The sequence below is a fragment of the Streptomyces sp. NBC_01481 genome, assembly GCF_026339995.1.
In the GTDB taxonomy this organism is placed as follows: Bacteria; Actinomycetota; Actinomycetes; order Streptomycetales; family Streptomycetaceae; genus Streptomyces.
The window spans coordinates 110,948-167,509 of sequence record NZ_JAPEPT010000001.1 but is presented as its reverse complement, the minus strand read 5'-3'; the positions used below and the strand labels follow the sequence as shown (position 1 = coordinate 167,509).

The following is a 56,562-nucleotide window of genomic DNA, read 5'->3' as shown; positions in this document are numbered from 1 at the left end:
GCCCTTATTTGCCCCCCGAAACCCCCCGGTATCCTTCGGATGTCCACCACCCGAAGCCGAAGGGCATTCCCGTGAGCGCCAACCGCCCGGCAGCCGTCGTCGTCCTCGCAGCGGGTGAGGGCACCCGCATGAAGTCGAAGACCCCCAAGGTCCTGCACGAGATCTGCGGGCGCTCGCTCGTCGGACATGTCGTCTCCGCGGCACGCGAGCTGGACCCCGAGCACCTCGTCGTCGTTGTCGGCCACGCGAGTGAGCAGGTCAAGGAGCATCTCGCCGAGCAGTACGCCGGTACCCGCACCGCCTACCAGGCCGAGCAGAACGGCACCGGCCACGCCGTGCGGATGGCGCTCGAAGAGCTCGGTCAAACCCCCGAGGGGACCGTCGTCGTCGTGTGCGGCGACACCCCCCTGCTGTCCGGCGAGACGCTGACCGCGCTCGCCGCGACGCACACCGCCGACGGCAACGCCGTGACCGTGCTGACCGCCGAGGTGCCCGACTCCACCGGCTACGGCCGGATCGTGCGGGACGGCGTCACGGGTGCCGTCACCGCAATCGTCGAGCACAAGGACGCCACCGACGAGCAGCGGGCCATCCGGGAGATCAACTCCGGTGTCTTCGCCTTCGACGGGCAGCTGCTCGCGGACGCGCTGGGCAAGGTGCGTACGGACAACAGTCAGGGCGAGGAGTACCTGACCGACGTCCTGGGCATCCTGCGCGAGGCCGGTCACCGGGTCGGTGCCTCGGTCGCGGGCGACCACTGCGAGATCCTCGGCATCAACAACCGTGTGCAGCTCGCCGAGGCGCGCAGGCTGCTCAACGAGCGTCTGCTGGAGCGGGCGATGATGGCCGGAGTGACGGTCGTCGACCCGGCGTCGGTGTTCCTCGATGTGACGGTGACGTTCGAGCGGGACTCGATCGTGCACCCGGGCACTCAGCTGCTGGGTGCGACGCATCTGGCTGAGGGTGCCGAGGTGGGCCCCAATTCGCGTCTGAAGGACACGCAGGTGGGCGCGGGGGCCCGGGTGGACAACACGGTGGCGGACTCCGCGGTGGTCGGCGAGTTGGCTTCGGTCGGTCCGTACGCGTATCTGCGCCCCGGGACGAACCTCGGTCTCAAGGCCAAGGCCGGTACGTATGTGGAGATGAAGAACGCCACGATCGGCGAGGGCACCAAGGTGCCGCATCTTTCCTATGTGGGCGACGCGACGATCGGCGAGTACTCGAACATCGGCGCGGCGAGTGTGTTCGTGAATTACGACGGTGAGACGAAGCACCACACGACGATCGGCTCACACTGCAAGACGGGCTCGGACAACATGTTTGTGGCGCCTGTCACGGTCGGGGACGGTGCCTACACGGCGGCCGGCTCGGTCATCACGAAGGACGTGCCCGCCGGTTCGCTGGCCGTCGCGCGGGGCCAGCAGCGGAATATCGAGGGCTGGGTGGCTCGCAAGCGTCCGGGCAGCGCGGCGGCGCAGGCGGCCCAGGCGGCAACGGAAGCGGTCGCCGAGGAGAACTGACCGGAAACGGGTGCGCCGATCTCGGCGTACCGTGATACGTGCACGCAATTTCGGCTGGCTCGCGCTCAGTACACCCGCGGCCAGAGAACACGTCTGAGGAGACTGTGCTGTGACCGGGATCAAGACGACCGGCGAGAAGAAGCTGATGCTCTTCTCCGGCCGCGCCCACCCCGAGCTGGCCGAGGAGGTCGCGCACCAGTTGGGTGTCGGCCTGGTGCCGACGAAGGCTTTCGACTTCGCGAACGGCGAGATCTATGTCCGTTTCCAGGAGTCGGCTCGTGGTGCGGACTGCTTCCTGATCCAGAGCCACACGGCTCCCATCAATAAGTGGATCATGGAGCAGCTGATCATGATCGATGCTCTCAAGCGGGCCTCCGCCCGGAGCACCACCGTGATCATCCCGTCGTACGGCTATGCGCGGCAGGACAAGAAGCACCGCGGTCGCGAGCCGATCTCGGCCCGTCTGATCGCCGATCTGCTGAAGACTGCGGGTGCGGACCGCATTCTTACGGTCGATCTGCACACCGACCAGATCCAGGGCTTCTTCGACGGCCCGGTCGATCATCTGTCGGCGCTGCCGGTCCTTGCGGACTACGTGGGCGCGAAGGTCGACCGCAATAAGCTCACTGTCGTCTCTCCCGACGCGGGCCGTGTGCGCGTCGCCGACCGCTGGTGCGACCGTCTGGACGCCCCGCTGGCGATCGTCCACAAGCGCCGGGACAAGGACGTCGCCAACCAGGTGACGGTGCACGAGGTCGTGGGTGAGGTCGAGGGGCGCGTCTGTGTCCTGGTCGACGACATGATCGACACCGGTGGCACGATCTGCGCTGCGGCGGACGCGTTGTTCGCGCACGGTGCGGAGGACGTGATCGTGACGGCGACGCACGGCATCCTGTCCGGCCCGGCCGCGGACCGTCTGAAGAACTCGAAGGTGAGCGAGTTCGTGTTCACGAACACGCTGCCCGACCCGGGCGATCTGGAGCTCGACAAGATCACGGTGCTGTCGATCGCGCCGACGATCGCGCGCGCGGTGCGTGAGGTGTTCGAGGACGGTTCGGTGACGAGCCTCTTCGAGGAGCAGGGTTAAGCGCCTCAGTCGTGCATGAGGAGGGGCCGCACCCGGTGGGTGCGGCCCTTCCTCGTTGATCGATTGGGTGGCTCGGGGGGCTCCGGGTAGACTGGCGCAGTTGCTCGGCGAGGGAGGCCGTACCCACAGGTACGGCGGTCCGTTATCGACGCGCTCTTCGTAGCAGGCCTGTCGTGGCCGGGTGACCGCCACCAGTTTTTTTCTGCCATACGAGGAGTGCACATGTCCGAGGTGAAGCTCGCCGCCGAGATCCGTACCGAGTTCGGCAAGGGTGCGGCCCGTCGCGTCCGCCGTGAGAACAAGGTTCCCGGTGTTCTGTACGGTCACGGTTCCGACCCGGTCCACATCACGCTGCCGGGCCACGCGCTGCTGCTCGCCTTGCGTACCTCCAACGTGCTGCTTGCCGTGGACGTCGAGGGCAAGACCGAGCTGGCCATCCCGAAGGCCGTTCAGCGTGACGCGATCAGGGGCTCCCTGGAGCACGTCGACCTGCTCATCGTGAAGCGCGGCGAGAAGGTCAACGTCGAGATCCCCGTCCACACCGAGGGCGAGCTGGCCCCGGGTGCGTACCTGGTCGAGCACGTGCTGAACGCCCTGCCGGTCGAGGCCGAGGCCACGCACATCCCCGAGTCCGTCACGGTCTCCATCGCGGGCCTGGCTGCCGGCGACTCCATCCTCGCCAAGGACGTGCCGCTGCCGTCCGGCACGACCCTGGCCGTCGAGGACGACACCGTCGTCCTGCAGGTCCTGGCCGCGCAGGCGGAGGAGCCGTCCGCCGAGGCCGAGGCCGAGGGCGAAGCGGGCGCCGAGGCCTGATCCGAAAGACACCCCCTAAGCTCTGCCTGAGCTTGGCTTGACGGGGTGGCGGGCTGCGGCCCGCCACCCCGTTTCCCTGTCTGTCCGTACGCAACCGCACGCGAGGAGACGCAGCGCAGATGTCCGACGCGAACGCCCCTTGGCTTGTCGTGGGCCTCGGCAATCCCGGGCCCGACTATGCCGCGAACCGGCACAACGTCGGGTTCATGGTCGCCGACCTCCTCGCGGAGCGCATCGGCGGCACGTTCAAGCGCGCGCAGAAGGCGCAGGCGCAGGTCTTGGAAGGCCGGATCGGCCCTCCGGGGCTCGGCAGCCGCCGGGTGATCCTCGCCAAGCCTATGTCGTACATGAATCTTTCCGGCGGCCCGGTCACCTCGCTGCGCGATTTCTACAAGGTGCCGCTCGCCAACATCGTGGCGGTCCATGACGAACTGGACATCGACTACGGCATGTTGCGGCTGAAGCTGGGTGGCGGCGACAACGGGCACAACGGTCTGAAGTCCATGACGAAGGCGATGGGCCCGGACTATCACCGGGTGCGGTTCGGGATCGGCCGTCCGCCGGGCCGGATGCAGGTCGCGGACTTTGTGCTGAAGGATTTCTCGTCGGCGGAGCGCAAGGAACTGGGCTACTTCGTGGACCGCGCGGCGGACGCGGTGGAGTGTCTGGTGATCGACGGCCTGGAGCGGGCGCAAAGTACGTACAACTCCTGATAAGCCCGGGCCCCAGGTTGACCGGGCGCGCGCCCATGGCCAAGGATCGCGCCCCATGAGCTCGAACCGGACCCGCATGCTCCTCTACGGTCGTCGTGCCGCGATGGCCGGTGTTGCCTTGCTGCTCCTCGTCGCGGGCTTCTGGTCGTCGTGGGGCGACGCGCAGCACGTACTGCTCGCCAAGGGCCGCGAGCACGGCACGCTCACGGTCGCCGACTGCGGCGAGAAGACCTGCACCGGTCCGTACGACCCGGAGGGCTCGGCCGCGCCCCGCGAGGGCATGACGATCGAGAAGTCGGTCGCTGTGAAGAAGGGCGCGAAGCTCCCTGTGGTCCTGAAGCCGGACAGCGACGTGTTGGTCCACACCGGTACGGCGGGCGCGCTCTATGCCTGGCACCCGATGGGGGGCGCCTTGCTGCTCGCGGCTCTGGTCATCGGGGGCGGGCTGCGATTGACCCGGATCGCCTGGGCGACCGCGGCGGCGGGCGGGGCGCTGCTGGTGGGAGCCTTCCTCGCGCTCTGAGTCCGCACCTGACGCGGGGACCCGAGAGCCCCAACCGCCTTACCGGAACGTCGCATTCACCTGATCGTTATCCAGGACTATTGGGGCAATCAGCAACTCATGGTGCGGATGCGACACCAAGTGTCTTGACGGACGCCCGGGTTCACAGGACGCTGAGCCGCCACCCCCACGGCACCCGTCCCTTCTCCCGTTGGATTGCCCATGCGCACCCTCAGGTCCTCCGGCGCCCTGGTGGCTGCAGCGGCGCTCTCGCTGCTGGCCGCTCCCGCCGCGCACGCCACCCCTCCCGGCGACAACGGCACCGTGAAAATCCACGACGCCAAGACCGGCGAAGAACTCCGTAAGAACGAGCCGCACGTCTGCTCGTTCTATCTCGACGCCTTTGGCTTCGACGGCGCCCAGGAAGTCGACTGGAAGATCGTCGAGATGCCGCCCACGGGCACCAAGGGCAAGCTCGCGGACAGCGGTTCGCTGACGCTCGACGCCGAGGGTCACGGCCGTACGGACGACAAGACCCTGCCCGACGGGCACTACAAGCTCGTCTGGAACTTCGACGGCGAGCACGGCAAGGCCAAGCACAAGGTCTTCTGGACCGACTGCGAGGACGACAGCGAGCCGAGCGAGCAGCCCTCCGGCACCCCTTCCGAGGAGCCTTCCGGGAAGCCCTCCGAGGAGCCGACGACCGAGCCCACCTCGTCCGACTCCGCGGCCCCGACGGCCGCCCCGTCCCCGTCCGCCAACGGCGGCGGTGACCTGGCGGAGACCGGTTCGAGCGCCCCGGTCGGAGCCATTTCGGCGGTCGCCGCGGCGCTGGTCGGCGCGGGCGGCTACCTTCTCGCGCGACGCCGCAAGGTCCAGCAGCACTGACGCGTCAGTATGAGGAACGGCCCCTCCCCGTGCGGGGAGGGGCCGTTCCTCGTGCCGTGAGCCGTGCCGTGAGCCGTGCCGTCAGCCGGTGTTGCGCAGGCCCGCCGCCACTCCGTTGACCGTCAGCAGCAGCGCACGCGCCAGCAGCGGGTCCGGCTCCTCGCCCTTCTCCGCGGCCTGGCGCTGGCGCGCCAGCAGCGAGACCTGGAGGTAGGAGATCGGGTCCAGATAGGCGTCACGGATCGCGAAGGTCTGCTGCAGCGCCGGGTTGGAGTCGAGCAGCCGCTCACCGCCCGAGATCCGCAGCACCTCACGCACCGTCAGCTCGTGCTCCGCCTCGATCACGCCGAAGACATGCTTCAGGTGCTCGGGGACGAGTGTGTCGACGTAGTGGCGGGCGATTCGCAGGTCCGTCTTGGCCAGCGTCATCTCGACGTTCGCGATGAAGTTCCGGAAGAAGTGCCACTGTTCGCGCATCTCGTCCAGGACCGTGTCCAGGCCCGCCTCGCGCAGCGCCTTGAGGCCCGAGCCGACGCCGAACCAGCCGGGCACGATCTGCCGCGACTGTGTCCAGCCGAAGACCCAGGGGATGGCCCGCAGTCCGTCGAGTCCGGCCCCGCTGTCCGGGCGGCGTGACGGGCGCGAGCCGAGGTGGAGGTCCGCGAGCTGGTCCACGGGCGTGGCCGCGAAGAAGTACGCGGGCAGATCCGGGTCCTCGACCAGCTTCCGGTAGGCGTCGTGCGCCGCGTCCGAGACCGTGTCCATCGCCGCGTCCCAGCGCGCCAGCGCCTCGTCGGACTGGCGCGGCGAGGTGTGCAGCGCCGAGGCCTGCAGCGTCGCCGCGACCGTCAGCTCCAGGTTCTCCCTGGCCAGCGACGGGATCAGGTACTTGTCGGAGATGACCTCGCCCTGCTCGGTCACCTTGATCTCGCCCTCGAGCGTGCCCCACGGCTGCGCGAGGATCGCGTCGTGCGAGGGGCCGCCGCCGCGGCCGACAGTGCCGCCGCGGCCGTGGAAGAGCCGCAGCCGTACGCCGTGGCGGTGCGCGACGTCGCGCAGCCTGCGCTGCGCGCGGTGGATCTCCCACTGCGAGGTGGTGATGCCGCCGAACTTCGACGAGTCGGAGTACCCGAGCATGACCTCCTGGACGTCTCCGCGCAGGGAGACCAGGCGCCGGTAGGAGGGGTCCGCCAGCATGCCGTCGAGGATGACGTCGGCGGCCTTCAGCTCGTCCGTCGTCTCGAGGAGCGGCACGATGCCGATGTTCGCCCAGCCCGCGTGCAGATCGATCAGTCCGGCCTCGCGTGCGAGCACCGCCGCCGCGAAGACGTCGTCCGCGCCCTGGCACATCGAGATGATGTACGACTCGATGACCTCGTGCCCGAAGCGCTCGAAGGCTTCCTTGACGGTGTGGAAGACCCCCAGGGTCTTCTCTCCCGCCGCGTCCAGCGGAGCGGGCGTGGGCGCCAGCGGTCGCCGCGAGCGGAGCTCCTTGGCGAGCAGCTTCTGCCGGTAGTCGCGCGGCATGTCGGCGTAGCGCCAGGATTCCTCGCCGAGGCGGTCGAAGAGCTGCCCGAGCGCGTGGTGGTGGGCGTCCGCGTGTTCACGTACGTCCATCGTCGCCAGCTGCAGTCCGAAGGCCGCGAGCGTGCGGATCGTGCGGTCCAGGCGGCCGTCGGCGAAGAGTCCGCCGCGGTGGGCGCGCAGCGAGGTCTGGATCAGGGTGAGGTCGTGCAGCAGCTCGGCCGTGCCGAGGTAGTCGCGGCCCTCGGCGTGCGGTGTGCCCTTGGCGAGGCGTTCGCGGGTGTTGACGAGCTTCTGCCGGATGCAGGTGGCCTTGAGGCGGTACGGCTCCTCGGCGTTGAGGCGCTTGTAGCGGGGGCTGATCTCCGGCAGCAGCTCCAGGTCCTGCCGGAGCGAGCTCAGCAGTTCCTCGGTCGCGCCGGTGTAGCGGATGGAGTTGGAGAGCAGTCCGCGCAGGCCGTCGATGGCGTCGAGCGCGTCGGTGATGCCGTGCTCGTGCTGGAGGATCAGCACCTCCCAGGTCACCGCGGGGGTGACATTGGGGTTGCCGTCGCGGTCGCCGCCGATCCAGGTGCCGAAGGTCAGCGGCCGGGTGCCCGGGGGCAGTTCGACGCCGACCCTCTCCAGCTCGGCGGCGAGGTCCTCCAGGACGTCGCCGACGGCACCGGCGTGCAGCTCGTCGAGGTAGTAGATCGCGTTGCGCGCCTCGTCGGCCGGCTCGGGCCGTACCACCCGCAGCTCGTCGGTCTGCCAGATGAGATCGATGTTCTCGGCGAGCCGCAGATCGTGCCGGCGCCGGTCGGCGGGGCTGACGGGGGTCTCCAGCAGCTCGGCGATGCGGCGCAGCTTGTTCAGTACGGAGCGCCGGGCGGCCTCGGTCGGGTGGGCGGTGAACACGGGCCGGACGTTAAGGTTTCTGACCGTCTCGCGCAGATGCTCGGGGTCGGCGTCCTTGAGCCGGTCCGCGGTGCGGGCCAGCAGTCCGCCCTCGGCCGCACGCCGCTCGCGCATCTCGTGGCCGCGGTGCACCTGCTCGGTGACATTGGCCAGATGGAAGTACGTGGAGAAGGCCCGCACCAGCTTCGCTGCGGTCTCCAGGTCGGTGTCGCCCAGCAGCTCGGCGGCGGCCTCACCGTCGCTGCGCGTCAGGGCCCGGACCCGCTCGACGAGCTCCAGGAGCTCCGGGCCCTCCTGGCGGACGAGGGTCTCGCCCAGGAGGTCGCCCAGTCGGCGGATGTCGGCGCGCAGCTCGGTACTGGCGGTGGGGGTCTGGTCGGCACTGCTCACAGGTGCGGCTCCTTGCAGTGTTTGAGCACGTCTGGAGGGGTCTGGAGGCTGCGGACCGCGCTGTCCGACGACACCCAGGATAGGTGGCCTTTCCTTTGACGTTCGCCGCCGTTCTCCACAGGTCTCTTGCCGCGAGGCTGGGCACTGCCATACTTACGTTGCCGTAGGTTACGCATCCGTAACGCGGTACCTGTTGTGATCTCTCACCCCACAGGGGACCCCCATGACGACAAGCCCCGATCTGCTGAACGACGCCCCCGAGACCCCCTCGGCCGACCTCCCCTATGCCACGCTCAGCGGGGACAGCAAGCGGTCGATCGAGCAGATCGCCCTGCTGCTCTTCATCACGGTGCCCTTCGTCGCCCTGCTCGCGGCCGTGCCGCTGGCCTGGGGATGGGGGGTGAGCTGGCTGGATCTCGGCCTGCTCGTGGCCATGTACTACATCGGCTGCCACGGCATCACGATCGGCTTCCACCGCTATTTCACCCACGGCTCCTTCAAGGCGAAGCGCCCGCTGCGGATCGCGCTCGCGGTCATGGGTTCGCTGGCCGTCGAGGGCCCACTGGTGCGCTGGGTGGCCGACCACCGCAAGCACCACAAGTTCTCCGACGCCGAGGGCGACCCGCACTCGCCCTGGCGTTTCGGCGAGAGTGTCCCCGCGCTGATGAGGGGCCTGTGGTGGGCACACATCGCCTGGATGTTCGACGAGGAGCGCACTCCGCAGCACAAGTACGCACCGGACCTGATCAAGGACCCGGCGCTGGTCCGGATCTCCCGTGACTTCATCTACTGGACGATCCTCTCGCTCGCGATCCCGCCGCTGGTCGGCGGACTGGTGACGATGTCGTGGTGGGGCGCCTTCACCGCGTTCTTCTGGGGCTCGCTCGTCCGGGTCGCGCTGCTGCACCACGTCACCTGGTCGATCAACTCGATCTGCCACGCGGTCGGCAAGCGCCCCTTCAAGTCCCGAGACCGCTCGGGCAATGTCTGGTGGCTGGCGGTGCTGTCCTGCGGCGAGTCCTGGCACAACCTCCACCACGCCGAGCCGACGAGCGCGCGCCACGGCGTGCTGCGCGGCCAGGTCGACTCCAGTGCCCGGCTGATCCGCTGGTTCGAAAAGCTGGGCTGGGCGTACGACGTGCGCTGGCCGAGCGCGTCCCGTATCGACGCCCGGCGCCAGAGCGAGGCAGCCGACCCGGCATGATTGACGACGTGGCGATCGACGGCAGTAGCAGCGGTACGGACAAGAAGCGGCCCTCCGGAAGCCGGCGGGCCCGTCGGGTCCGGATGACCGGGGCGGAGCGCCGGGAGCAGCTGCTGGACATCGGCCGCACCTTGTTCGCCGAGAAGGGCTTCGAGGGCACATCGGTCGAGGAGATCGCCGCGAAGGCGGGTGTCTCCAAGCCGGTGGTGTACGAGCACTTCGGCGGCAAGGAGGGGCTGTACGCCGTCGTGGTCGACCGCGAGATGCGCCAGCTGCTCGACATGGTGACCGGAGCGCTGACCGCGGGGCATCCGCGGGAGCTGCTCGAACAGGCGGCGTTCGCGCTGCTCGACTACATCGAGATGTATACGGACGGTTTCCGCATCCTCGTCCGTGATTCGCCCGTGGCCCAGTCGACGGGCACGTTCGCCTCGCTGATCAGTGATATCGCGACCCAGGTCGAGGACATCCTCGGCCTGGAGTTCAAGGCGCGCGGCTTCGATCCGAAGCTGGCTCCGCTGTACGCCCAGGCGCTGGTCGGCATGGTCGCGCTGACGGGCCAGTGGTGGGTGGACGCCCGCCGCCCCAAGAAGGCCGAGGTCGCGGCGCATCTGGTGAATCTGGCGTGGCACGGACTGGACGGTCTGGAGCAGAAGCCGCGGCTGATAGGGCACCGCAAGAGCTGACCGGGCTCACGGCGTATCCGATGGCCCCGGATCCCGTACGCAGAGCGCCCCGTCACGCCGGATCGCCGGTGGGCGGGGCGCTCCCGCGCATTCAGAGGGCCCCCGTCCCCGTCGGCTCCAGGAACTCCGGCCGGTTGCCGACCGGGTCCTCGGAGTAGAAGCGACGGTGGCCGTGGAGGTTGTCGTCCCAGACCACCATCGCGCCGCGCTCCTCCAGCCGCGCCGCATATGCCTCGATCCGGGTGACCCGCAGGCCGGGGTGCGCCTTCTTGGCCGGCCGGAAGTGACACTCTCCGCCTCCGGCGGGGGCGGCCTCGATGCCCAGGTGGAGCTGGACGGTTCCTTCCCCCACAGCCTTCGGCGTGGGAGGTGCCCCCAGGAACCAGACGCCCCCACGGGCTGCAAGGACCGGCGGCTTGGGGATCTCCGTCATGCCGAGCACATCGGTGCAGTACGCGCGCAGGGCGTCCTCCGCCCCCGGGGGCGCGGCGAGCTGGACATGGTCAATGCAGACCAGCATCACGACCCCTTTCGTGCGACGGCGAAGACGCGGCGGAACGGGAACACGGTGCCGTGCGGGCCCGGCGGGTAGGCCTTGCGGAGCAGGTCGCGGTACTGGCCGAGGAATTCGTGCTCCGCGTCGGGATCGTCCGCGAGTTGGGTCAGGACCGGGCGCAGGGCCGTGCCCTTGACCCAGTCGAGGACCGGGTCCTCCCCCGTGAGCAGCTGGAGATAGGTGGTTTCCCAGGTGTCCGTCTCGCAGCCGAGATTCACCAGGCGTTCGAGGTAGTCGGCCGGTTCCAGGATGTGCACGTAGCGGCGGCCGTGGTCGCCCAGGCGCTCGCGCCACTGCGGGGTGCCGCAGAGTTCGGCGAGCAGGGCGTGGCTGGGGGAGGTGAAGTTGCCGGGTACCTGGAAGGCGAGGGTGCCACCTGGGTTGAGGCCGTCGACCCAGAGGGGAAAGGACTCGGGATGGTTGGGCACCCATTGCAGTGCGGCGTTGGAGACGATCAGGTCGTACGGCGCCTCGGGTGTCCAGTGCGCGGCGTCGGCGGGCCTGAAGTCGAGCCAGCCGCCGCCGGCCGTGGTGCCCGCGTGCTCCTTCTCCGCGATCGCGAGCATCTCGGGAGAGAGGTCGAAGCCGGTGATGTGGGCGTCGGGCCAGCGGTCGGCGAGCAGTGCGGTGACATTGCCGGGGCCGCAGCCGATGTCCGCGATACGGGCGGGCCGGCCGCGGTCCGGCAGCTGCGGTATTCGGTTGAGCAGGTCGAGGAACGGCCGGGTCCGGTGCCCTGCATGGCGCAGGTACTGATGCGGATCCCAGGTTGGTTGGCCGGAATGCATGTTCGAGCCCCCTTGAGTGGAACGGTGTGCCGAAGCGGAACGAGGTTCCGGCCCGACCATGCCCAAGGTTGAGCCCTAATATATCTTGACGTCAAGAGACTTCACATCGACAGACCCTCTACACTGATCGACATGGAGGACGAGGTCGATCGACTGGTCGCAGCATGGCGCCGTGAGCGCCCCGACCTCGACGTGGAGCCGCTCGAGGTGCTCAGCCGCGTCTCCCGGCTCGCCCGCCATCTCGACCGGGCCCGCAGGCTCGCCTTCTCCGAGCACAATCTGGAGCCGTGGGAGTTCGACGTGCTCACCTCGCTGCGGCGCGCGGGGGCTCCGTATCAGCTCTCGCCCGGCCAGCTGCTGACCCAGACCCTGGTCACCTCCGGCACGATGACCAATCGTATCGACCGGCTCGCCAAGAAGGACCTGGTGGAGCGACTGCCGGACCCCAGTGACCGGCGGGGGGTACTGGTGCGCCTCACCCCCGAGGGGCGGGACCGCGCGGACCAGGCACTGGCAGGGCTGCTCGCGCAGGAGCGCGCGATCCTCGCCGAACTGTCGCGGGCACAGCGGGGCGAACTGGCTGCGTTGCTACGCCAGTTGACCGCCCCGTTCGACAACGTCCCCGGCTAGGTCGACCGGGCCGACACCTGCGCGGCGCGCGAGAGCGACCGCGGCGAGGGTGGAATGGACGCCCAGCTTCCCCAAAACGTTCTGCATATGCGTGCGGACGGTGTGCGGAGACAGAAACAGGCGCTCGGCGACGGCCTTGCGCCCCAGGCCCGCGACCATACAGCGCAGTACCTCCCGCTCGCGCGGGGTCAGCGACTCCACGAGCCGTTCGCTCTCGGTGCGGTGCTTGCGGGCCGCGGTCAACTCCCGCAGTACGCCCGTGAGCAGGGCGGGCGGCAGATGCGTCTCGTCCCGCAGCACGCCCCGTATCACCGCGAGCAGGCGCTGCAGCGAACAGTCCTTGGCGACCCAGCCGGAGGCACCGGCCTGGAGCGCGAGGGCGGCACGGCGCGGGTCGTCCTTCTCGGCGAGCACGACGGTACGGACCGCGGGCTGGCCTGAACGGACGCCGGCGACCAGGGAGATGCCGTCGACGAGGCTCTCCTCGCCGTTGTCCGGCACGGCACGGGCGACCACGGCGCGGGCGCCGGGCACCGGCTGGGTACCGAGGTCGGCGTCGACGAGCATGACATCGAATCTGCGCCCCTCGACGGCCGCACGCTCCAGACACCGCAGCGCGGCCGGACCGCTGCCGGCCGCGGCGACATCGACGTCGGGCTCGGCGGCGAGCGCGGCAGCGAGCGACTCGGCGAAGATGCGGTGGTCGTCCACCACCAGGACCCGGATACGAACCACAGACACCCCCAGTGTCGGAGGACGGACCGGCGCGGGTACGGCGCCCGGAGAATGGGGTACTACAGCGGTCGCTCGGCCGCCGCCGTGCTGTGACTGATACCCCGCCCCGGGCGTCGTACCCGACTGTCTCGCCCCCTGATCAACACCGGCCCCCACCGGTGCTGAGCATCAGCGTACGGCTGGGTGGCCGGAGCGGAAGGCTATTTACAGAACTGATTGGCCAGGCTGTTCAGGGTGTGCCTCGTGTTTCGTATTGAGACAGAAGTCGACAAAGATCGGCGCAGGCGGGGTCGCTCCCCAGCCCCATCCCGGCTGTGACATATGCGGCAGAACCGCATATCCGGCCCGTCCGGCGCGGCACGTCCCGCTCAGGACACGCGCGTCGCGCCCGGGGACGGGATCGCCGTGAAGATCCGCGGCTCCGTGCGGCCCTTCGTCGCGAAGGACTCCAGGAGCGACGTGCGCACTGTCGCCGACATCGACGTCTCCGTGAGGACGATCGCCGACCCCCCGAAGCCGCCCCCCGTCATCCGCGCCCCCAGCGCGCCCGACGCCAGGGCCGTGTCGACCACCAGGTCCAGCTCCGGGCAGGAGACGCGGAAGTCGTCGCGCAGTGAGACATGGCCCTCGGTGAGAACCGGGCCGATCGCGCGGACCTCGCCGGACTCCAGGAGCGCGATCACCCGCTCGACCCGGCGGTTCTCGGTCACGATGTGCCGTACCAGGGGGCGTACTTCGGGGTTCTCCAGCCGGGCCAGTGCCCTCTCCAGACCGGCGTATGGGACGTCCCGCAGCGCGGGGACACCGAGTGCCGCCGCGGCCGATTCGCAGCCCGCGCGGCGCTTGCCGTACTCGCCCTCGCTGTGGGCGTGCTTCACGCGGGTGTCGACCACCAGGAGTTCGAGGCCGAGCGCCGCCAGGTCGAGGGGGATCTGGCGCTGCGAGAGGTCCCGGGTGTCCAGGTGCAGGGCGTGGCCCGCGGTGCAGCAGGCCGAGGCCGTCTGGTCCATGATTCCGGTGGGCGCGCCGACGTAGACGTTCTCGGCGCGCCGGCACAGCCGGGCCGTGTGCCACCGCTCCAGGCCCAGTTCGTACAGGTCGTTCAGGGCCAGCGCCGTGACGACCTCCAGCGCCGCCGACGAGGACAGGCCCGCGCCGGTCGGGACCGTCGACTCGTAGTGGATGTCCGCACCGCCCACCGCGTGGCCCGCGTCCCGCAGCGCCCAGACCACGCCTGCCGGGTAGTCGGTCCAGCTGCCCGGGCCGCGCCCGGGCGCCAGGTCGTCGACGCGCAGTTCCACCGCGTCGCCCCTGGCGTCCGCCGAGTGCAGCCGCAGCACCCCGTCGTCGCGTCGCGAAACCGTCGCGACGGTGGTGTGGGGCAGCGCGAAGGGCATCACGAAACCCTCGTTGTAATCGGTGTGTTCACCGATCAGATTCACCCGTCCGGGCGCCGCCCACACACCGTCGCTCATGACCCGCCGGCCCTCCCCCGGGCGAAGTCCCAGGCGTCCGACACGATTCCCGCCAGATCCGCACGGCTCGGCTGCCAGCCCAGGCGTTCCTGCGCGGTGGCCGCGGAGGCGACGAGCACCGCCGGGTCGCCGCCGCGGCGCGCCGCCACGACCTCCGGGACGGGATGCCCGGTGACCTTCCGTACGGTCTCGATGACCTCGCGGACCGAGAAGCCGTTGCCGTTGCCGAGGTTGCAGATCAGGTGCTCGCCGGACTTCGCCGCGTCCAGGGCGAGCAGATGCGCGTCGGCGAGGTCGGCGACATGGATGTAGTCGCGTACGCACGTGCCGTCCGGCGTCGGGTAGTCGTCCCCGAAGACGGAGATCGACTGCCGCTTTCCGAGCGCGACCTGGAGTACGAGCGGGATCAGGTGCGACTCTGGGTCGTGGCGCTCACCGTAACTGCCGTACGCGCCTGCCACGTTGAAGTACCTCAGCGACACCGCAGCGAGGCCGTGCGCCACCGCCTCGCCCGTGATCATGTGGTCGACGGCCAGCTTGGACGCGCCGTACGGGCTGGTGGGGGCCGTCGGGTCGGTCTCCGTGATGGGCGTGGACACGGGTTCGCCGTACGTCGCCGCGGTGGAGGAGAAGACCAGCTTGCGCACTCCTGCGGACCGCATCGCCGCGAGCAGTTCCATCGTCCCGCCGACGTTGTTCGCCCAGTACTTCTCGGGCTTGATCACGGACTCGCCGACCTGCGAGCAGGCCGCGAAGTGCAGCACCGCGTCGTAGGAAGAGTCCAGCCACCTGGCGGCATCGCGGATGTCGCCCTCGACGAAGTCCGCGCCCGCGGGGACGCCCTCGCGGAAGCCGGTGGAGAGGTTGTCGAGAACGGTGACCTCGTGCCCCGCCTCCAGCAGGTGCTGCGCCACCACGCTGCCGACATACCCCGCACCGCCTGTGACCAGGCATTTCGGGGGTCCGGGGGTCGCCCCCCGGGTAGATACAGACTTGCTCACGCGCTCGCTACCTCTCGCAGTCGCTCGGCCGCGGTCTCCGGCGGCACATCGTTGATGAACACGCTCATACCGGACTCGGAACCCGCGAGGAACTTCAGCTTGCCGGAAGTGCGGCGGATGGTGAAAAGCTCAAGATGCAGCCCGAAATCACTCCGGTTGACGTCGCGGAAGGGCGCCTGGTGCCAGGCCGCGATGTACGGCGTCGGCGGTTCGGCCTCCCCGAAGATCCGGTCGAACCGCCTCAACAGTTCCAGATAGACCTGTGGGAACTCTGTGCGCGCCGCCTCGTCCAGCGCCCGCAGGTCCGGGACCCGCCGGCGCGGGTAGAGATGCACCTCGTACGGCCAGTGCGCCGCGTACGGCACGAAGGCGACCCAGTGCCCGCCCTCCAGCACCACCCGTACGCCCTGCGCGCGCTCCCGCTCCACGACCTCGTCGAAGAGATTGCGCCCGGTTCTGGCCCGGTGCTCGGCGGCCGAGCGCAGCATGAGCGAGGTCCGGGGCGTCACAAAGGGGTACGCGTAGATCTGCCCGTGCGGATGCCCCAGCGTGACGCCGATCTCCGCACCCCGGTTCTCGAAGCAGAAGACCTGCTCCACCTGCGGGAGTTCGGCCAGGTCGGCGGTGCGGTCGGTCCAGGCGTCGAGGACCAGGGCGGCCTGCGCCTCGCTGAGGTCGGCGAAGGAGGCGTCGTGGTCGGAGGTGAAGCAGACGACCTCGCAGCGGCCGGAGTCACCGGCCAGGGACGGAAAGCGGTTCTCGAAGACGGCGACGTCGTAGTCGGCGGCGGGGATCTCACTGAGGCGGCCGTCCCGGGACGGACAGAGGGGGCATTCGTCGGCCGGCGGGTGGTAGGTGCGGGCCTGGCGGTGCGAGGCGATGGCGACACAGTCGCCGAGGAGCGGGTCGTGGCGGATCTCTGAGGTGGTGGAGATGGGATCGAGCGGCCGCCGGTCGACGGCATCGCGTACGGCGTCGTCGCGGGAGTCGTAGTAGAGCAGCTCACGACCGTCGGCGAGCCGGGTCGACGTCTTCTTCACCTGGGCTCCCTCAGCCTCCCAACACACAGAAACGAACATAACAAATCACAAGCCAACAGGCCGCGTCAATGGGTGGTCAGGCGTAAGAGAGCGCTTGCACGCAGATGTGTCGACACGTTTCGGATGACAGCTACGGGTGGACGCAGCGCGGCCGCACAGAGAGCGGGGCACCGTCAGCGGGCGCAGCTGCGCCCGCGGTGGCGTGGCCGGGTCAGCTGTGATCCGCGCCCGGTCCGGGCGACGGCGGCGAGAAGATCGCCGCCCGGTCGAGGAGCCCGGTGCGGGCGGCCAGGGCCGCCGCCTCCAGGCGGGAGCCGACCCCGAGTTTCATCAGCACCCGCTGTACGTGCGTACGAGCCGTGCTCGGCGCGATCCCCATGCCCGCCGCGATCAGCCGGGTGTCCTCGCCCTCCGTGACCCGCACCAGCACCTCGACCTCGCGCGGGGTGAGCAGCTGGAGCAGCCGCTGCCCCTCGTCGTCCGGCTGGGCGGCCGGGTTGAGCAGTTCGGCGAACGCGCCCTGCAGCAGCTGCGGAGCCACCACCGCCTCGCCCGCCCGGGCCTTGACCATGGCGCGTTCGACACCCTCGATGCGCTCGTCGTGGCGTACGTAACCGGAGGCGCCGGCCGCGAAGGCCGCGGCGATCCCGCGCGGGCTGGGCACCGGGCCGAGGACCACCACGGCCACCTGCGGGCGTTCCCGCTTGATCTTGACGATGGGGTCGAAGGCACCCGGTTCCGCGGGGGTCGCGGTGCCCAGCAGGCACACCTCGGGCGCCCTGCTGACCACCAGGTCGGCCGCGCCGGCCGCGGGGGCCGCCGCCGCGAGCACCCGGTGCCCGCGCAGCTTCAGGGCCGAGGCGAGCGCCTCGGCGAGCAGTCGGTGATCATCGAGCACCATGAGCCGCACGCCCATCGAGCAACCCCCATCCCCGCGAGCTGGCCCCCCGGCCCTCTGACCCGGCAAGCTACACGCTTGTTCGAGATCGCGCGCCCCCAACGTGGCAGAAGCCCCCCAGAGTGCCGAATTCTTCGCCAAACAGGGCTACTTATGACCGAGGCCCGGCACATCGGTGATCCAATGTGCCGGGCCGGGGGGCGAATCGCGCCGCCTGTGGGGTGTCAGTCCGCCGTACTGAAGGCCACCGTCAGGTACTTCTTCCCGAACGAGGACGCGGACGCGGACCGCTTGCTCATCAGGGTGGCTCCGATATACAGCCGCCCGTTCGCATACCGGTACTCGGCGCCGTCCGAGGAATAGCTGGTCTCCGCCTCCCGTACCGACTTGTCGGCCGGATTGTCCATCAGCACCGTCTGCTTGAAGGTGGCACCGTCGATGCTGACAACCTGGCCGCCCTTGTCGTAGGGGGGCCACTTGTACGCGATGACGTTGCCGCCGTCCATCCGGATCGGGAACATCGTGAACCGGTCGCCCGCGTCCGCGCGGTCTCTGGTGGGCTTTCCGGTGGCGAGATCGTACGAGACGATCTCGTTGGTCCGGCCGTACTCCCCGCTGCCCTCGTGCTCGGTCGTCGGCAGATACAGCCTGCCGTTGCCGACGACGACCTTCTGGCAGGTCTCCACCTCGGTGGAGCCGCACCTGGCCGTGAACTTGTCGCCCGTCGCCGAGATCTTGGCGCGCAGGGCGCCCTTGTCGTCGATCGAGAAGAAGTCCGAGATGCCGCCCGAGCCGGTGTCGCCGACATCGGCGGCGACAACCAGCGGCTTGGTCGAGACGATGCTCGCGTAGTCGACGCCGGGCGGCAGCTTGTACGAGAAGGCGGGGGTGCCGTTGTCCGGGTTCAGGCTCTGGATGACGACCTGAGGGTTGTCGTACGTACCGCATTTGCGGGCGGCGACGAGCGCCGGGCCGCCGCCGTAGCCCATGTCGTAGCAGCCCTCGGCGTCGGTTTTGGGCTTCCAGCGGACGGCACCGCTGTTGAGGTCGAAGGCCGCGCCGCCGTCGGTGCCGCCCGCGGCGACCGTGGTGCCGCTCTGGGTGACCTCGCTGAACTTGACCTTGCCGTCACCGCTGGAGGTGCCGGTGACGGACTTGCTCCACAGCAGCTTGCCGGTGCCCAGGTCGACGACGCCGACCTCGGTGCAGGGCTGGTAGTTCTTCGGCGGCTTCCGCTTGGCGGCCTCGAAGACGATCGCGGCCTTGTTGTCCTCGGAGAGGTGGCGGGAAGCCGCGCAGATCTGGCCGGGGAGCGGAAGGGTCCACAGCGGGCTGCCCTTGGCCGCGTCGTACGCGACAAGGGAGTTGATGCCCGGCTTGACGTAGGCCTTGTCGGTGACCCAGGAGCCCTTGACGCTGGTGATGTCGGTAACCGCGGGCTCCGGCAGCTGGAAGGCCACCTTGGAGTGGACGTTGGCGGGCGCCTTCTCCTTGCCGGGGCCGTCGGCGGCCTTGCCGCCACCGCTGCCGCCGCCGTCGGAGCCGCCGGTTGTGCCGCCGGTTGTGCCGCCGGCGCTGTTCTTGGCCTCGTCCTTCTTGCCCTCACCCCCGTCGTCCTTGGAGGCGAACCAGATGCCGCCCGCGACGATCAGCACGACGGCGACGGACGCCGCGATGATGATCTGCATCTGGGTGCTCAGCTTCTTGCCGCCGCCGCTGCCGCCGGGCTGGGGCGGCATGTACTGCGGCTGCATCGGCTGCGTCGGGTACCCGTAGCCGGGCTGGCCCTGGGGTTGGCCCTGCGGATATCCGTAGCCCGGCACCTGCCCGGGCGCCTGCGGGTAGCCGTAACCGGGCTGCCCCTGCGGCGGCTGGGCGGGCGGCGGGGTCTGCGGATAGCCGTACGAAGGATCCTGCGGGGGCGGCGTCGGCGCTCCGAAGCCTCCCGGGGGAGGGTCCTGGGGCGCGCCGAAGCCACCCTGTGGTGGCTGGCCCGGTGGCTGGTTGGGCGGCGGGGGCGGCTGCGTCATGGCGTACTACCTCGGAAGGATGCTGGAGCGGGGACGTGGGTCAAAAGGACTCAGAACGCGGTCACTTGCCGAAGGCGATCATGGTCTTCGTCTCCTTCTCCTCCGCGTCGTTGCTGGCGCTGACACGGCCGCTGGCGAGGAAGAACCGGCCGTCCGCGTAGACCATCTTCGACGAGAAGAAGGAGCTCTCGATCTCGGCGGTCGATGCGGGGTGCTGCAGCAGCACCTTCGGCGCGCCGCCCGTCGGCGCGATCGTGGCGACCGCGCCGCCCGCGTCGTACGACGCGTCCATGTAGACGAGGACGCTCCCGTTCTCCATGCGCAGCGGGGTCATCTTGCGCTTGCCGTCGGCGGGCGAACGCCACTTCTCCTTGCCGGTGTCGAGGCTGAACGCGACGACGTCGTTGGCGGTGCCGTAGGCGGTCTCGGTCGCCATGTAGAAGGTGGAGGCATCGGCGGCCACGCCGGTGCAGCCCTCCAGGTTCTGGCCGAAGACCACGAACGCCCCGCCGCAGCGCGGCGCGAACTTGTCCTTGCCGCCCTGGATCTGCGAGCGCGGCTTGCCGTTGTCGGTCAGCGCGACGATCGACCACTTCTTCGGCTCACGCTGGTTCAGCGAGATGACGACAGGGCTGACCGAGTAGACCTTGCCGATCTCCCAGCCGACCGGGGCGTTGTACGTCCACTTGGCCTTGCCGGTGGCCGGATCGACCTCCGACAGCTGATGCTTGGGCTTGTTGTAGTCCGACGTGGGGCAGCTCGCGGCGGCGAGCAGCTTGACGCCGCCCGCGAAGGCGAACGGCTTGCAGCCCTCGCTCGGGCCCTTGAAGAGCTGCTTGCCGTCGGTCATCGAGAAGCCGTACGAGTTGCCGCTGCCGCCCGCGGCGAGGGTGTTGCCGCTGATCGACAGGGTGAAGTCGGAGAGGGAGAAGAAGCCGGTGCTCTTAGGAATCGACTTCTTCCAGCCTGCCTTGCCGGTCTTCAGGTCGATCATCTGCAGATCGAGGCACTTGGCCTTCTCGGTGAGGCCGTCCTTGACGCCCACGACGATCTTGCCGTCGGTGGAGGTCTGCACGGGTGCGGAGCACACCTCGGCGCTGAGCGGGACGCTCCACTTCTTCTTGCCGTCGGTCACCGAGTAGCCGACGACCTCCTTGTACATCGCCTTGGCGACGGTGTCGCCGGCCACCCAGGGGCCGAAGACCTCGGCGCCGTTGCGCGGCAGGTCGACATCGTTCTTCGACAGGAAGAGAACCTTCGCCTCGCCCGGCTTGCGCCCGGCGTTGAGGTCGTCGTTGCCCTCGCGGCCGTCGCCGCTGCCGTCGCCCTGGTCGACGGACTCCGAGCCGGTGGGCTTGGGGTCGTCGCTCTTGCTGACGTTCTTCTCGTCCTTCTTGTCGTCACCACCGCTGAGGGCGAGGTAGGTTCCGCCGCCGATCACCAGCAGACCGGCCACGGCCGCGCCGATGATGACGCCGGGCTTGCCCTTGAAGAAGCTGCCGCCGCCGCTGCCGGGTGGAGTGGGCGCGCCCGGGTACTGCGGCTGCGTGGGGTACCCGCCGTAGGGACCGGACTGCTGGCTGTACGGTCCGGGCTGCTGGTTGTACGGACCCGGCTGGCCGGGGGCCTGCTGCGGGTAGCCGTATCCGGGCTGGGCGGGCTGCTGCTGCTGCTGCGGATAGCCGTAGCCGGGCGCGCCGGGCGGCGGCCCCTGCGGCGGGGCGGGCGGCATCTGCGGCGGCTGCGCGGGCTGCTGAGGAGCGCCGAAGCCGCCCTGCGGGGGCTGGTTCGGCGGCTGGTTCGGCGGCTGCGGGGGCTGGTTCGGCGGCTGTGTCATGGGTGATTACCTCTGGAATGGGGAGATGGGAGAAGGAGTGGGGACGTCCGAGTGCCTCGGAACACGGTCACTTGCCGAAGGCCATCAATGTCTTGGTCTCCTTCTCCCTCGCGTCGTCGAGACCGGTGATCTGGGTAGTGGTGAGGAAGATCCGGCCGTCCGCATACGCCGTCCGCGGGTCCTGGAAGCCGCTTTCGATCTCGGCGGTCGACAGCGGGTGCTTCAGCAGGACCTTCGGCGTGCCGCCCGTGGGAGCGATGGTCGCGACCACGCCACCCTGGCTGAACGTCGGGGCGATGTAGACCACGGCGCTGCCGTTCTCCACGGTCAACGGCATCATCGTGCGGTCGAGTCCCACCGATGAACGCCACTTGGCCTTGCCGGTATCCAAGTTGAAGGCGACAACCTCGTTGGTGCCGGTCGGCTCGGTGGCCAGGTAGAGGGTGGACGCATCGGCGGCGACACCGGTGCACCACCCCTGGATGTCGCCGCGGTAGTCGATGGCCGTACTGCTGCAGCGCGGCTTGAACTTGTCCTTGCCGACCTGGAGCTGCGAGCGCAGCTTTCCGCTGTCCGTCAGGGCGATGACCCGCCGCTTGGTGTGATCGTCGTTGTCGTCGGCCTCCAGCTTGATGGAGACGACGACCGGGCTGACCGAGTAGACCTTGTCGACCTGCCAGTTGGCGGGGAGCGCGTACGTCCACCTGGTCTTGCCGCCGGCCGGATCGATCTCCTGGATCTGCCCCTTGAAAATATCCGCCTCGCTGCTGCTCGTGGGGCAACTCACGGCGGCGATCAGCCTGGCGCCGCCCGCGAAACCGTAAGGCAGGCAGCGGGACGACGGCTTGCCGAAGAGCTGCTTGCCGTCGCTCAGGCTGTAGCCGGAGGAGTGGTCCAGCCCTGTCAGGGCGACCGTGTTCCCGCTGACGGCGAGGATGTAGTCGGTGAAGCCGACGACGCCCTTGGGCTTGGGGATGGGCTTTTTCCAACCCGCCTTGCCGGTCTTCGCATCGATCATCTGGAAATCGCTGCAGTCGGACTGCTCCGTAATGCCGTTCTTGACACCGATGACGATCTTTCCGTCGGTCGAAGCCTGCGGGGCGCCGAGGCACACAGGCGTGCCGAGCTTCAGGCTCCACTTCTTCTTGCCGTCGGTCACGGAGTAGGCGGCGACCTCCCGGTACATGGCCTTGACGATCGTGTCGCCGACCACCCAGGGGCCGAAGACCTCGGCACCGTTGCCGGGCACGTCGACGTCGTTCTGCGCCAGGAACAGCACCCTTGCCTCGCCGGGGCTGCGCCGGGCGTTGACGTCCTCGACGCCGATGGTGTCGTCGGTGGCGCCCTGGTCGGCGGAGGCTGAACCGGACGGCTTGGGAGTGCCACTGCCCTTGCTGACGGCGGGCTTGCCGTCCTTGCCGTCACCACTGAGCGCGAACCAGGTACCGCCGCCGATGACCAGGAGGCCTGCGACCACCGCGCCGACGACTGCTCCGCGCCTGCCCTTGAAGAAGCCACCGCCGCCACCGCTGTTGGGCGGAGTGGTCCCACCGGAGTGCTGCGACGGGACCGGGTGGCCGGCGTACGGTCCGGGCGGCTGGTTGTACGGGCCCGGCTGCTGACCGTACGGTCCGGGCGGCTGCGCGGGCGGCGGAGGAAACCCCTGCTGCGAACCCTGAGAAACGCCAAACCCACCCCGCGGCGGCTGCTGTTGGCCGGGCGGCTGAGTCATCGGCACTTCCCCCTTGGTGCGGCCCGCTGTCCGAGCCGGTCTCCCCCGCTGATCCGCCGAGCCTTCGCTCCGGAAGGGAGCGATTCGGACACGGCTCCCGCTGTTTCACGTCAGTCGAACAGGGCTTCTTTCTATCACTCGGATAGGCTCGAACGCGGGGCCGGTCTCCCCTGTTCCCAAGGGAGGACCGGCCCGTGATGGGGTTGTTACGTGCTCTCCACGGCTTCTCTACGCCACAGCTGCCACGCCGAGTTGGCTACGCGTCCTCACGCGTCCTCGGCCAGCTCCAGCCAGCGCATCTCCAACTCGTCCCGCTCGCCGATCAGTTCACGCAGCTCGGTGTCCAGCTTCGCCACCTTCTCGAAGTCCGTGGCGTTATCGGCGATTTGGGCGTGCAGGTTGGTCTCCCGGTCGGAGATCTTGTTCAGCTGCCGCTCGATCTTCTGCAGTTCCTTCTTCGCCGCCCGCACGTCCGCCGCCGACTTCTCGGTCGTCGGGGCGGCGGGCGCCGCGGCCGCCGCCGCGGCCGCCGCCGGAGCCGCGGTCTCGATCATCCGCTGCCTGCGCTCCAGGTACTCGTCGATGCCGCGCGGCAGCATCCGCAGGGCCGCGTCGCCCAGCAGCGCGTACGTCTTGTCCGTCGTCCGCTCGATGAAGAAGCGGTCGTGGGAGATGACGACCATCGAGCCCGGCCAGCCGTCGAGCAGGTCCTCCAGCTGGGTCAGCGTCTCGATGTCGAGGTCGTTGGTGGGCTCGTCGAGGAAGAGGACGTTCGGCTCGTCCATCAGCAGGCGCAGCAGCTGCAGCCGGCGGCGCTCACCGCCGGACAGATCGCCGACCGGCGTCCACTGCTTCTCCTTGGTGAAGCCGAACTGCTCGCACAGCTGACCCGCGGTCATCTCCCGGCCCTTGCCGAGGTCGACCCGGTCGCGCACCCGCTGCACGGCCTCCAGCACCCGCAGGTTCGGGTCGAGCTCGGCGACCTCCTGCGAGAGATACGCCAGCTTCACGGTCCTGCCGACGGTGATCTTCCCGGCCGCGGGCTGCTGCTCGCCCTGCGTACGCGCGGCCTCGGTGAGCGCACGCAGCAGCGAGGTCTTGCCCGCGCCGTTCACGCCGACCAGGCCGATACGGTCGCCGGGGCCGAGCTGCCAGGTCAGATGCTTCAGCAGCACCTTCGGTCCGGCGGTGACGGTCACGTCCTCCAGGTCGAAGACGGTTTTGCCCAGGCGGGCGTTGGCGAACTTCATCAGCTCGCTGGTGTCCCGCGGCGGCGGCACATCGGCGATCAGTTCGTTGGCTGCCTCGATGCGGTAGCGCGGCTTGGAGGTACGGGCGGGGGCGCCGCGCCGCAGCCAGGCCAGCTCCTTGCGCATCAGGTTCTGCCGCTTGGTCTCTTCGGTGGCCGCGATGCGCTCGCGCTCGGCGCGCGCGAAGACGTAGTCGCTGTAGCCGCCCTCGTACTCGAAGACCGAGCCGCGCTGGACGTCCCACATCCGGGTGCAGACCTGGTCGAGGAACCAGCGGTCGTGGGTGACGCAGACGAGCGCCGAGCGGCGGGCCTTCAGATGCTTCGCCAGCCAGGCGATGCCTTCCACGTCGAGGTGGTTGGTGGGCTCGTCGAGAACGATCAGGTCCTGGTCGGCGATGAGCAGCTTGGCGAGCGCGATCCGGCGGCGCTCACCGCCGGAGAGCGGGCCGATGACGGTGTCCAGGCCCTGCTCGAAGCCCGGCAGATGCAAATCGCCGAAGAGCCCGGTGATGATGTCGCGGATCCGTGCGTTGCCGGCCCACTCGTGGTCGGCCATGTCGCCGATGACCTCGTGCCGGACGGTCGCCTCGGGATCGAGGGAATCGTGCTGCGTGAGCACGCCGAGCCGCAGACCGCCGCTCTGGGTGACCCGCCCGGTGTCGGGCCCCTCCAGCTTGGCGAGCATGCGGATGAGGGTCGTCTTGCCGTCGCCGTTACGGCCGACGACACCGATGCGGTCCCCTTCGGAGACGCCGAGGGAGACTCCGTCGAGCAGGGCACGGGTTCCGTACACCTTGCTGACTGCCTCGACATTGACCAGGTTGACGGCCATTAACACTCCAGATGAGGGGATCGATCGATCCTCCAGCCTAGTCGCCGCGGGGAGTGCGATAACGTGCGGCGGCCTATCGGACAGCGTGGGGGGCGCGGAGTCACGCCGCGGCGTCCGCCCGGCGCCCGCCCGCGCGCTCGACGAGCAGCCAGCCGACGAGAGCCATGGCGACGGCGGCAGGCGCGGTGACGCGTACGGCGACGAGCATCGCGGTCCTGCCCTCCAGCAGCCCGCCGAAGCCGACCATCGACAGGCCGAGCACGCCGAAGAGGCAGAGCGTGATGCCGAGCGCGGCGACGGGTCCGCCGGAGCCTGAACCGGGCCTCGCGGATGCGGGGCGTTCGAAGGAGCGGAAGGCGGCGACGAGGACTGCCGTGAGGACGAGTGCGGCCGCCATGCGCAGCGGCATCTGCGTCCACCAGGCCGCCGAGGCGGGCGCGGGCAGTGCGACGTCGAGGGCGAGCAGCGCGCCGTACACCCCGAGCATGGCCGTGAGGTGCCACAGGAACGCGGTCATCGCGATCCCGTTGGCGGCGACGACGCCGCGCCAGATCCGCGGGCGGGCGACCAGCCGTGCGCCGGGCGTCCGCAGCAGCTCCACCGCGCCGACGAGCCACAGCCCGTGGCACAGGAGCGCAAGGGTGGGCGGGGCCATGTTGGAGACCTTCTCGCCGGGCATCCCGACCATGGACAGCGGATACGGCCCGAACGCGACGAGCGCGGCGGCCCCGGTCAGCCCGGCCGCGGCGAGGGCCGCGGGCATCCGTATGCGGCCGTCGGCGCGGAGGAAACCGAGCTGGTGGACGGCGAGCCAGACGAAGGCGAAGTTCAGGAACTCCACGAAGGGCACGTGCCCGGCGAACCGCGCCACGTCGACGGCGACCGCGCCCGCGACGAGGGCGCCGAAGGCCCCCCATCCGTAGCGCTCGTGCAGCTTCAGCAGCGGCGGGGTGAAGGCGACCATGGCGAGATAGATCCCGATGAACCACAAGGGCTGCGCAACGAGCCGCAGCGCCACCCCGGTCAACCCGCCGTCACCGCCGAGCAGTTGCAGCAGCAGGGCGGCCGTGCCCCAGACGAGGATGAACACGATCGTCGGCCGCAGGAGCCGCTGGAGGCGGGCCCGCAGAAAGACGGAGTAGACGGATCCGTCGGGCTGCTTGCGGCGCAGGGAGCGGTAGGAGAGCGCGTGCGAGAAGCCGCCCACGAAGAAGAACACCGGCATGACCTGCAGCACCCAGGTCAGGACCTGCAGCCCGGGCACGACGGCGAGGAGATTGCCGACCTCGTCCCCGGTGACGACGGCCATCAGCCAGTGCCCGAACACGACCGTGCCGAGCGAGGCGACCCGCAACAGGTCCACATACCGGTCCCGCGCCGAGGGTGTGGCGGCGGCGAGCTCACGAACGCTTGATCCCATGGGGGTACGGTGCCGCGGCGGTCGGGGGCGGCGTGAGGGCTCACGTACTCAGACGGAATCTGAGTACGTCGGGACTGGGGGCTCTCCCCGGGGGCTCCGCCCCCAAGCCCCCATACGCCCTTCTGGGGGTCCCCCCACGCCCGCAGGGCGTAGGGGGAGTGTCCTCAATCGCCGGACGGCTGACATGTGCGGCCGGGCCGCACATTCAGCCCCTCCGGCGATTGAGGAGCGGGATGGTTGGGGGTCCCCCGGACGGAGTCTGGGGGAGGGCGGGGTGGGGGAAGGAACCCTCAGGCCCCGACCACCCTCGCGCCGCCCGTCGGCGACGACGCCACCCTCGCCTCGCGGCACGTCCCCGACGCGAGCAGCGCCTCCGCCACCGACCGCGCCGACTCCTCGTCCTTCGTCAGGAACGCCGTCGTCGGGCCCGAGCCGGAGACCAGCGCCGCCAGCGCGCCCGCCGATGTACCCGTCTGCAGCGTGTCCGCCAGGGACGGCCGCAGGGAGAGGGCCGCGGGCTGCAGGTCGTTGGCGAGGGCGCCCGCCAGGGACGGCGCGTCGCCCGTGCGCAGCGCGTCGAGCAGGGCCGCGGACGCCGCCGGGGCCGGGACCGCGAGGCCCTCCGTCAGGCGGTCGAACTCGCCGTAGACCGCCGGTGTCGACAGGCCGCCGTCCGCCACCGCGAACACCCAGTGGAACTCGCCGCCGACCTCCAGCTCGGTCAGCCGCTCGCCGCGGCCCGTGCCCAGTGCCGCCCCGCCCACCAGGCTGAAGGGGACGTCGCTGCCCAACTCGGCGCAGATGGATAGCAGTTGGGCGCGGGTGGAGTGAAGGCCCCACAGGGTGTCGCAGGCCAGCAGGGCCGCCGCGCCGTCCGCGCTGCCGCCCGCCATGCCGCCCGCGACCGGGATGTCCTTCGCGATGTGGATGTGGACGTCGGGGGACAGTCCGTGCCGCGCGGCGAGCAGTTCGGCCGCCCGCGCCGCCAGGTTCGTACGGTCCAGGGGGACCTGGCCCGCGTCCGGACCCGAGCAGGTGATCGTCAGGGAGGACGCGGGGCTCACCGTCACCTCGTCGTACAGCGAGACGGCGAGGAAGACATTGGCGAGGTCGTGGAAGCCGTCGGGCCTTGCACCCCCCACCGCCAGCTGGACGTTGACCTTGGCGGGGACTCGTACGGTGACGCTCACGCCTTCGCCTCCGCGATCCGTGCGAACTCCTCGACCGTCAGGGACTCGCCCCGGGCCTGCGGGGAGACACCGGCGGCCACCAGGGCCTTCTCCGCCGCCGCGGGTGATCCGGCCCAGCCCGCGAGCGCAGCCCGAAGCGTCTTCCGCCGCTGCGCGAAGGCCGCGTCGACCACCGCGAAGACCTCCGCCTTGGTGGCGGTGGTGTCCACCGGCTCGGACCGGCGCACCAGGGACACCAGACCGCTGTCCACGTTCGGCGCCGGCCAGAAGACGTTCCGGCCGATCGACCCCGCCCGCTTCACCTGCGCGTACCAGTTCGCCTTCACCGAGGGGACGCCGTAGACCTTGTTGCCGGGCGATGCCGCCAGCCGGTCCGCGACCTCCGCCTGGACCATCACCAGCGTCCGCTCGATCGTCGGGAAGCGGTCCAGCATGTGCAGGAGGACGGGCACGGCGACGTTGTACGGGAGGTTCGCGACCAGCGCCGTCGGCTCGAGCCCCGGCAGTTCGTCGACGAGCATCGCGTCGGAGTGGACCAGCGAGAAGCGCGTCGCGCGCTCCGGCATCCGGGCCAGGATCGTCGAGGGCAGCGCGCCCGCGAGCACATCGTCGATCTCGACGGCGACGACCCGGTCCGCCGCCTCCAGCAGGGCGAGGGTCAGCGACCCGAGCCCCGGGCCGACCTCGACGACCACGTCGTCCTCGCGCACCTCTGCGGTGCGGACGATCCTGCGGACCGTGTTGGCGTCGATGACGAAGTTCTGGCCGCGCTGCTTGGTGGGGCGTACGCCCAGCGCTGCGGCCAGTTCACGGATGTCGGCGGGGCCGAGGAGTGCGTCGGGCTCAGTGGTGCTCACCGATACAGCCTACGGCCGCAGTGCGGCCACGGACTCGCCCCCCGTTGCACGAAGAGCTTCTTCGCCCGGTACGTCTGTTCTGCCGCGGACGCGTCCTGCGGCCGCCCGGTGCCGCCCAGCGCGTGCCAGGTCTCGGTGTCGAACTGGTACAGCCCGCCGTAGTTCCCCGACGGATCGACCGCGCCCGCCCGCCCGCCCGACTCGCAGAGCGCGAGAGAGCCCCAGTCCAGGCCGTCCGCGCCCCGCACGGAACTCGGCAGCGGCCTCGTGCCCACCATCACCAGCTGGGTGACCGGCTCCCTTACGACCTCCTCGGCGACCTTCCTCGGCCGCTGCCGCACCCCGTTGACCGTGCGCAGCGCGTAGGTGACGCGCCGGGCGCCCGGCCTGCCCTGCTGCACGACGACCTCCGTGCCCGTGAAGAGCGAGGAGTCCCAGGTCTTCTCGGTGTCGTACGCGATCGGCTCCTCGCGCACCTCCCGGGTGGAGGTGATCCGCATGACGGTGACGGTCTGGCCGTCGCGCGGGAAGCTGCCGGGCGGCACGGACGTGGTGTCCAGGCCGTGCAGGGCGATCCCGGCCTCGCCCAGTGCCTCGCGGACGGTGGCCGCGTTCGTACGGATGGTCCGCTCGCGCCCGTCGGCCATGAAGGTCACGGTCCGCTCGGTCCGTACGTCCAGGACGAGGCCCGTGCGGGAGATCACCTGGGAGCGGGACGCGGACAGATACGCGCCCTCGGCCCGCACCCCGAGCTGGCGCAGCGCGCCGTCGACGGTGCGGGCGGTGGTCCACACGCGGCGGGGCTGCCCGTCCAGGGTGAGCATGACGGGCCGGCCGTAGCGGACGACGACGTCGTCGCCGCTGGCGAGAGCCGAGCCGGGGGCGGGGGCGACGATGTCGTGCGCGCCCACCTGGACCCCCTCGTCCTCCAGGAGTTCATCCACGTCGTCGGCGAAGGTGTGCATGGTGCGCGGCACGCCGTCGACGGTGAGCCGCACGGCCTTGTCGTTGGCGACGAAGGCGGAGGTGCCGCCCGCCAGGAAGGCGACGACGAGGGCCTGCGGGACGAGGCGACGCAGCGTGTCGGGCTTCTCTTCCGCCCTGCGGCGGCGTGCGGCCCGCCGGGCCTCGGCGCGTCCGCCCGGTCCCTCGGCGTCGCGGGCGGGGCTCTGCCGCGGCAGCGTCGGGGACGGCGGCGCCGGAAGCGAGACGTACGTCGGCGTGTAGCCCTCCGCGTAGGTGTCGATGTCGCTCTCGTACGACGAGAGAGCGTGGCGGGCGCCACGCGCGGCACGGTGACTGCCCTGCGAATTGTTCACGACGCTCCGTAAGGTCCGGTCCGGTCCGCCCGATGGCGTTGCGGGCCGGGACGATAGCGGAGTCCGGTCACTCTCCCAAGCGATTCGACTACGCAGTGTCGCGACGCTACCCTGTGTGCCGTTATCCCTCAGTAATCAAAGGCGCGGGCCGTGTTGGCCGCGATCGCCGCGGCCAGCGTGTCCTCGTCGAGCCCCCTGACGGCCGCCATCGCACGCAGCGTGACCGGAATGAGATACGGCGCGTTAGGCCGTCCGCGGTACGGCGCGGGCGTGAGGAAAGGCGCGTCCGTCTCGACGAGCACGAGTTCGAGCGGGGCGACGGCGAGCGCATCGCGCAGCGGCTGGGCGTTCTTGAAGGTCACATTGCCCGCGAAGGACATGAAATAGCCTGCGGCCGCGCACACTTCGGCCATTTCCGCGTCACCGGAATAGCAGTGGAAGACGGTCCGCTCGGGGGCGCCCTCCTCGGCGAGGATCCGTAGCACATCGGCGTGCGCGTCGCGATCGTGGATGACGAGGGCTTTGCCGTGCCGCTTCGCGATCTCGATATGAGCCCGGAACGAGCGCTCCTGGGCGGCGATTCCGTCGGCTCCCGTACGGAAGTAGTCCAGGCCGGTCTCGCCGACGGCCTTCACCTGGTTCAGGGAGGCGAGCCGGTCGATCTCGGCGAGCGCGTCGTCGAGGGCACTGTCGCCGCCGCCCTCGCGGGCGCCCTGGCGGGACCAGCCGTCAGGGTCGCCGAGCACGATCCGCGGCGCCTCGTTGGGGTGCAGCGCGACCGCGGCATGCACGCTGTCGTGCGCCGCGGCCGTCTCCGCCGCCCAGCGCGAGCCCTTGATGTCGCAGCCCACCTGCACGACGGTACTCACTCCGACCGCCGCGGCCCTGGCCAGGGCCTCTTCGACCGTGCCCTCCTGCATGTCCAGGTGGGTGTGCGAATCGGCGACCGGAATCCCGAGGGGTTCGGGCAGCGGCGGCGGGCTTGACTTCGAGCTCATGGGCGCGATCCTACGAGGCTCGCGCCCGGGGCCTCACTTGCGGTGGAAGGGGTGCCGGAGATCGGAGAGTTGCCAGTGATGGGGCTCGCCCGGCTCGGACTGGCCGGCGTCGGACTGCGCGGTCTCTGGCGGCGCCGTCTCGGCCGGCGGCTCGGCGGTCTTGTCCCGCTTCTTGGGCTTCTTGGCCGCCTGCTCGTGCGGTCGGGGCGGCTCGGCCGGGAAGGGCCCCGTGATCGAGACGGACGACCCGATCAGGTTGTGCATCGACGAGAACTGTCCCGCCCGCATGATCCGTACGACATGCCCGCCGCAGTTCATGCAGGTCGGGCTCGAGAGCGGAGACGGCACCCGCAGACCGTTGGCCTTGTAGACGACGTATTCCTGGCCCGCGCCGTCGATGTGATGCTCTATCTCGTACTCCTGCTCCCAGCCGTGCCCGCAGCGCATACAGGCGAAGGCGTATGCCTCGTGGACCCTGGGGGTGCCCGTGATCTCACTCATGCCAGCTCCTCTCCACCGATCCAGTGGACGCCTATTACGGCGGGAGCGCATCAACGCCTGTCGATTAATGGTGTGGTCTTTGGGATTCCCATGCAGTAAAGGTCAGGACGCGGTCTGCGCTTTGCCTTTTACGATAGTCCTTTACCGTCCGCGGGGACCGTTCGATCCGCATTCTTTGCCGCCACCACGGCATCGAACACCTCCCGTTTGGGAAGTCCCGCTTCGGCGGCGACCGCTGCGATGGCCTCCTTGCGCCGCTCCCCCGCCTCCTCGCGCACCTGCACCCTGCGCACCAGCTCAGCGGGGTCGAGCTCACCCGGACCGGCCTCCGGCGCTCCCTCGACGACGACGGTGATCTCGCCGCGTACGCCCTCGGCGGCCCAGGCCGCGAGCTCGCCGAGGCCGCCGCGCTTGACCTCCTCGTACGTCTTGGTCAGCTCGCGGCACACGGCTGCCCGGCGCTCGGCGCCGAACACGTCGGCCATCGCGGCGAGGGTGTCGTCGAGCCGGTGCGGGGCCTCGAAATAGACCAGGGTGCGCCGCTCGTCCGCGACCTCGCGCAGCCTGCCGAGCCGTTCGCCGGCCTTGCGGGGCAAAAAGCCCTCGAAGCAGAAACGGTCCACGGGCAGCCCCGACAGGGCGAGCGCGGTCAGCACGGCGGACGGTCCCGGTACGGCCGTGACCTTGATGTCCTTCTCGACCGCGGCGGCCACGAGCCGGTAGCCGGGGTCCGAGACGGACGGCATCCCGGCGTCGGTGACAAGCAGCACCCGGGCGCCGCCCGCGAGCGCCTCGACGAGCTCCGGCGTACGGGCGGACTCGTTGCCCTCGAAGTACGAAACCACCCTCCCTGTGGTGTGCACACCGAGCGCCTGGGTCAGCCTCCGCAGCCGCCTGGTGTCCTCGGCGGCGACGATGTCGGCGCCCTCCAGCTCGGCGGCGAGCCGGGGCGGCGCGTCCGCGACATCACCGATGGGGGTCCCTGCGAGTACCAGCGTTCCTGTCACATACGCCATCCTCGCAGGACCGGACGCACGACTCCCACAGTCACGTTCCCTACGATGGCGCGGTGACCAGTACCGCGCCACAGACCCTTCAGGGCAAGGACGCCGATCAGCAGCCCCCCGGCTGGCAGCAGCGGCTGCGCAGATTCGGCTACGCGCCCAGGCCGGTGATCGGGCTGCGCGAGCGCCTGGTGCCGCCGTACACCCGCCCCTCCGAGCGGCTGTGGCAGGTGTTCGCCATCCGCCCGGGAGACGTGACGCGGCTGCTGCAGATCACCGCCTGGCTCGGCCCCCTGATGGTGGCCCTCTTCGCGGGCGTGCTGCGGTTCTGGAACCTGGGCAAGCCCGATGCCGTGATATTCGACGAGACGTACTACGCCAAGGACGCCTGGGCCCTGATCAACCAGGGATACGAGGGCAGTTGGCCCAAGGACATCGACAAGGCGATCCTGGACAACCCGGACGCGGTGACGATCCCGTCGAACCCCGGCTATGTGGTGCACCCGCCGGTCGGCAAGTGGGTCATCGGCCTCGGCGAGAAGATCATCGACTTCACGCCCTTCGGCTGGCGCTTCATGGTCGCCGTGCTCGGCACGCTGTCGGTGCTGATGCTCTGCCGGATCGGCAGGCGCCTGTTCCGCTCGACGTTCCTGGGCTGCCTGGCCGGCACGCTGCTCGCCGTGGACGGGCTGCACTTCGTGATGAGCCGCACGGCGCTGCTCGACCTGGTGCTGATGTTCTTCGTGCTCGCGGCCTTCGGGTGCCTTGTCATCGACCGGGACTGGGCACGCGGAAAGCTGGCGGCGGCGCTGCCGACGGACGAGGAAGGGATCCTGCGGCCGGACGCCACGGTCGCGGAGACCCTGCGCCTGGGCTGGCGACCCTGGCGCCTGGCGGCCGGCCTGATGCTCGGCCTGGCCGCGGGCACCAAGTGGAACGGCCTGTATGTGATGGTCGCGTTCTGCCTGATGACCGTCCTGTGGGACGTGGGCGCACGCCGGACGGCGGGCGCGGTACAGCCGTACAAGGCGGTGCTCAGGAAGGACGTCGTACCGGCCTTCGTCTCGACGGTGCCGGTCGCGATCGTCACGTACATCGCGACCTGGACCGGCTGGATCGTCACCGACAAGGGCTACTTCAGGGACTGGGCCCAGAAGGACGGCAGGGGCGGCAACTGGACGTGGCTGCCCGACTGGCTGCGCAGCCTGTGGCACTACGAGAACGAGGTCTACGAGTTCCACGTCAATCTGACCTCCGGCCACACCTACCAGTCCAACCCCTGGAGCTGGATCGTGCTGGGCCGCCCGGTCTCGTACTACTACGAGGACCCGAAGGCGGGCACGCAGGGCTGCCCGGCGGACGCGGCGGACAAGTGCGCAGCTGAGGTCCTGGCGCTGGGCACACCGCTGCTGTGGTGGGCGGCCTGTTTCGCGATCTGCTACATCCTGTGGCGCTGGTTCTTCCGCCGCGACTGGCGCGCGGGCGCCATCGCATGCGGGATCGCGGCGGGCTGGGTGCCCTGGTTCTTCTACCAGGAGCGCACGATCTTCCTGTTCTACGCGGTCGTGTTCGTGCCGTTCCTGTGCCTGGCGGTGGCGATGATGATCGGCGCGATGCTGGGCCCACCGGGCTCGGACGAACGCAGACGGGCGATCGGGGCGATCGGCGCGGGGGTGCTGGTGCTGCTGATCATCTGGAACTTCATCTACTTCTATCCGCTGTACACGGGGACGCCGATTCCGGTGGAGGACTGGCGGAACAGGATGTGGCTGGACAGCTGGGTCTAGGGGGTGTCCCTGCACATGCAAGGGCGGGGTGCTCACTCCCTGCCGGTGAGTGAGCACCCCGCCCTTGTGTGTTCCCGGTCAGCGCGTGGTGCTGCCGTTGAAGAGCGACCGCGACCAGACGTAGCCGACCAGGGCGATACCGGCGCACCAGGCGAGCGAAATCCAGCCGTTGCTGCCGATCTCCGAGCCGGAGAGCAGGCCGCGCAGTGTCTCGGTCATCGGCGTGAACGGCTGGTACTCGGCGAACCAGCGCAGGCCCGGCGACATCGACTCGGCCGGCACGAACGCCGAGCCGAGGAACGGCAGGAACTGGACGAGCAACGGCTTGTTGCTCGCCGACTCGACGGTCTTGGAGATCAGGCCGAGCGCCGTGGACAGCCAGGTCACCGCGAAGGCGATGGCCACGAGGAGGCCGGCCGCGGCCAGCCACTCCAGCGGGGTCGCCCCGGACCGGAAGCCGACGGCGAGCGCGACGCCGACGACGAGCACGGCGCTCACCATCGTCTGGATGACGCTGCCGATGACATGCCCCGTCATGAACGACGAGCGCGTGATGTTCATGGTGCGGAAGCGGTTGATGATGCCCTCGGTCATGTCGGAGCAGACCGCGATCGAGGTCGACATCGAGCCGGCGGCCACCCCCATGATGATGATGCCTGGCGTCAGGTAGTTCAGATACGCGTCCCGGCCGCCGCCCATCCCGGCGCCGATCGAGTCGCCGAAGGCGTACACGAACAGCAGCAGCATCAGGATCGGCGTCATGGCGCTGCCGAACCCCACGGACGGATAGCGGATCGCGTGCTTCAGATTCCGCCGCAGCATCGTCATCGAGTCGTGCACGGCGTAGGTGAGGCTGCTCATCGCAGGGTCTCCTTCACGTGAAGCGGGGTGGCGGCGGTGCCTTCGCCGGTCAGGGCGAGGAACACGTCGTCGAGGTCGGGGGTGTGCACGGAGAAGTCGGCGGCGCGGACACCGATGGCGTCGAGCCGGTCGAGCAGGGCGCGCAGCGCGTCGAGCCCGCCGTCGCCCGCCACGCGCAGGGCGAGCTCCTCGTCGTCGCGGGCCGCGCCGGGGAAGGCGGCGGCCGCGCGCTCGTACTCGTCGGGGTCGGTGAACCGCAGGCGTACATGGCTGCCGGGGATCTGTGCCTTGAGCTCGTCGGCGGTGCCCTCGGCGACGATCCGCCCGCCGTCGAGCACCGCGATCCGGTCCGCCAACTGGTCGGCCTCCTCCAGGTATTGCGTGGTAAGGAAGACGGTGACGCCGTCGGCGACCAGCGAACGCACGGTCTCCCACATGGTGCGGCGGCTGCGCGGGTCCAGCCCGGTCGTCGGCTCGTCGAGGAAGATCACCTGCGGGTCGCCGACCAGCGTCATGGCGAGGTCAAGCCGGCGCCGCATACCACCGGAGAAGAACGCGGCGCGCTTGTGCGCGACGTCCGCGATCTCGAACCGCTCCAGCAACTCCTTGGCTCGCCTGCGTCCTTCACGCTTGCCGAGGCGCAGCAGGTCGGCCATGAGGAGCAGGTTCTCCTCGGCGGTGAGCAGGTCGTCGAGCGCGGCGAATTGCCCGGTGACGCCGATCGCGGCGCGCACGCCGTCCGGCGCTGTGGCGACGTCGTGGCCCGCGACCTGGGCCTGCCCGCCGTCGGCGGAGATGAGCGTGGACAGGATCTGCACGGTGGTGGTCTTGCCGGCGCCGTTCGGCCCAAGCAGCGCGAACACGGTGCCGGACGGGATCCGCAGATCGATGCCGTCGAGGACGGTCTTGTCGCCGTACGACTTGCGCAGATCGGCGGTGGAGACGGCGGCGGACGGCTGCCGGCCGTCCCCCTGCCTGGGCATGGGCATGACAGAAGAAGACACGGGGCCCTCCCATTCGAAGGTGTGGTGAGCGGTGAAGTGGCCTTGCTTATAAGGAGATGGGGCGGGTCAGGCCCGGGCGCGGCGGATGTCGATGTTGCCGTAGCGGGTACGGGCCCTGACCTCGACCGTGTCCTCGCTCTTCTCCGGGCTCTCGGACGCGGTGAGCGCGTTGTGCACCTGGCCGGAGCCCGAGCTGACGTCGAGCCAGGCGGCCGCGCCCTCGCGGATGCCGACCTCGATGGAGCCGTAGGAGGTCTCCAGCTGGACGGTGCCGCGGGCGACGTCGGCGACGCGCAGGGTGCCGTGTGCGGTGGTCGCGGCGACCGAGCCCTCGGCGCGTTCGATGAGGATGTCGCCGTTGGCGCCACTCACCCGCAGATCGCCCCTGGCGTCGCCGACGGTCGTGGTGCCGTGCGAGTTCTTCAGGACGGCGGTGCCGTCGACGGCACCGACGCGCATGCTGCCGGAGCTGCTGGTGATCTCGGCGGGGCCCTCGACGCGGTCCACTGTGATGCTGCCGTGGGACGCGGTCAGGTGCAGCGGCCCGGTGGTGTCGAGGCGGACGTCGCCCGACGAGGTCTTCACACGGACCTCGCCGAGCCGGCCCTCGCCGTGCACCTGCGCCCAGGCGCCGGTCATCTCCACCTGCGAGCCCGTGGGCAGTTCGACCGTCACGTCGACGGTGCCGGTGCGCCCAATGAGATAGCGCTGCTTGGGTGTCCTGATGGTCAGCTGGCCGCTCGCGTACGTGACCTCGGTCTGCTCGGCCGCCCGCACGTCCTGGTCCTTCTTCGGGTCGCGGGGCTGCACCTCGACGAGGGTGTCGAGCCGGTCGGCGGCGATGAACCAGATGGATCCGGCTTCCACGTGGGCGGTGGCCGAGATGGTCGCGGGGGTGTCGAAAGAAGGCATGGCTGTCCCGTCCTCTTGGGTCTTCGTGGCGTCCCTGCTGGTGGGACGTGGTGTGGGTGAAGTGGGGTGGGCGGGGTGCGGCTAGGGCGTGTTTTAGAAGTCGCGCCTGCCCCGCGACGCCTGGCACGCGCACTCGCGGTGTTGTCGGAGTCGCCCAAGTACGTCCAGTACGAGGGCGATCCTCCGCCTTGCGACTGCACGCACCAGACGCCGCGGGGCCCGCCCTTCGGGCGGACGGCGCTACTTCTAAAACACGCCCTAGCGCACCCAGCCCGTGAAGCTCTGTCCGACGGTGCGGGTGGTGCGGGTCTTCTCCGTCGTACGTGACTGGCCGCCGCCGTCGACCGCGGCCGACACGGCTCGTACCAGCCACGCGTTGACCGACAGGCCCTCGCGGCTCGCGGCCTCCTCGGCGCGCGCCTTGAGGTGGGCGGGCAGGCGCAGATTGACGCGGGCGGTGACGCCGTCGTCGCCGTCGGCGGGTGCCGGGGCCGACGCCTTGAGCGGCGCGGCGGGCCCGTTGTTGTCCTCGTACGCCTCGTCGCCCGCCGGCCGCGTCACCACGAAGTCGGGGTCGAGCCCGCGCAGCCGTACGTCGACCGACCCGGGGGCGAGTTCACGGGTGATCTCGTCCATCGCGGCGGAGAGCACATTGAGCATCGTCAGGCGGGTCGCCGACTCCAGGGGAGCGGTGAGCCGCTCGGCCAGCTCGCGGGCTTCTTCGCCGCCGGCTTCGGCGGCCACCGCGAGTTCGCGGCGGAGGTTGTCGACATACGGCGTGAGGTCCATGACGCCATAGTGGCACCACCGTGGCGCCACACGCAAGCCCGCGAGGGGAGCGGCTGTGGGTCGACGCCAATCCGGCGGCTCTGACCTGCGAAATCTTGCCGACATTGAGTTGCGCCAATGCGGCGCCACGTGGAGTCTCGGCCACTCTGGCACCTTGAGTGGCACCACGTGATGCCACTAGGGCTGAACGGAGCGCCGGACAGGCCCTATGCGCTCTTCGGCTTCCGGCCGGTGGCTTTCTTCGGGGCCGCCTTCTTGGTCGCGGTCTTCTTGGCTGCTGCCGTGGTCTTCTTGGCCGCGGCCGCCGTCTTCTTCGCCGCTCGTTTCTTCGGCATGTCGTGCACGGTGGCGTGCTCGCCGCTCTCGCCCCGCGATTCCTTCGCCGCCTGTACGGATGCGTTCAGCGCGGCCATCAGGTCCACGACCTGACCTGCCGGCTCCGGCTCGCCCTCCGGCTTGGGCGGCTGCTTCCCGGCGGCCTTGGCGGCGATGACCTCTTCGAGCGCTTCGCGGTAGCGGTCGGTGTACCCGGAGATGTCGTCGGTCGCCATCGTCTCCATCAGCTGGATCGCGGCGTCGATCTCGGAGTCGTCCAGGTCGACCGTCTTCGGCGTCAGCTCTGCGGGGTCGCGGATCTCGTCGGGCCAGCGCATCGCGTGCAGGACGAGCGCGTTCTCCTTGACCCGCAGGAGGCCGAGGCGCTCCCGGTTGTGCCAGGCGAACTTGGCGATGGCGACCTTCGCACTGCGCCCCAGGGCCTGGCGCAGCAGCACGTAGGGCTTGGCGGCGACTGCCCCGTCCGCGGCCAGGTAGTACGAGTCGCCGATGCGCACCGGGTCGATGCTGTCGGCGGGCACGAACGCGACGATCTCGATCGCCTTGGCCGTCGGCAGCGGCATGCTGTCCAGGTCCTCATCGGTGACCTCGACGACGGTGTCCTTCGCGACCTCGTAACCCCGGCCGATCTCGTCGCCGCGCAGCTGCTTGCCGTCGATCTCGCACACCTTGCGGGTACGGATCCGGCCGCCGTCCTCCAGGTGGAACTGGTGGAAGCTGATGGAGCGGTTCTCGGTGGCGGGCAGCACCTTGATGGGGATCGTGACCAGGCCAAACGAGATGGCGCCGCTCCATACGGGCCTCGGCATGAGCGACCTCCTCAGCAACCGGGACACCAGCCTAAGACGCCTCAGATGCATCAGCACGCGCAGACGTAACCGGCAGCCGGCGGCCGATGCGGCTGGAGTCTCAGGGCGTCCCGCTGCTGCCCGTCCCAGGTGGTGGGCTCCACGGACCAGAGCACAGATGCCGCAGGCCCGGCCCGTGCACCGGGCGCGCGCCTCAGCTCACTGCCTGCTTCACGAGCGCACCGATTCGCGCCTCCACCTCGGGCGTCAGCTCGGTCAGGGCGAAAGCGACCGCCCACATCGTTCCGTCGTCCAGCTTCGCCTGGTCGCTGAACCCGAGCGTCGCGTAGCGCGACTTGAACTTCTCCGCGCTCTGGAAGAAGCAGACGACCTTGCCGTCCAGCGCGTAGGCGGGCATCCCGTACCAGAGCTTCGGCGCGAGGACCGGGGCGCCGGCTGTGATGACGGCATGGACGCGCTCGGCCATGATCCGGTCGGATTCCTGCATCTCGTCGATCTTCGCGAGCACGTCCCGCTCCGCCTCGGCCGCCTTGTCCGCGCGCGAGCTGCGGCGCGCTTCCTTCTTCAGCTCCTGGGCGTGGTCCTTCATCGCGGCCCGCTCCTCGGCCGTGAATCCCTCGTGCTGACCGCTTCCGGTGCTGCTCATGGCAGATCTCCCCCTTGAGGATCTGAATGTGCGGGATCTTGAGAGGGGACCTTATCCCCGCACACTGACAGCGGGCTCACCATCCCTACGGCAGCTCGACGGCACCGAGCACAGCTCCGGGCGGCCCGCCTGGCCATATCCCAGCATGCGCCCGCCGGGCCCCCGGCGCCCCGGGCTGACAGGCGGGGCCGCGGTCACGTGCCGCGGCGCTGCTCCTGGACGGCCTTCATGAGGTCCTCGATGGCGGACTGGGTGTCGCGCTCACGCGCGTCATCGATCGCTTCGAGGGCGGCGGCCGCGGCCTCACGAACGTGGTGGGGAAGCCCCTCCGCGGCCGTGAGGCGGTAAGCGGCCTTACGGCGCGCCAGGCGCTCGGCGGGGTCCACTGCGAGGGGACCGGACAGCGGAAAGACTGCGGTCCTGTACGCGGATATCTCCAGCACCACCATGTCCGCGACTCCGTCGGCGTACCCGAGCGCGGCGGCCTTCCCCTGTCCTTCCCGAATGGTTGCGATCATTCGGCGGCGGGACAGGACCGTGCCCATGGCGGCGCCGCCTCCCAGGGAAAGGGCGCAGGCGACGGCGAGGAACGGCCCGTCCCAGACGAAGCCGGTGACTGCTCCGAGGCCCGCGAGCGCGACGGTCCATGCGGCCGCTGTCCGGGAGCTCATCTGCTCGGGTGTGCTGTCCATGGGGGGAGTCTCCCAGCCGGTACCAACAGCCCGGCCCCCGGCCTCAGTTCCGGGGCTCCGCTGCCCGTCGTGCCCGGCCCCCGCGCCGCGGCGGACGCGGGGCTCAGGCAGCCCGGGGGGCGAAGAATGCCTGTTCAGTCGATGACGGCGGTGGCTTCGATCTCGACCAGGTGGTCGGGTACGTCCAGTGCCGCAACGCCCAGCAACGAGGCGGGGGGTGTCGCGGTGACCCCCAGCTTCGCGGCCGCCCGGCCGAGCCCCTCCATGAGCAGGGGCATCTTGTCGGGGGTCCAGTCGACGACGTAGACGGTCAACTTCGCCACGTCGTCGAAGGAGGCGCCTGCCGCGGCCAGGGCGGTGCCGATATTGACGTAGCACTGCTCGACCTGAGCGGCGAGGTCGCCTTCGCCGACGTTGACTCCATCGGCATCCCAGGCGACCTGCCCGGCGATGAAGACCAGCTTCGACCCGGTCGCGATCGACACCTGCCGGTAGGCGTCGATTTCCGGCAATCCGTTGGGGTTCACCAGGGTGATGGCCATGCTGCCTGCCTCCATTGCGATAAGAACCGCTCTCTTGTGGTTACTGGGAAACCGTAGGAGAGTGGCCGCTGACATGGAAGAACGCACTTTTCGGTGACTGGGGAACCTGATGGTGACCAAGCAGTTCAGCGGCTCGGCCGACGAAGCGGACGTGCGGCGCGCGGACTCTCTGGCGCGGGAGATCTTCTCGGACGTCGCCAACAAGTGGGCGCTCCTGATCATCGAGGCCCTGGGGGAGAACACCCTGCGCTTCAGCGAGTTGCGCAACGAGATCGAGGGCGTCAGCCACAAGATGCTCACCCAGAACCTGCGCATGCTGGAGCGCAACGGTCTGATCGAGCGGACGGTGCACCCTGTCGTACCGCCACGGGTCGAGTACACCCTCACCGAGCCGGGCCAGGCCCTGCGGGTGACGATCGACGGACTCTGCGACTGGACCCACCAGTTCCTCGGTCACATCGAGGCCTCCCGCCACCGCTTCGACGCCTGACGGGTTGAGGAACCAGTCCGTCGAGCGCTTGCGGCTCCGCACGGTCGACGGAAGCAACCCTTCCGGGTGTGCGGAGGTCTTACCAGGCGTCGTACTCAGAGGGCTACCTCTGGCCGATTGGTACTGGTAAACCGACTGGAAGGGCGCACTTCATGGTGCTCGATCCCACCTTCTGCCTGGACGTCCCGGAGGGTTTCGACGACTCGGACGCCGAGACCGGGGTGCATCCCATTGCCAGGAAGCTGTTCCCCGCCACCACTGCCGCGGAAGCCTTCAAGAAGGCCCATGAGTGGGTGCGGGAACAAAGAATCCGCCTGTCGGACGTGTCGTGGGATTACTTCCACGACGAGGACGAGCCCTACTGCCTAAGCATCTATTTCATCTTCGAGCTGGATCCCGAAGACACCTGACCACGACTGTGAAGTATCGAGCCGTTGCTCCCGGCCCTCGGGCGGTGGGCCGTCGGGCGCCAGTTCCCCAGGGCGTCGCGGTGGAGGAGGAGGACCTCGGTCTCGTCGAGCGGCGCATACTCGCGCGCTTCCCGCTCCGGGAGGGAATGGGCCAACCGTGCCGCAAGCCGCCGGGCGTCGTGCTCGTCCTTGGCGTCCCGGACGACGTAGAAGTGCCTGACGGTCCGGTCCTCTGCCGTGGCGGCCGACGCCGCCCGCCTGATGGTGATGCCGTTGGAGCGGGAGGGCGGTCAGGCCCAGTTCATCGTCCACCAGCAGCCCCCGGTGCCTCAGGGTTCGGTGATCGAACCAGTTCTCACGTGGATCGAGGAACACCTGGGCCAGGACCTTTCCCTGGAGAGCATGGCGGCCCGATCAGGGCTGAGCGAGCGGACCTTCAGCAGGCGGTTCCACGAACAGACCGGCACCACGCCCCTGCAGTGGCTGCTGCGCGCACGGGTCCGCCGGGCCCAGTACCTGCTGGAGACCACCGACGACCCGGTCGAGCGCGTCGCGGACCAGGCCGGGTTCGGCTCACCCACCGCATTCCGCGAGCGCTTCAAGCGAGTGACCGGAACCACGCCGCACGGCTACCGCGCCACGTTCCGCGGTCAGCGGCCGACCGCCCGGACCTGAGCGTCGCGGTCCGATAACGGCCAACCCTGCTGTCACTCCTGTCCCGTAGAGTGCGTGGACTCCTGGGGAGGGGACTGCAGCCATGCGCAGTGGAGCGAAAGTCGCCGTCGTCGGCGGCGTATTCCTGGTGGTCGCCAGTGGCGTGGGCTACGGCGGCTACAACCTGTACAACGGGCTGACCGGCAACGGCGGTGGCGGGGCCGACACCAAGTCCGCGGCCTCGCCCAAGAAGAGCGGGCCGCTCAGTCCCGAGGAGATCGACAAGGCCGCGAAGGACTTCCTCGCGGCCTGGGCCGGCGGGAACGCGCCGGAGGCCGCGCAGCTCACCAACAATGCCGCCGAGGCCGAGCCGTTGATCGCCGGGTATCGCGATCAGGCGCATGTCTCCGCGGCAGTGATCACGCCGGGCGCGGCCGTCGGCGCGAAGGTGCCGTTCACGGTCAGGGCGACGGTGACGTACGCGGGGCAGAGCAAGCCCTGGTCGTACGCCTCCGAACTGACCGTCGTGCGCGGGCTGACCACCGGGCGGGCGCTGATCGACTGGGCGCCTGCCGTCGTCCACCCCAAGCTGACGAAGGACACCGCGCTCAAGACGGACCAGGCCGCGGCCCCGCCGATCAAGGCCGTGGACCGCAAGGGCCGGGAGCTGACGAAGGAGAAGTACCCCTCGCTCGGGCCCGTCCTGGACTCGCTGCGCAAGAAGTACGGCGAGAGCGCGGGCGGGACGGCCGGTGTCGAGCTGGTCATCGCGGCCGGCAACGAGTCCGCGCCCGACCAGACCCTGCTGACCCTCACCAAGGGCAAGGAGGGCACGCTGACGACCACTCTGGACGCGGATGTGCAGGCCGCCGCGGAGAAGGCCGTGAAGCAGTACGGGCATGCGTCGGTCGTGGCGGTCAAGCCCAGTACGGGCGAGATCCGCGCCGTCGCCAACAGCCCCGCCGGCGGCTACAACACCGCGATGATGGGCGCCCAGGCGCCCGGCTCCACGATGAAGATCGTGTCCGCGACGATGATGATGGACAACGGTGTCGTGGACGGACCGGGTACGAAGGTGGAGTGCCCCCCGACCGTCACGTGGGAGGGCGTCACCTTCCACAACCTCGACGACTTCAAGATTCCGGGCGGCACGTTCAAGGACAGCTTCCGCCGGTCCTGCAACACCGCCTTCATCAAGGCCGTCAAGCCGCTGAACAAGAGCGGCATCGCCGGCCGCGCACTGGGCGAGACCGCCCGTAAGTACTTCGGCATCGGTCTCGACTGGCAGACGGGCGTCGTCTCCGTCGACGGCAGCGTGCCGGAGTCCTCGGGCGCGGAGACCGCCGCCTCGTACATCGGGCAGGGCAAGGTCGCCATGAACGCGCTCAACATGGCCTCCATCACCGCCACCGCCAAGAGCGGCGCGTTCCACCAGCCGGTGATCGTCCCGCAGTCCCTCGACGACCGCGAACTGGCCACGGCTCAGCCGCTTCCGGGCTCCATCGCCCAGGCGCTGCGCGAGATGATGCGCGCCACCGCGCAGTACGGCACGGGCGCGGCCGCCATGTCCGGCGTCGGCGGCGACAAGGGCGCGAAGACCGGTTCGGCGGAGGTCGACGGACAGGGCAAGTCCAACAGCTGGTTCACCGGGTACGCCGACGATCTCGCGGCCGCGGCGGTGGTGCAGTCGGGCGGGCACGGCGGCGATGCGGCGGGCCCGGTGGTCGCGCAGGTGCTGCGGGCCCGCTGAACCCGGGGATGCCCGGACCCGCCGAACCCCGGCGGAAAGCAGCTCGCGTGGCCCGTACAACGACCGCTAGCGTGCGGGCCATGAGCACACACGACACCGACGCCGAGCTGGGCGCCGAGTCCGTCAAGCGCGCGAACGCCGATCTGGTCCGGGAGACGACCGGTTACGCGATCGGTGGCGTCCCGCCGTTCGGGCATGCCACCAGGACCCGCGTGCTGGCCGACCGGGGACTGCTGGACCACGACGTGGTGTGGGCGGCGGCCGGGACCCCGCACACGGTCTTCCCGCTCGACCCCAAGACCCTGATCGCGCACGCGGGCGGCACGCCGGTGGACGTCCGCGAGCGTACGGCGTGACTCTTCTCGTTGCCGTCGCGGTCCTCGTAGCCGCCGTCACGCACGCCAGTTGGAACGCCATCGCGCACACCATCAAGGACCAGTTGGTCGCGTTCACGCTGATCGCCGGTGGCGGCACGGTGATCGGGGCGGCGCTCGCCTGCTTCTCGCCGCTGCCCGAGGCTGCCGCCTGGCCGTATCTCGTCGCCTCCGCGCTGCTCCACATCGGCTATCAGGCGCTGCTGATGCGCTCGTTCAGCCTCGGCGACTTCGGCCAGATGTATCCGATCGCACGCGGTACGGCGCCGCTGGTGGTGACCGTGCTCGCGGCGCTGTTCGTCGGCGAGAGCCTCAACGCCTGGCAGCTGGCGGGCGTCGTCATCGCGTCGGCGGGCCTGGTGGGCGTCGCCCTGTGGGGCATCAAGGGCTCCGGTGCCCATCCGCACTGGCCGGCGCTGCTGGCCACGCTGGCGACCGGTCTGTCCATCGCCGCGTACACCGTTGTGGACGGTGTCGGTGTACGCGCCTCGGGGACGCCGCTCGGCTATATCGCCTGGCTGATGATCCTGGAGGGGACGCTGATCCCCGCGTACACGTTCAACGTCCACCGGGGCGCGCTGCTCGCCCAGCTGCGTCCTTACGCGGCCCGCGGACTGCTCGGCGCGGCCCTGTCGATCGTGGCGTACGGGCTGGTCCTGTGGGCCCAGACCAAGGCACCGCTGGCGCCGATCGCGGCGCTGCGCGAGTCGTCGATCATCGTGGGCGCGGCGATCGGAGCGCTGTTCTTCAAGGAACGCTTCGGCGGGCCCAGGATCGCGGCGGCGGGGCTGATGGTGGTGGGCATCGGGCTGATGCTGCGGGCGAGCTGACCGTCACCGAACCGCGCGGGGCGTTCGAGGCGTCCCTATCGGCATGGGGATGATCTCGCACCGGGCACATCAGCTGCTCCGCTTCGGCTGGCTGAATGCCCGCAGCTGCGCCTTCGCGGTCGCGCTCGTCGGCGGCATAGCGCTCTCGGGCCTGCTGCCGGACGACCTGCCGATCGCCCGCTACGACCTGCTGCTCGTGTACGGGGTCCTGCTCGCGGTGCTGGCCAGGAAGCTCGGGTGGGACAGTGCCCGCGACACCGCGGTCATCGCCGGATGCCATCTGATCGGGCTGTTCTTCGAGCTGGTCAAGGTACGGATGGGCTCCTGGAGTTACCCGGAGGAGGCCCTGACGAAGGTCGCGGGCGTGCCGCTGTACGGCGGGTTTCTGTACGCGGCCGTGGGCAGTTATGTCTGCCGTGCCTGGCACCTGTTCGACCTGCGCCTGGACGGCTACCGGCCGCGGATCATGGCGGCCCTCGCCGGTGCGGTCTATCTGAACTTCTTCAGCCACCACTGGCTGCCCGATCTCCGCTGGGCGCTGGCCGCGCTGCTGCTCTGCGCCACCGCCGGGACATCGGTGCGCTACCGCGTGGGGGCGCACAGCTACCGCATGCCGCTCGCCCTGTCGTTCGTGCTCATCGGGTTCTTCCTCTGGGTCGCGGAGAACATCTCCACGTACGCGGGCGCATGGAGCTATCCGGACCAGCTCGGCGGCTGGCAGCCGGTGTCGGTGGCCAAGTTCGGGGCGTGGGCGCTGCTGATCTCCGTCACCTTCGTCCTGGCGGCCGGGCAGCGCCGCCGGACGCCTCAACCGGCGTAGGCGGACTGTCGGAGCCGGCTGTCAGAGGCGGGGCGTACGGTCGATTCATGGCAGCCAGAATCGATTTGACGCTCGACTGCACGGACGCCCAGCTGCTCGCGGAGTTCTGGAAGCAGGCGCTGGGGTACATCGACGAGCCCCCGCCCGCTCCCTTCAAGACCCGTGAGGAGTGGCTCGCGCAGTTCGACCTGCCCGAGGACGACTCCAAGGACGACGGGGCATGGCTCTGCGATCCCGACGGCGTGGGCCCCCGGCTCTCCATCCTCAAGGTCCCCGAGCCGAAGTCCGCGAAGAACCGGCTCCATATCGACATCAGGGTGCCGGGCCACGGCAGCCCCGAGGAGAAGTGGGCGCGGATCCGGGCGGAGTCCGAGCGGCTGGTGAAGGCGGGCGGGACTGTTCTGGAGGAGGTCGACGAGCATCACGTGGTCATGGCCGACCCCGAGGGCAACGAGTTCTGCGTAGCGGCCGGTTCGGCCTAACCCGCGCGCCCGCTCACGCGCCCTCCATCACCCCGGCGAACGCCGTGTTCACCGCCATCAGCCCCCCGTCGACCCGCAGCGTCGTCCCCGTGATCCAGCCCGCGTCCCGCGAAGCCAGAAACGCCACCGCCGCCGCGATGTCGTCCGGCTCGCCCACCCGGCCCAGCGGGTAGACGAGGCTCAGCGCGTCGAGTTGAGCCTCGCGACCGGACCAGGACGGCGTACGGATCGTGCCGGGATTGACCTGGTTGACCCGGACGCCGCGGGACGCCGCGTCGCCCGCCAGGGTGCGGGTCAGGGAGGCGAGGCCCGCCTTGGCCGCGCTGTACGCGTGGTTGCCGAAGTCCTGCTCGGCGTTGACCGAGCCGATGTTGACGATCGCGCCGCGGCCGGACGCCGCGAGTTGCGGCAGCGCGGCGCGGGCGCACCGGAAGGCGCCGGTCAGCGTGATGTCCAGGTCCCGCTGCCAGACGTCGTCCGGCTCGTCCTCGAAGAGCGGGGCGTCCGCTCCGCAGGAGAACGCGTTGTTGACGAGCACGTCCAGCGTGCCGAAGCGTTCGACGGCGTACGCGACGGCCGCTTCGACCGTCGTACGGTCCCCCACGTCGCAGCCGCAGGACTCGGCCCCCGCGATGCCACCCGCGGTCGTCGCGGCGCGTTCCGCGTCGATGTCGGTGACCAGGACGCGGGCTCCTTCGGCGGCCAGCCGTCGCGCGGTCGCCTCTCCGATGCCGCGCGCCGCGCCCGTGATCAGTACCCCGTACCCCTCGAAACGTCTCATCGCGCTGCTCATAGCGCCGAACGTACCGCCCTGATCAGCGCCTGGGAGCGCGGATCGGCCGTAACCCCCTTGCGCAGCCCGTTGGTTACGTAGCCGAGCGCGACGCCCGACTCGGGGTCGGCGAAGCCGAGCGAGCCGCCGCGGCCGGGGTGGCCGAAGGAGCCGGGGCCGAGCAGCGGGCAGGCGGGGCCGTGGAGCATGAAGCCGAGGCCGAGGCGGGTGGGAACGATCAGGACGCGGTCGGGGCCGGCCGATTCCTCGGTGCGGGCGAGGGTGAGGGTGGCCGGGGCGAACAGCCGGGGAACACCGCCCTCGACCTCGCCGATCGTGGCGGCGTAGAAGCGGGCGAGGGCGCGGGCGGTGGATATGCCGTTGGAGGCGGGGAGTTCGGCGGCACGGTAGGCGGGGTCGTTCTCCTCGGGCAGCGGGTCGATCGCCCCGAAGGCGCGGCGGGTGAGGGATTCGGGGTTGCGGTAGGCCTCGGAGACGGCGGGCTTGGCGCGCAGTTTGAGCCCGCCTCCGTCCGCCGCGGCCGGCTCGTCGACCGGGCCGATCCGGCCCACCCGGTGTGCCTCGTCCTGCGGCAGGCCGATCCAGAAGTCCAGGCCGAGCGGGCGGGCGATCTCCTCGGCGACCCAGCGCCCGATGGTGCGGCCGGTGACACGGCGGACGAGTTCGCCGAGCAGCCAGCTGTAGGTCTGGGCGTGGTAGCCGTGGTCGGTGCCGGGCTCCCAGGCGGGGCGCTGCACGGTGAGCGCGGCCGGTCCGCTCACCCCGTCGGCCGCCTGGTCCGGGGTGAGCGGGCGGTCGAGGACGGGCAGCCCGGCGCGGTGCGAGAGCAGCTGGCGTACGACGACGCGCTCCTTGCCCGCGTCCTTGAACTCGGGCCAGTACGTGCCGACCGGGGCGTCCAGGTCGATCTGCCCGCGCTGGTGGAGCAGGAGCACGACGGCCGCGGCGACGCCCTTGGTCGCGGAGCGGACGATCTGGGCGGTGTCGAGGGCCCAGGGTTCGTGGCCGTCCACGTCCCGGGTCCCGGCCCACAGGTCGACGACCTTGCGCCCGTCCCGGTAGACGGCGACGGCCGCGCCGCGCTCGCCGCGCTGCTCGAAGTTGCGCACAAAGGCGTCCCTGACCGGCTCGAAGCCTTCCGCCACCGTGCCCCGGACGTCCACCGCGCCTGTTCTGCCGCTCCCGCTCATGCCCCCCATGGTGCAACGTGGTCCCCACGAGGTGACTGGCGGGTCAGCTCAGCGGAATCGAGACCGCGCGGAGCAGATCCGGGGCGGCGTCAGAGGGACACAGACTGCGGGTTGAAGCCGAACGGCAGCTCCAGGCGGTGCGCGCGCATCAGCTCCTCGTCGCTCAGCAGCTCCTGCGTGGGCCCGTCCGCCGCGATCACGCCCTCGCTGAGGATCACCGCGCGCGGGCACAGCTCCAGCGCGTACGGAAGGTCGTGCGTGACCATCAGCACCGTGACGTCCAACGACCGCAGGATGTCGGCCAGTTCGCGCCTGGACGCCGGGTCGAGGTTGGACGAGGGCTCGTCCAGTACGAGGATCTCCGGCTCCATCGCGAGCACCGTGGCGACCGCGACGCGGCGCCGCTGCCCGAAGGAGAGATGGTGCGGGGGCCGGTCCGCGAACTTCGCCATGCCGACCTGGTTCAGCGCCGAGACGACGCGCGCCTCCAGCTCCGGTCCGCGCATGCCCGCCGCCGCGGGGCCGAAGGCCACGTCCTCGCGGACCGTCGGCATGAACAGCTGGTCGTCCGGGTCCTGGAAGACGATGCCGACCCGGCGGCGGATCTCCGCGAGATTCGCCCGGGCGACCGGCAGGCCCGCGACCGTCACCGAGCCGACGCCGCCGGTCAGGATGCCGTTGAGGTGCAGCACGAGCGTGGTCTTGCCCGCGCCGTTGGGCCCGAGCAGGGCGACCCGCTCGCCGCGGTCCACGGTCAGGTCGACGCCGAACAGGGCCTGGTGGCCGTCGGGGTAGGCGTAGGCGAGGCCACTGACCTCAAGCGATGCGGTGGTCATAGGCTCCAGCCAAGCAGACAGACCGCGAGGGCGGTGAACGGGAGTGCGGCGGCGTAGGTCCACTGCGCGCGGCTCGCGGTCACCTCGTCGATGACCGGCATCGTGCCGGTGTATCCCCGGCTCACCATCGCCAGATGCACGCGCTCGCCGCGCTCGTAGGAGCGGATGAACAGGGCACCCGCGGACTTGCCGAGGACGCCCCAGTGACGGATGCCCCGCGCCTCGAAGCCGCGCGACCTGCGGGCGATCGACATACGGCGCATCTCGTCGGTGATGACATCCCCGTAACGGATCATGAAGGACGCGATCTGGACGAGCATCGGCGGCAGTTTGAGCCGTTGCAGACCCAGCAGCAGGGAGCGCAGCTCGGTCGTCGAGGCGAGGATCACCGAGGCGGCGACGCCGAGCGTGCCCTTGGCCAGAACGTTCCAGGCGCCCCAGAGTCCGGGGACGCTCACCGACAGGCCGAGCACCCGCACCTGCTCGCCCGGGACGACGAAGGGCATGAGGACCGCGAAGGCCACGAACGGGATCTCGATCAGCAGGCGCCGCAGCAGAAACCCGGCGGGGATACGGGCCAGGGCCGCGACCGCCGCGAGCAGCACCGCGTACAGGGCGAAGGCCCAGACCGCCTCGCGCGGAGTGGAGACCACGACCAGGACGAACCCGAAGACGGCGGCGAGCTTGCAGTGCGGGGGCAGCGCGTGGATCGGTGAGTGGCCGTGCCGGTAGAGCTTGTGGGTGTGGCCCGCGCCCATGTCAGACGGCTTCCGGTACGCGGGTGGGCTCGGCGTCCGGCGTACGGCGGCGGCGCAGCGACCAGAAGATCCCGGTGCCCGCGACGACGGTGACGCCGACGCCGATCACGCCCGCCAGGCCGCCGGAGAGCCGGGCGTCGGCGATGTCCTTGACGCCGTAGTCGGCGAGCGGTGAGTCCTTGGCCGCGTGCTCCTCGACGTGCTTGTCGATGCCCTTGTCGGCGGCGACCTTCTCCAGGCCGTCGGGGCTGGCGGAGGCGTAGAAGGAGACGAAGCCCGCGAGGACGAGGGCGCCGGCCAGGCCGGTGGCCCAGACCGCGCGGGGGTGGGGGTACCTCCCACGCCGAAGGCTGTGGGGGAGGGCGGCGACGGGCACGGGCCGTGCGGCGGCCGGGGCGTCGACCAACTCGCCGCCGACGCGCAGCTTGAGGGGGGCGGTCAGGCCCCGGGCACCGTGGACGAGGTCGGGCCGGACGGCGACGACCGCGCCGACGGTCAGCATGGTGATCACGGCCTCGCCGATACCGATCAGGGCATGAACGCCGACCATCGCGGTCAGCACCTTGCCGACGGGGACATCGGTGGTCCCCCCGACGGCGTAGATCGCGGTGAAGACGGCGGCGGCGACCGGTACGGAGAGCAGTGCGGCGACAAAGGACGCGACGGCGATCGCACGGCGCACCCGGGGCAGCACCGTGACCAGGCCGCGGAAGAGCGCGTACGCGACGACGACGGTGACCACACCCATGACCGTGATGTTCACGCCGAGCGCGGTGAGGCCGCCGTCCGCGAAGAGGATGCCCTGCATCAGGAGCACAACGGATATGCAGAGCACGCCGGTGTAGGGACCGACGAGGATCGCGGCGAGTGCCCCGCCCAGCAGATGTCCGCTGGTGCCGGCGGCGACGGGGAAGTTCAGCATCTGTACGGCAAAGATGAACGCGGCGACCAGACCGGCCAGCGGCGCGGTGCGTTCGTCCAGCTCACGGCGGGCGCCGCGCAGGCTGACGGCGACCGCGCCGGCGGCAACGACTCCGGCCCCCACCGAGACCGGGGCGTTGATGAATCCGTCGGGGACATGCATGTCGGGCTCCGCTTCGGACAGATGAATAACTGTTCAATGATAGAGCCTTGTTGCAAACGACTTGCAAGAGCGTGTCTGTCACAAATGGAGGTCGAGTTTCAGGTCCAAAATATGGGACATTAGATGACAAAGAGGACGAGCGTGAGGAGCCGGCCGATGTCCGCAGTCGTCGAAGATCACGCGTTGGCCCGGATCGTCACTGACGCTCCGCAGAACCGCTCCGTCGACGTCGTGCTGGGCTACGACCCCGACGAGGACCCGCAGGCAGTGTGCTTCGCGTTCCCCAGCGGCCGCGCCTGGAGCTTCCCGCGCGAACTGCTGGAAACGGGGCTGCGTGCCCCCACGCGCAAGGGCGACATCGAAGTCTGGCCCTGCGGCCGTGTCCAGACGGTGGTGGAGTTCCATACCCCGGATGGCGTAGCGGTCGTGCAGTTCGATTCGAAGGTGCTGATCCGCTTCCTGCGCCACACATACGCGATGGCCGCACCCGCCACCCAAGGGTGATGAGTACGGCCACCGAGTGCCGCGACGGACCCCGTCCCCACGGTGCCGTCGCGCCGCCGGGGACGTACGCCCCGGTGCAAGCACCGGCTCCACTGGAGCGGCTACGCCGCGCCCCTTGGTTGGCGACGTCCCCGGAGCCCTGCAGCTAAACGCGTACCAGCTCGCGCTCCTCGTCCGGGTCCTCGGGACTGCCGGCGAGTTCCTTGTGCAGCTTCTCGCCCTCGACGTCCACATTCGGCAGCGCCCGGTCCAGCCAGCGCGGCAGCCACCACGCCTTGTGGCCGAGCAGCGCGAGGACCGCCGGCACGATCGCCATCCGGACCACGAAGGCGTCGAAGAAGACCGCGATCGCGAGGCCGAAGCCGATCATCTTGATCATCTGGTCGCTGGAGCCGATGAAGCCGGAGAAGACCGCGATCATGATGACGGCCGCCGCCGTGACCACACGCGCCCCGTGATTGAAGCCGGTGACGATCGCCTCGCCGGGCCGCTGGCCGTGGACGAACGCCTCACGCATGCGCGTGACCAGGAAGACCTCGTAGTCCATGGCGAGACCGAAGACGACGCCCACCATGAAGATCGGCATCATCGACATGATCGGGCCGGTCTGCTCCACGCCGAACAGCGAGCCGAGCCAGCCCCACTGGAAGACGGCGACGACCGCGCCAAGTGCCGCGACGACCGAGAGCAGGAAGCCGAGGGCCGCCTTCAGCGGGACCAGGACCGAGCGGAAGACCACCATCAGCAGCAGGAAGGCGAGTCCGACGACGAGCGCGAGATAGGGCAGCAGCGCGTCGTTCATCCTCTGCGAGAAGTCGATGTTCATCGCCGTCGCGCCGGTGACCAGCACGTCGTCGCCACTCCCGTCCCGGATCGAGTGGACGAGGTCCTCGGTCTCGGCCGAGGACGGCCTGTCCTTCGGAATGACCGTGATCATCGACGTGTCGCCGGACTTGTTGAGGGTCGGCGGGGTGACGGCCACGACGCCGTCGAGGCCCTTGATGTCCTTGACCGTGCGGTCGGCCGCGCTCTTGTCGCCGTCGACGACGACCAGCAGCGGGCCGTTGAAACCAGGACCGAAGCTGTCGGACAGCAGGTCGTACGCCTTGCGCTGCGTGGTGCTGACCGGCTGCGAGCCGTCGTCGGGCAGGCCCAACTCCAGCGAGGATGCCGGTATGGCCATCGCGCCCAGGCCCACCACACCGGCGAGCAGCACGGTGACCGGGCGGCGCAGGACGAAGCGGGACCAGCGGGTGCCCATGTTCGGCTTGTCGCTCGTCTCCTTGCCCTTGCGGACCTTGCGGCCGAGCACCCGCCTGCCGGCGAAGCCGAGCAGCGCGGGTATCAGGGTGAGTGCGATCAGGACCGCGATCACGACCGTGCCGGCGGCCGCGAAGCCCATCTTGGTGAGCATCGGGATGTTGACGACGGCGAGGCCGACGAGCGCGATGACCACGGTCAGGCCCGCGAAGACGACCGCGGAACCCGCCGTGCCGACGGCCCGCCCTGCCGCGTCCTCGCGTTCGCGGCCCTCGGCGAGCTCCGCGCGGTAGCGGGAGACGATGAAGAGCGCGTAGTCGATGCCGACCGCGAGGCCGATCATCGTCGCGAGCGTCGAGGTGGTGGAGCCCAGGTCGAGGACGTTCGCCAGCGCGGTGATCGTGGAGATCCCGATGCCGACGCCGATGATCGCGGTGAGCAGCGGCAGTCCGGCGGCGACCAGTGAGCCGAAGGTGATGACGAGGACGACTGCGGCGATGGAGACACCGATGATCTCGCCCGACCCGGTCTCCGGGGCGGCCTGCAGCGCGTCGCCGCCGATCTCCACGGTCAGCCCGCTCTCGCGCGCCTGGGTGCCGGTCTCCTTCAGCGCCTCGCGGGTCTTGTCGCTGAGCTCCATCCCGCTGACCTTGTACGTGACCGATATGTAGGCCGTATCGCCGTCCTTGGAGACGGCCTTCGCGGCGAACGGGTCGGTGACGGAGGCGACCTGGTCGGAACCGGCCTTCAGCGCGGAGACCGCCTTGTTCACCACGGCCTTGTTGGCCGGTTCGGTCATCTTGCGGCCGTCGGGCGCCTTGAAGACGACCCGCGCGGTCGCGCCGTCGGGGCTGGCCCCGGGGAAGCGCTCCTCCAGCAGGTCGAAGGCCTTTTGCGCCTCCGTTCCCGGCATCGAGAAGGACGACGAGGCAGCGGTGGACGCGGAGGCCGCGCCGACCCCGGCGAGCACCAGAAGCGCCACCCACAGCAGGGCGACGAGGCGGCGGCGCCGGAAGGCGGACCGCCCGAGTTTGTAGAGGAACGTGGCCACGAGGGCGTACTCCCGTGTGTGAGGTGAACAGGGCATGGGGAGCCGGCCCGACGACGAGAGCGGCGCGCGTCAGGGTGCTGCTGGGTGGTGCGGGGTCGTGCGGGGAGGTCGGTGCGTCAGACGCCGAGGGCGGGGAGGACCACAGCGTCGACATATTGCTTGAGGAAGGCCGGATCGGGAGTCCGGTCCTCGATCAGCTGCCGGCCGACGAAGGCGCCGATCAGCATGTGCGGGACGAAGTCGATCGCGCGGTTGTCCACGCTGACCTCACCCCTTTCCACGGCCCGCCGCAGCAGCGTGTCGAGTCCGGTGATCTCGGGCTCGATCAGCAGCTCGCGCAGGGCGCGGTGGAGATCCGGGTTGCCATGAACGGCCTGGGCCAGACCCCGCATCAGCGCGGAGTCCTTCTCCATCTGACAGTCGTCGGTGCGCTCCAGCATGGCGTGGAAGTCGCCACGCAGCGTGCCGGTGTCGATGTCGGCGACGCTCACCGGCTGGTTGTGCCGCAGCGCCTTGACGACCAGTTCCGGCTTGCTCCGCCACTGGCGGTAGAGCGTGGCTTTGCTGGACCGGGTACGGGCGGCGACGGCGTCCATCGTCAGGGCGTCGTAGCCGACCTCCCGCAGCAGGTCGAGCACGGCTTCGTACAGCTCTGCCTCGCGCTCGGGCGTGAGCCGGCTGCGCTGTGTCATGTCGACCTCCTTTCCCATCCGAACTGTCACATCCGAACTGTCACATCCGAACTGTCACATCCGAACTGTCACATCCGAACGAAACGGTTTCGTACACCACGACCGTAACCCAGACCGTCCGCGAAACGAAACCGTTTCGCTTGTGTCCTGGGTCACCACGCGGATTCACCCCGCCCCACAAGTTGCCCCACCTCCATGGCGCGGAAAGCATTGGGGGGTGAGTGACGACCTCGCGTATCTCCGTTTCCCGCATCTGCACGACGACTTGCTGTGCTTCGCCGCCGAGGACGATCTCTGGATCGCCCCCCTGGTACCGGCCGGGCACAGGCCCGGACGCGGCTGGCGCCTCACCGTCGACCGGACGCGGGTCGGCCATCCACGCTTCTCCCCCGACGGCAGCCAGATCGCGTACACGACCTGGCGCAGCCTCGACCCGGAGATCCATCTGGTACCGGTCTCCGGCGGGCCCGCGCGGCGGCTCAGCTACTGGGGCTCGACCGACACCCGGGTCTGCGGCTGGGACCCGGACGGCAACATCCTCGCCGTCTCCTCCCACGGCCAGCCCTTCTCGTACTTCTCCTGGGGCTACAAGGTGGCCACCGACGGCTCCCCCGGCAAGCGGCTGCCCTGGGGCCCGGCCTCCGACATCCAGGTCGCCGACATCGACGGTGAGCACCGCACACTGCTGCTCACCGGCAAGCCGCCGCACGAACCGGCCGCGTGGAAGCGCTACCGGGGCGGGGCCACGGGACGGCTCTGGCTGCACGGGGAGCGGCTGCTCGCCGATCTGGAGGGGCATCTGGACTGCCCGATGTTCGTCTCGGGACGTATCGCGTTCCTCTCCGACCACGAGGGCGTGGGCAATCTGTACTCCTGTCTGCCCGACGGGACCGGTCTCCAGCGCCACAGCGACCATGACGCCTTCTATGCCAGGCACGCCTCGAGCGACGGTCGCAGGGTGGTCTACCAGTGCGCGGGCGACCTGTGGATCGTCGACGATCTGACCGTGCCGGACGCCCGGCCGCGCAAGCTGGAGGTACGGCTCGGCGGACCGCGCGCCGGACGGCGGACCTATCAGGTCCCGGCCGCCAGCCACGTCGACTCGATCTCGGTGGACACGACGGGACGGGCGAGCGCCGTCACCGTGCGCGGCAGTCTGTACTGGCTCACGCACCGCGACGGGCCCGCGCGCGCGATCACGGACACCGCGGGCGTACGGGTCCGGATGCCGGAGATGCTCGGCACCGGCGGCCAGGTCGCCTATGTCACGGACGCGGAGGGCGAGGACGCCGTCGAGATCGCGTACCTGCCGAGGGCGAGCGGCGACCGGGAGCCCCGGCGGCTGGCCGCCGGGGAACTGGGCCGCGTCCAGGAGATGGTGTCGGACCCTGATGGGGAACGGCTCGCGATCGCCTCGCACGACGGGCGCCTGCTGCTGATCGACGCGGCCGAGGAGGCTGAGGGCACCTCCCGGGCCGAAGGCTCTGACGGAGGGGAAGTGACCGAACTGATCCGCTCCATCAACGGACCGGTCCGCGATCTCGCCTTCTCGCCCGACGGGCACTGGCTGACCTGGTCCCAGCCGGGCATCGGCCGCTCGCTGCGGCAGATCAAGATGGCCCGGATCAAGGACCGCACGATCATCGATGTCACCAACGGCCGCTTCGAGGACGAGAATCCGGTCTTCACGCGGGACGGCCGCTATCTCGCCTTCCTCTCCTGGCGGGGCTTCGACCCGGTGTACGACGTGCACACCGGCGACCTGTCCTTCCCGCTGGGCTGCCGCCCCTATCTCGTACCGCTGTCGTCGGCGACTCCCTCGCCGTTCGCGCTGCTGCCGGACGGGCGGCCCGCGGCGGGCGGGCTCGATCCGCTGGACGAGCC

The 56,562-nt window shown here is 70.0% G+C and carries 52 protein-coding genes and 2 pseudogenes (1 of these 54 running past the window's edge); 20 read left to right on the top strand and 34 right to left on the bottom strand.

Features of this window, described 5'->3' with window-relative positions; genetic code table 11:
* The first annotated feature begins 71 nt into the window (after positions 1-71).
* The 6 genes from glmU to OOK40_RS00860 all read left to right on the top strand — a co-directional run bounded on the left by glmU (position 72) and on the right by OOK40_RS00860 (position 5,526).
* Complete coding sequence (gene glmU / locus OOK40_RS00885) at positions 72-1,520, top strand: bifunctional UDP-N-acetylglucosamine diphosphorylase/glucosamine-1-phosphate N-acetyltransferase GlmU (RefSeq protein WP_266475726.1); 1,449 nt, start codon at positions 72-74, stop codon at positions 1,518-1,520.
* 109 nt (positions 1,521-1,629) lie between these two features.
* Positions 1,630-2,607 (top strand): ribose-phosphate diphosphokinase, encoded by a 978-nt coding sequence (locus OOK40_RS00880; RefSeq protein ID WP_266475724.1) that lies wholly within the window; start codon positions 1,630-1,632, stop codon positions 2,605-2,607.
* A 222-nt stretch (positions 2,608-2,829) separates the two neighbouring features.
* The gene (locus tag OOK40_RS00875) at positions 2,830-3,423 is read left to right on the top strand and encodes a 50S ribosomal protein L25/general stress protein Ctc (RefSeq protein ID WP_266475722.1); all 594 of its coding nucleotides are present in this window, start codon (positions 2,830-2,832) and stop codon (positions 3,421-3,423) included.
* A 119-nt stretch (positions 3,424-3,542) separates the two neighbouring features.
* Positions 3,543-4,136 (top strand): aminoacyl-tRNA hydrolase, encoded by a 594-nt coding sequence (pth, locus tag OOK40_RS00870; protein ID WP_266475720.1) that lies wholly within the window; start codon positions 3,543-3,545, stop codon positions 4,134-4,136.
* A 55-nt stretch (positions 4,137-4,191) separates the two neighbouring features.
* Positions 4,192-4,659 carry a hypothetical protein gene (locus OOK40_RS00865; RefSeq protein ID WP_266475718.1) on the top strand — a complete coding sequence of 156 codons (468 nt, stop codon included), beginning with the start codon at positions 4,192-4,194 and terminating at the stop codon, positions 4,657-4,659.
* 201 nt (positions 4,660-4,860) lie between these two features.
* On the top strand, positions 4,861-5,526 hold the full coding sequence (locus OOK40_RS00860; RefSeq protein ID WP_266475716.1) for a PT domain-containing protein: 666 nt from the start codon (positions 4,861-4,863) through the stop codon (positions 5,524-5,526).
* A gap of 81 nt (positions 5,527-5,607) precedes the next feature.
* On the opposite strand, the gene ppc is transcribed toward OOK40_RS00860, so the two are convergent.
* Complete coding sequence (gene ppc / locus OOK40_RS00855; RefSeq protein WP_266475714.1) at positions 5,608-8,337, bottom strand: phosphoenolpyruvate carboxylase; 2,730 nt, start codon at positions 8,335-8,337, stop codon at positions 5,608-5,610.
* 223 nt (positions 8,338-8,560) lie between these two features.
* Between ppc and OOK40_RS00850 the strand changes: the two genes are divergently transcribed.
* A complete protein-coding gene (locus tag OOK40_RS00850; protein ID WP_266475712.1) occupies positions 8,561-9,541 on the top strand; it encodes a fatty acid desaturase in 981 nt (326 codons plus the stop codon).
* Positions 9,538-10,227, top strand: coding sequence for a TetR/AcrR family transcriptional regulator (locus OOK40_RS00845; RefSeq protein ID WP_266475710.1), 690 nt, complete (start codon positions 9,538-9,540; stop codon positions 10,225-10,227). The genes OOK40_RS00850 and OOK40_RS00845 overlap by 4 nt, the downstream gene beginning before the upstream one ends.
* 91 nt (positions 10,228-10,318) lie before the next feature.
* Here the strand turns inward: OOK40_RS00845 and OOK40_RS00840 are convergent, their stop codons facing one another.
* Both OOK40_RS00840 and OOK40_RS00835 read right to left on the bottom strand, forming a co-directional pair.
* The gene (locus OOK40_RS00840) at positions 10,319-10,747 is read right to left on the bottom strand and encodes a glyoxalase (protein ID WP_266475708.1); all 429 of its coding nucleotides are present in this window, start codon (positions 10,745-10,747) and stop codon (positions 10,319-10,321) included.
* Positions 10,747-11,571 (bottom strand): trans-aconitate 2-methyltransferase, encoded by an 825-nt coding sequence (locus OOK40_RS00835; RefSeq protein WP_266475706.1) that lies wholly within the window; start codon positions 11,569-11,571, stop codon positions 10,747-10,749. Before OOK40_RS00835 ends, OOK40_RS00840 begins: the two co-directional genes overlap by 1 nt.
* A 132-nt stretch (positions 11,572-11,703) precedes the next feature.
* On the opposite strand from OOK40_RS00835, the gene tamR reads away from it, so the two are divergent.
* A complete protein-coding gene (gene tamR / locus OOK40_RS00830) occupies positions 11,704-12,201 on the top strand; it encodes a MarR family transcriptional regulator TamR (RefSeq protein WP_266475704.1) in 498 nt (165 codons plus the stop codon).
* Here tamR and OOK40_RS00825 read toward each other — a convergent pair.
* The 16 genes from OOK40_RS00825 to rsmI form a co-directional block, all read right to left on the bottom strand.
* On the bottom strand, positions 12,160-12,936 hold the full coding sequence (locus tag OOK40_RS00825) for a response regulator transcription factor (RefSeq protein WP_266478692.1): 777 nt from the start codon (positions 12,934-12,936) through the stop codon (positions 12,160-12,162). The genes tamR and OOK40_RS00825 overlap by 42 nt on opposite strands.
* Positions 12,937-13,304: 368 nt before the next feature.
* On the bottom strand, positions 13,305-14,411 hold the full coding sequence (gene galK, locus OOK40_RS00820) for a galactokinase (protein ID WP_266475702.1): 1,107 nt from the start codon (positions 14,409-14,411) through the stop codon (positions 13,305-13,307).
* Positions 14,408-15,361, bottom strand: a complete 954-nt coding sequence (gene galE, locus OOK40_RS00815) for a UDP-glucose 4-epimerase GalE (protein WP_266478689.1) — start codon at positions 15,359-15,361, stop codon at positions 14,408-14,410. Before galE ends, galK begins: the two co-directional genes overlap by 4 nt.
* 47 nt (positions 15,362-15,408) lie before the next feature.
* Positions 15,409-16,452, bottom strand: coding sequence for a galactose-1-phosphate uridylyltransferase (gene galT, locus OOK40_RS00810; RefSeq protein WP_266475700.1), 1,044 nt, complete (start codon positions 16,450-16,452; stop codon positions 15,409-15,411).
* Positions 16,453-16,663: 211 nt separating this feature from the next.
* On the bottom strand, positions 16,664-17,368 hold the full coding sequence (locus OOK40_RS00805) for a LuxR C-terminal-related transcriptional regulator (protein WP_266475699.1): 705 nt from the start codon (positions 17,366-17,368) through the stop codon (positions 16,664-16,666).
* A 206-nt stretch (positions 17,369-17,574) separates the two neighbouring features.
* Positions 17,575-19,380 (bottom strand): PQQ-binding-like beta-propeller repeat protein, encoded by a 1,806-nt coding sequence (locus OOK40_RS00800; RefSeq protein WP_266475698.1) that lies wholly within the window; start codon positions 19,378-19,380, stop codon positions 17,575-17,577.
* 61 nt (positions 19,381-19,441) lie between these two features.
* A complete protein-coding gene (locus OOK40_RS00795; RefSeq protein ID WP_266475697.1) occupies positions 19,442-21,217 on the bottom strand; it encodes a PQQ-binding-like beta-propeller repeat protein in 1,776 nt (591 codons plus the stop codon).
* A gap of 67 nt (positions 21,218-21,284) precedes the next feature.
* On the bottom strand, positions 21,285-22,949 hold the full coding sequence (locus tag OOK40_RS00790) for a PQQ-binding-like beta-propeller repeat protein (RefSeq protein WP_266475696.1): 1,665 nt from the start codon (positions 22,947-22,949) through the stop codon (positions 21,285-21,287).
* A gap of 266 nt (positions 22,950-23,215) precedes the next feature.
* Entirely contained in the window at positions 23,216-25,033 is a 1,818-nt protein-coding gene (locus OOK40_RS00785; RefSeq protein ID WP_266475694.1) for an ABC-F family ATP-binding cassette domain-containing protein, read from the bottom strand.
* Between the two features lie 100 nt (positions 25,034-25,133).
* Positions 25,134-26,453, bottom strand: a complete 1,320-nt coding sequence (locus tag OOK40_RS00780) for an acyltransferase (RefSeq protein WP_266475693.1) — start codon at positions 26,451-26,453, stop codon at positions 25,134-25,136.
* Between the two features lie 290 nt (positions 26,454-26,743).
* Positions 26,744-27,643, bottom strand: coding sequence for a 4-(cytidine 5'-diphospho)-2-C-methyl-D-erythritol kinase (locus OOK40_RS00775; RefSeq protein WP_266475692.1), 900 nt, complete (start codon positions 27,641-27,643; stop codon positions 26,744-26,746).
* The gene (gene rsmA / locus OOK40_RS00770; protein WP_266475691.1) at positions 27,640-28,500 is read right to left on the bottom strand and encodes a 16S rRNA (adenine(1518)-N(6)/adenine(1519)-N(6))-dimethyltransferase RsmA; all 861 of its coding nucleotides are present in this window, start codon (positions 28,498-28,500) and stop codon (positions 27,640-27,642) included. Before rsmA ends, OOK40_RS00775 begins: the two co-directional genes overlap by 4 nt.
* Entirely contained in the window at positions 28,497-29,681 is a 1,185-nt protein-coding gene (locus OOK40_RS00765; RefSeq protein WP_266478686.1) for a resuscitation-promoting factor, read from the bottom strand. The genes rsmA and OOK40_RS00765 overlap by 4 nt, the downstream gene beginning before the upstream one ends.
* A gap of 266 nt (positions 29,682-29,947) precedes the next feature.
* The gene (locus OOK40_RS00760) at positions 29,948-30,817 is read right to left on the bottom strand and encodes a TatD family hydrolase (protein WP_266475689.1); all 870 of its coding nucleotides are present in this window, start codon (positions 30,815-30,817) and stop codon (positions 29,948-29,950) included.
* Positions 30,818-30,850: 33 nt separating this feature from the next.
* Entirely contained in the window at positions 30,851-31,318 is a 468-nt protein-coding gene (locus OOK40_RS00755) for a hypothetical protein (protein WP_266475687.1), read from the bottom strand.
* A gap of 128 nt (positions 31,319-31,446) precedes the next feature.
* Positions 31,447-32,334: a 16S rRNA (cytidine(1402)-2'-O)-methyltransferase gene (rsmI, locus tag OOK40_RS00750; RefSeq protein WP_266475685.1), complete on the bottom strand. Its 888-nt coding sequence runs from the start codon at positions 32,332-32,334 to the stop codon at positions 31,447-31,449.
* A gap of 53 nt (positions 32,335-32,387) precedes the next feature.
* Between rsmI and OOK40_RS00745 the strand changes: the two genes are divergently transcribed.
* Positions 32,388-34,109, top strand: coding sequence for a dolichyl-phosphate-mannose--protein mannosyltransferase (locus OOK40_RS00745; protein ID WP_266475683.1), 1,722 nt, complete (start codon positions 32,388-32,390; stop codon positions 34,107-34,109).
* 78 nt (positions 34,110-34,187) lie between these two features.
* Here OOK40_RS00745 and OOK40_RS00740 read toward each other — a convergent pair whose 3' ends face one another.
* From OOK40_RS00740 to OOK40_RS00705, 8 genes are all read right to left on the bottom strand, one after another.
* Complete coding sequence (locus OOK40_RS00740; protein WP_266475682.1) at positions 34,188-34,970, bottom strand: ABC transporter permease; 783 nt, start codon at positions 34,968-34,970, stop codon at positions 34,188-34,190.
* Complete coding sequence (locus OOK40_RS00735; RefSeq protein WP_266475681.1) at positions 34,967-35,959, bottom strand: ATP-binding cassette domain-containing protein; 993 nt, start codon at positions 35,957-35,959, stop codon at positions 34,967-34,969. The genes OOK40_RS00740 and OOK40_RS00735 overlap by 4 nt, the downstream gene beginning before the upstream one ends.
* Before the next feature lie 81 nt (positions 35,960-36,040).
* Positions 36,041-36,886: a DUF4097 family beta strand repeat-containing protein gene (locus OOK40_RS00730; RefSeq protein ID WP_266475680.1), complete on the bottom strand. Its 846-nt coding sequence runs from the start codon at positions 36,884-36,886 to the stop codon at positions 36,041-36,043.
* Positions 36,887-37,144: 258 nt separating this feature from the next.
* Complete coding sequence (locus OOK40_RS00725) at positions 37,145-37,675, bottom strand: toxin-antitoxin system HicB family antitoxin (protein WP_266475679.1); 531 nt, start codon at positions 37,673-37,675, stop codon at positions 37,145-37,147.
* A 206-nt stretch (positions 37,676-37,881) separates the two neighbouring features.
* Positions 37,882-38,820 carry a Ku protein gene (locus OOK40_RS00720; protein WP_266475677.1) on the bottom strand — a complete coding sequence of 313 codons (939 nt, stop codon included), beginning with the start codon at positions 38,818-38,820 and terminating at the stop codon, positions 37,882-37,884.
* Between the two features lie 193 nt (positions 38,821-39,013).
* Complete coding sequence (locus OOK40_RS00715; RefSeq protein ID WP_266475675.1) at positions 39,014-39,466, bottom strand: iron chaperone; 453 nt, start codon at positions 39,464-39,466, stop codon at positions 39,014-39,016.
* A gap of 194 nt (positions 39,467-39,660) precedes the next feature.
* The gene (locus OOK40_RS00710) at positions 39,661-40,158 is read right to left on the bottom strand and encodes a hypothetical protein (protein WP_266475674.1); all 498 of its coding nucleotides are present in this window, start codon (positions 40,156-40,158) and stop codon (positions 39,661-39,663) included.
* A 134-nt stretch (positions 40,159-40,292) separates the two neighbouring features.
* Positions 40,293-40,700 (bottom strand): RidA family protein, encoded by a 408-nt coding sequence (locus tag OOK40_RS00705; RefSeq protein WP_266475672.1) that lies wholly within the window; start codon positions 40,698-40,700, stop codon positions 40,293-40,295.
* A 109-nt stretch (positions 40,701-40,809) separates the two neighbouring features.
* On the opposite strand from OOK40_RS00705, the gene OOK40_RS00700 reads away from it, so the two are divergent.
* The 8 genes and pseudogenes from OOK40_RS00700 to OOK40_RS00665 all read left to right on the top strand — a co-directional run bounded on the left by OOK40_RS00700 (position 40,810) and on the right by OOK40_RS00665 (position 46,510).
* Positions 40,810-41,190: a helix-turn-helix domain-containing protein gene (locus tag OOK40_RS00700; RefSeq protein WP_266475670.1), complete on the top strand. Its 381-nt coding sequence runs from the start codon at positions 40,810-40,812 to the stop codon at positions 41,188-41,190.
* Positions 41,191-41,342: 152 nt separating this feature from the next.
* The gene (locus OOK40_RS00695; protein WP_266475669.1) at positions 41,343-41,600 is read left to right on the top strand and encodes a hypothetical protein; all 258 of its coding nucleotides are present in this window, start codon (positions 41,343-41,345) and stop codon (positions 41,598-41,600) included.
* A gap of 231 nt (positions 41,601-41,831) precedes the next feature.
* Positions 41,832-42,275: pseudogene (locus OOK40_RS00690) on the top strand (GlxA family transcriptional regulator); the annotation flags it as partial.
* 82 nt (positions 42,276-42,357) lie between these two features.
* The gene (locus tag OOK40_RS00685) at positions 42,358-44,004 is read left to right on the top strand and encodes a penicillin-binding transpeptidase domain-containing protein (RefSeq protein ID WP_266475668.1); all 1,647 of its coding nucleotides are present in this window, start codon (positions 42,358-42,360) and stop codon (positions 44,002-44,004) included.
* A gap of 101 nt (positions 44,005-44,105) precedes the next feature.
* Positions 44,106-44,360 (top strand): annotated as a pseudogene (locus tag OOK40_RS00680) (YbaK/EbsC family protein); the annotation flags it as partial.
* Positions 44,357-45,208, top strand: coding sequence for a DMT family transporter (locus OOK40_RS00675; protein WP_266475666.1), 852 nt, complete (start codon positions 44,357-44,359; stop codon positions 45,206-45,208). The pseudogene OOK40_RS00680 and the gene OOK40_RS00675, both read left to right, overlap by 4 nt.
* 43 nt (positions 45,209-45,251) lie before the next feature.
* Positions 45,252-46,028, top strand: a complete 777-nt coding sequence (locus OOK40_RS00670; RefSeq protein WP_266475664.1) for a DUF817 domain-containing protein — start codon at positions 45,252-45,254, stop codon at positions 46,026-46,028.
* Between the two features lie 47 nt (positions 46,029-46,075).
* Entirely contained in the window at positions 46,076-46,510 is a 435-nt protein-coding gene (locus OOK40_RS00665; protein WP_266475662.1) for a VOC family protein, read from the top strand.
* Positions 46,511-46,523: 13 nt separating this feature from the next.
* Here the strand turns inward: OOK40_RS00665 and OOK40_RS00660 are convergent, their stop codons facing one another.
* The 5 genes from OOK40_RS00660 to OOK40_RS00640 all read right to left on the bottom strand — a co-directional run bounded on the left by OOK40_RS00660 (position 46,524) and on the right by OOK40_RS00640 (position 51,171).
* On the bottom strand, positions 46,524-47,303 hold the full coding sequence (locus tag OOK40_RS00660; protein ID WP_266475661.1) for an SDR family NAD(P)-dependent oxidoreductase: 780 nt from the start codon (positions 47,301-47,303) through the stop codon (positions 46,524-46,526).
* Positions 47,300-48,466, bottom strand: coding sequence for a serine hydrolase (locus OOK40_RS00655; protein ID WP_266478683.1), 1,167 nt, complete (start codon positions 48,464-48,466; stop codon positions 47,300-47,302). The genes OOK40_RS00660 and OOK40_RS00655 overlap by 4 nt, the downstream gene beginning before the upstream one ends.
* 116 nt (positions 48,467-48,582) lie before the next feature.
* Positions 48,583-49,329: an energy-coupling factor ABC transporter ATP-binding protein gene (locus OOK40_RS00650; protein ID WP_266475660.1), complete on the bottom strand. Its 747-nt coding sequence runs from the start codon at positions 49,327-49,329 to the stop codon at positions 48,583-48,585.
* Positions 49,326-50,087: a cobalt ECF transporter T component CbiQ gene (gene cbiQ / locus OOK40_RS00645; RefSeq protein WP_266475659.1), complete on the bottom strand. Its 762-nt coding sequence runs from the start codon at positions 50,085-50,087 to the stop codon at positions 49,326-49,328. Before cbiQ ends, OOK40_RS00650 begins: the two co-directional genes overlap by 4 nt.
* A gap of 1 nt (position 50,088) precedes the next feature.
* Complete coding sequence (locus OOK40_RS00640) at positions 50,089-51,171, bottom strand: energy-coupling factor ABC transporter permease (RefSeq protein ID WP_266475657.1); 1,083 nt, start codon at positions 51,169-51,171, stop codon at positions 50,089-50,091.
* Between the two features lie 156 nt (positions 51,172-51,327).
* On the opposite strand from OOK40_RS00640, the gene OOK40_RS00635 reads away from it, so the two are divergent.
* Positions 51,328-51,675: an SsgA family sporulation/cell division regulator gene (locus OOK40_RS00635; protein WP_266475655.1), complete on the top strand. Its 348-nt coding sequence runs from the start codon at positions 51,328-51,330 to the stop codon at positions 51,673-51,675.
* A gap of 145 nt (positions 51,676-51,820) precedes the next feature.
* On the opposite strand, the gene OOK40_RS00630 is transcribed toward OOK40_RS00635, so the two are convergent.
* The gene (locus tag OOK40_RS00630) at positions 51,821-53,986 is read right to left on the bottom strand and encodes an MMPL family transporter (protein WP_266475654.1); all 2,166 of its coding nucleotides are present in this window, start codon (positions 53,984-53,986) and stop codon (positions 51,821-51,823) included.
* A gap of 116 nt (positions 53,987-54,102) precedes the next feature.
* Positions 54,103-54,678 carry a TetR/AcrR family transcriptional regulator gene (locus OOK40_RS00625; protein WP_266475652.1) on the bottom strand — a complete coding sequence of 192 codons (576 nt, stop codon included), beginning with the start codon at positions 54,676-54,678 and terminating at the stop codon, positions 54,103-54,105.
* Positions 54,679-54,895: 217 nt separating this feature from the next.
* Between OOK40_RS00625 and OOK40_RS00620 the strand changes: the two genes are divergently transcribed.
* A protein-coding gene (locus tag OOK40_RS00620; protein ID WP_266475649.1) for a S41 family peptidase crosses the window boundary here: on the top strand, positions 54,896-56,562 show its 5' portion. It continues 1,627 nt past the right edge of the window; 1,667 of the gene's 3,294 nt are visible here — the first part of the coding sequence; its start codon is at positions 54,896-54,898; its stop codon lies beyond the right edge, outside the window.

Coding starts and splice junctions, on each gene's coding strand:
- OOK40_RS00800 (WP_266475698.1), bottom strand. CDS start 19,380: ATGACGCAGCCGCCCCCGCCGCCCAACCAGCCACCGGGCCAGCCACCA.
- OOK40_RS00795 (WP_266475697.1), bottom strand. CDS start 21,217: ATGACACAGCCGCCGAACCAGCCCCCGCAGCCGCCGAACCAGCCGCCG.
- OOK40_RS00660 (WP_266475661.1), bottom strand. CDS start 47,303: ATGAGCAGCGCGATGAGACGTTTCGAGGGGTACGGGGTACTGATCACG.
- OOK40_RS00705 (WP_266475672.1), bottom strand. CDS start 40,700: ATGGCCATCACCCTGGTGAACCCCAACGGATTGCCGGAAATCGACGCC.
- OOK40_RS00790 (WP_266475696.1), bottom strand. CDS start 22,949: ATGACTCAGCCGCCCGGCCAACAGCAGCCGCCGCGGGGTGGGTTTGGC.
- OOK40_RS00695 (WP_266475669.1), top strand. CDS start 41,343: ATGGTGCTCGATCCCACCTTCTGCCTGGACGTCCCGGAGGGTTTCGAC.
- OOK40_RS00760 (WP_266475689.1), bottom strand. CDS start 30,817: ATGAGCTCGAAGTCAAGCCCGCCGCCGCTGCCCGAACCCCTCGGGATT.
- tamR (WP_266475704.1), top strand. CDS start 11,704: ATGGAGGACGAGGTCGATCGACTGGTCGCAGCATGGCGCCGTGAGCGC.
- OOK40_RS00865 (WP_266475718.1), top strand. CDS start 4,192: ATGAGCTCGAACCGGACCCGCATGCTCCTCTACGGTCGTCGTGCCGCG.
- OOK40_RS00845 (WP_266475710.1), top strand. CDS start 9,538: ATGATTGACGACGTGGCGATCGACGGCAGTAGCAGCGGTACGGACAAG.
- cbiQ (WP_266475659.1), bottom strand. CDS start 50,087: ATGGGCGCGGGCCACACCCACAAGCTCTACCGGCACGGCCACTCACCG.
- galK (WP_266475702.1), bottom strand. CDS start 14,411: ATGAGCGACGGTGTGTGGGCGGCGCCCGGACGGGTGAATCTGATCGGT.
- OOK40_RS00725 (WP_266475679.1), bottom strand. CDS start 37,675: ATGGACCTCACGCCGTATGTCGACAACCTCCGCCGCGAACTCGCGGTG.
- OOK40_RS00850 (WP_266475712.1), top strand. CDS start 8,561: ATGACGACAAGCCCCGATCTGCTGAACGACGCCCCCGAGACCCCCTCG.
- rsmI (WP_266475685.1), bottom strand. CDS start 32,334: ATGGCGTATGTGACAGGAACGCTGGTACTCGCAGGGACCCCCATCGGT.
- OOK40_RS00740 (WP_266475682.1), bottom strand. CDS start 34,970: ATGAGCAGCCTCACCTACGCCGTGCACGACTCGATGACGATGCTGCGG.
- OOK40_RS00700 (WP_266475670.1), top strand. CDS start 40,810: ATGGTGACCAAGCAGTTCAGCGGCTCGGCCGACGAAGCGGACGTGCGG.
- OOK40_RS00730 (WP_266475680.1), bottom strand. CDS start 36,886: ATGCCTTCTTTCGACACCCCCGCGACCATCTCGGCCACCGCCCACGTG.
- OOK40_RS00625 (WP_266475652.1), bottom strand. CDS start 54,678: ATGACACAGCGCAGCCGGCTCACGCCCGAGCGCGAGGCAGAGCTGTAC.
- OOK40_RS00875 (WP_266475722.1), top strand. CDS start 2,830: ATGTCCGAGGTGAAGCTCGCCGCCGAGATCCGTACCGAGTTCGGCAAG.
- OOK40_RS00640 (WP_266475657.1), bottom strand. CDS start 51,171: ATGCATGTCCCCGACGGATTCATCAACGCCCCGGTCTCGGTGGGGGCC.
- OOK40_RS00755 (WP_266475687.1), bottom strand. CDS start 31,318: ATGAGTGAGATCACGGGCACCCCCAGGGTCCACGAGGCATACGCCTTC.
- OOK40_RS00665 (WP_266475662.1), top strand. CDS start 46,076: ATGGCAGCCAGAATCGATTTGACGCTCGACTGCACGGACGCCCAGCTG.
- OOK40_RS00780 (WP_266475693.1), bottom strand. CDS start 26,453: ATGGGATCAAGCGTTCGTGAGCTCGCCGCCGCCACACCCTCGGCGCGG.
- OOK40_RS00735 (WP_266475681.1), bottom strand. CDS start 35,959: ATGCCCATGCCCAGGCAGGGGGACGGCCGGCAGCCGTCCGCCGCCGTC.
- OOK40_RS00785 (WP_266475694.1), bottom strand. CDS start 25,033: ATGGCCGTCAACCTGGTCAATGTCGAGGCAGTCAGCAAGGTGTACGGA.
- OOK40_RS00685 (WP_266475668.1), top strand. CDS start 42,358: ATGCGCAGTGGAGCGAAAGTCGCCGTCGTCGGCGGCGTATTCCTGGTG.
- OOK40_RS00720 (WP_266475677.1), bottom strand. CDS start 38,820: ATGCCGAGGCCCGTATGGAGCGGCGCCATCTCGTTTGGCCTGGTCACG.
- pth (WP_266475720.1), top strand. CDS start 3,543: ATGTCCGACGCGAACGCCCCTTGGCTTGTCGTGGGCCTCGGCAATCCC.
- OOK40_RS00650 (WP_266475660.1), bottom strand. CDS start 49,329: ATGACCACCGCATCGCTTGAGGTCAGTGGCCTCGCCTACGCCTACCCC.
- OOK40_RS00840 (WP_266475708.1), bottom strand. CDS start 10,747: ATGCTGGTCTGCATTGACCATGTCCAGCTCGCCGCGCCCCCGGGGGCG.
- OOK40_RS00635 (WP_266475655.1), top strand. CDS start 51,328: ATGTCCGCAGTCGTCGAAGATCACGCGTTGGCCCGGATCGTCACTGAC.
- OOK40_RS00835 (WP_266475706.1), bottom strand. CDS start 11,571: ATGCATTCCGGCCAACCAACCTGGGATCCGCATCAGTACCTGCGCCAT.
- OOK40_RS00860 (WP_266475716.1), top strand. CDS start 4,861: ATGCGCACCCTCAGGTCCTCCGGCGCCCTGGTGGCTGCAGCGGCGCTC.
- OOK40_RS00670 (WP_266475664.1), top strand. CDS start 45,252: ATGGGGATGATCTCGCACCGGGCACATCAGCTGCTCCGCTTCGGCTGG.
- OOK40_RS00715 (WP_266475675.1), bottom strand. CDS start 39,466: ATGAGCAGCACCGGAAGCGGTCAGCACGAGGGATTCACGGCCGAGGAG.
- OOK40_RS00710 (WP_266475674.1), bottom strand. CDS start 40,158: ATGGACAGCACACCCGAGCAGATGAGCTCCCGGACAGCGGCCGCATGG.
- OOK40_RS00805 (WP_266475699.1), bottom strand. CDS start 17,368: ATGGGCGTGCGGCTCATGGTGCTCGATGATCACCGACTGCTCGCCGAG.